48 protein-coding genes and 2 tRNA genes (1 of these 50 only partly in view) are annotated in these 57,255 nt (G+C 73.0%); 20 read left to right on the plus strand and 30 right to left on the minus strand.

Going from position 1 to position 57,255, the window contains the following annotated elements:
- Positions 1–85 precede the first annotated feature (85 nt).
- The 3 genes from ACSNN7_RS00005 to ACSNN7_RS00015 all read right to left on the minus strand — a co-directional run bounded on the left by ACSNN7_RS00005 (position 86) and on the right by ACSNN7_RS00015 (position 5,121).
- Positions 86–3,430, minus strand: coding sequence for a S8 family serine peptidase (locus ACSNN7_RS00005; protein WP_436678392.1), 3,345 nt, complete (start codon positions 3,428–3,430; stop codon positions 86–88).
- Between the two features lie 133 nt (positions 3,431–3,563).
- Positions 3,564–4,709, minus strand: coding sequence for an RNA polymerase sigma factor (locus tag ACSNN7_RS00010; RefSeq protein WP_436678393.1), 1,146 nt, complete (start codon positions 4,707–4,709; stop codon positions 3,564–3,566).
- 4 nt (positions 4,710–4,713) lie between these two features.
- Positions 4,714–5,121 carry a YciI family protein gene (locus ACSNN7_RS00015; protein WP_436678499.1) on the minus strand — a complete coding sequence of 136 codons (408 nt, stop codon included), beginning with the start codon at positions 5,119–5,121 and terminating at the stop codon, positions 4,714–4,716.
- A gap of 294 nt (positions 5,122–5,415) precedes the next feature.
- On the opposite strand from ACSNN7_RS00015, the gene ACSNN7_RS00020 reads away from it, so the two are divergent.
- From ACSNN7_RS00020 to ACSNN7_RS00035, 4 genes are all read left to right on the plus strand, one after another.
- On the plus strand, positions 5,416–6,180 hold the full coding sequence (locus ACSNN7_RS00020) for an SDR family oxidoreductase (protein WP_436678394.1): 765 nt from the start codon (positions 5,416–5,418) through the stop codon (positions 6,178–6,180).
- A gap of 13 nt (positions 6,181–6,193) precedes the next feature.
- Positions 6,194–6,586 carry a hypothetical protein gene (locus tag ACSNN7_RS00025; RefSeq protein ID WP_436678395.1) on the plus strand — a complete coding sequence of 131 codons (393 nt, stop codon included), beginning with the start codon at positions 6,194–6,196 and terminating at the stop codon, positions 6,584–6,586.
- Complete coding sequence (locus ACSNN7_RS00030; RefSeq protein WP_436678396.1) at positions 6,552–6,761, plus strand: zinc-binding dehydrogenase; 210 nt, start codon at positions 6,552–6,554, stop codon at positions 6,759–6,761. Before ACSNN7_RS00025 ends, ACSNN7_RS00030 begins: the two co-directional genes overlap by 35 nt.
- Positions 6,762–7,036: 275 nt before the next feature.
- Positions 7,037–7,399, plus strand: a complete 363-nt coding sequence (locus ACSNN7_RS00035; protein ID WP_436678500.1) for a cupin domain-containing protein — start codon at positions 7,037–7,039, stop codon at positions 7,397–7,399.
- A 66-nt stretch (positions 7,400–7,465) separates the two neighbouring features.
- Here the strand turns inward: ACSNN7_RS00035 and ACSNN7_RS00040 are convergent, their stop codons facing one another.
- Positions 7,466–7,837, minus strand: a complete 372-nt coding sequence (locus tag ACSNN7_RS00040; protein WP_436678397.1) for an ArsR/SmtB family transcription factor — start codon at positions 7,835–7,837, stop codon at positions 7,466–7,468.
- 147 nt (positions 7,838–7,984) lie between these two features.
- Between ACSNN7_RS00040 and ACSNN7_RS00045 the strand changes: the two genes are divergently transcribed.
- The 5 genes from ACSNN7_RS00045 (at position 7,985) to ACSNN7_RS00065 (ending at position 10,389) form a co-directional block, all read left to right on the plus strand.
- Positions 7,985–8,057 (plus strand) — tRNA-Glu (locus ACSNN7_RS00045).
- Positions 8,058–8,067: 10 nt separating this feature from the next.
- Positions 8,068–8,142 (plus strand) — tRNA-Ser (locus ACSNN7_RS00050).
- 25 nt (positions 8,143–8,167) lie between these two features.
- Positions 8,168–9,538: an SDR family NAD(P)-dependent oxidoreductase gene (locus ACSNN7_RS00055; RefSeq protein ID WP_436678398.1), complete on the plus strand. Its 1,371-nt coding sequence runs from the start codon at positions 8,168–8,170 to the stop codon at positions 9,536–9,538.
- A 103-nt stretch (positions 9,539–9,641) separates the two neighbouring features.
- Positions 9,642–10,169: an HAD domain-containing protein gene (locus ACSNN7_RS00060; protein WP_436678399.1), complete on the plus strand. Its 528-nt coding sequence runs from the start codon at positions 9,642–9,644 to the stop codon at positions 10,167–10,169.
- Positions 10,170–10,191: 22 nt separating this feature from the next.
- Complete coding sequence (locus ACSNN7_RS00065) at positions 10,192–10,389, plus strand: hypothetical protein (protein ID WP_436678400.1); 198 nt, start codon at positions 10,192–10,194, stop codon at positions 10,387–10,389.
- 94 nt (positions 10,390–10,483) lie between these two features.
- Here ACSNN7_RS00065 and ACSNN7_RS00070 read toward each other — a convergent pair whose 3' ends face one another.
- The 7 genes from ACSNN7_RS00070 to ACSNN7_RS00100 form a co-directional block, all read right to left on the minus strand.
- On the minus strand, positions 10,484–11,707 hold the full coding sequence (locus ACSNN7_RS00070; protein ID WP_436678401.1) for an epoxide hydrolase family protein: 1,224 nt from the start codon (positions 11,705–11,707) through the stop codon (positions 10,484–10,486).
- 63 nt (positions 11,708–11,770) lie between these two features.
- Positions 11,771–12,289, minus strand: coding sequence for a peptide-methionine (S)-S-oxide reductase MsrA (msrA, locus tag ACSNN7_RS00075; RefSeq protein ID WP_436678402.1), 519 nt, complete (start codon positions 12,287–12,289; stop codon positions 11,771–11,773).
- 70 nt (positions 12,290–12,359) lie between these two features.
- Positions 12,360–13,097: a DUF1223 domain-containing protein gene (locus ACSNN7_RS00080; RefSeq protein ID WP_436678403.1), complete on the minus strand. Its 738-nt coding sequence runs from the start codon at positions 13,095–13,097 to the stop codon at positions 12,360–12,362.
- Positions 13,098–13,230: 133 nt separating this feature from the next.
- Positions 13,231–13,932, minus strand: coding sequence for a cellulose binding domain-containing protein (locus tag ACSNN7_RS00085; protein ID WP_436678404.1), 702 nt, complete (start codon positions 13,930–13,932; stop codon positions 13,231–13,233).
- A gap of 91 nt (positions 13,933–14,023) precedes the next feature.
- Complete coding sequence (locus ACSNN7_RS00090) at positions 14,024–14,404, minus strand: DUF742 domain-containing protein (protein ID WP_436678405.1); 381 nt, start codon at positions 14,402–14,404, stop codon at positions 14,024–14,026.
- Positions 14,405–14,446: 42 nt separating this feature from the next.
- Positions 14,447–16,999, minus strand: coding sequence for a helix-turn-helix transcriptional regulator (locus tag ACSNN7_RS00095; RefSeq protein ID WP_436678406.1), 2,553 nt, complete (start codon positions 16,997–16,999; stop codon positions 14,447–14,449).
- A complete protein-coding gene (locus ACSNN7_RS00100; RefSeq protein ID WP_436678407.1) occupies positions 16,996–18,267 on the minus strand; it encodes an Hsp70 family protein in 1,272 nt (423 codons plus the stop codon). The genes ACSNN7_RS00095 and ACSNN7_RS00100 overlap by 4 nt, the downstream gene beginning before the upstream one ends.
- A 299-nt stretch (positions 18,268–18,566) precedes the next feature.
- Between ACSNN7_RS00100 and ACSNN7_RS00105 the strand changes: the two genes are divergently transcribed.
- From ACSNN7_RS00105 to ACSNN7_RS00115, 3 genes are all read left to right on the plus strand, one after another.
- Positions 18,567–19,430 carry an IniB N-terminal domain-containing protein gene (locus ACSNN7_RS00105; protein ID WP_436678408.1) on the plus strand — a complete coding sequence of 288 codons (864 nt, stop codon included), beginning with the start codon at positions 18,567–18,569 and terminating at the stop codon, positions 19,428–19,430.
- A gap of 115 nt (positions 19,431–19,545) precedes the next feature.
- Complete coding sequence (locus tag ACSNN7_RS00110) at positions 19,546–21,396, plus strand: dynamin family protein (RefSeq protein WP_436678501.1); 1,851 nt, start codon at positions 19,546–19,548, stop codon at positions 21,394–21,396.
- The gene (locus tag ACSNN7_RS00115; RefSeq protein WP_436678409.1) at positions 21,393–22,862 is read left to right on the plus strand and encodes a dynamin family protein; all 1,470 of its coding nucleotides are present in this window, start codon (positions 21,393–21,395) and stop codon (positions 22,860–22,862) included. The genes ACSNN7_RS00110 and ACSNN7_RS00115 overlap by 4 nt, the downstream gene beginning before the upstream one ends.
- Before the next feature lie 64 nt (positions 22,863–22,926).
- Here ACSNN7_RS00115 and ACSNN7_RS00120 read toward each other — a convergent pair whose 3' ends face one another.
- The 4 genes from ACSNN7_RS00120 to ACSNN7_RS00135 form a co-directional block, all read right to left on the minus strand.
- Entirely contained in the window at positions 22,927–24,270 is a 1,344-nt protein-coding gene (locus tag ACSNN7_RS00120) for a glycoside hydrolase family 18 protein (protein WP_436678410.1), read from the minus strand.
- A 125-nt stretch (positions 24,271–24,395) separates the two neighbouring features.
- On the minus strand, positions 24,396–25,358 hold the full coding sequence (locus ACSNN7_RS00125) for an ATP-dependent DNA ligase (protein ID WP_436678411.1): 963 nt from the start codon (positions 25,356–25,358) through the stop codon (positions 24,396–24,398).
- A 188-nt stretch (positions 25,359–25,546) separates the two neighbouring features.
- Complete coding sequence (locus ACSNN7_RS00130; protein ID WP_436678412.1) at positions 25,547–26,104, minus strand: DUF488 domain-containing protein; 558 nt, start codon at positions 26,102–26,104, stop codon at positions 25,547–25,549.
- A 121-nt stretch (positions 26,105–26,225) separates the two neighbouring features.
- A complete protein-coding gene (locus ACSNN7_RS00135; RefSeq protein WP_436678413.1) occupies positions 26,226–26,996 on the minus strand; it encodes an SDR family NAD(P)-dependent oxidoreductase in 771 nt (256 codons plus the stop codon).
- Positions 26,997–27,156: 160 nt separating this feature from the next.
- Between ACSNN7_RS00135 and ACSNN7_RS00140 the strand changes: the two genes are divergently transcribed.
- Complete coding sequence (locus ACSNN7_RS00140) at positions 27,157–27,594, plus strand: MarR family winged helix-turn-helix transcriptional regulator (RefSeq protein WP_436678414.1); 438 nt, start codon at positions 27,157–27,159, stop codon at positions 27,592–27,594.
- A 17-nt stretch (positions 27,595–27,611) separates the two neighbouring features.
- On the opposite strand, the gene ACSNN7_RS00145 is transcribed toward ACSNN7_RS00140, so the two are convergent.
- The 3 genes from ACSNN7_RS00145 to ACSNN7_RS00155 are packed head-to-tail and all read right to left on the minus strand — an operon-like array spanning position 27,612 to position 28,947.
- Positions 27,612–28,061, minus strand: a complete 450-nt coding sequence (locus ACSNN7_RS00145) for a MerR family transcriptional regulator (RefSeq protein ID WP_436678415.1) — start codon at positions 28,059–28,061, stop codon at positions 27,612–27,614.
- Entirely contained in the window at positions 28,058–28,411 is a 354-nt protein-coding gene (locus tag ACSNN7_RS00150; protein ID WP_436678416.1) for a hypothetical protein, read from the minus strand. Before ACSNN7_RS00150 ends, ACSNN7_RS00145 begins: the two co-directional genes overlap by 4 nt.
- Positions 28,412–28,470: 59 nt before the next feature.
- Complete coding sequence (locus ACSNN7_RS00155) at positions 28,471–28,947, minus strand: heme-degrading domain-containing protein (protein ID WP_436678417.1); 477 nt, start codon at positions 28,945–28,947, stop codon at positions 28,471–28,473.
- A gap of 508 nt (positions 28,948–29,455) precedes the next feature.
- Between ACSNN7_RS00155 and ACSNN7_RS00160 the strand changes: the two genes are divergently transcribed.
- Complete coding sequence (locus ACSNN7_RS00160) at positions 29,456–29,629, plus strand: hypothetical protein (protein WP_436678418.1); 174 nt, start codon at positions 29,456–29,458, stop codon at positions 29,627–29,629.
- A gap of 108 nt (positions 29,630–29,737) precedes the next feature.
- Here ACSNN7_RS00160 and ACSNN7_RS00165 read toward each other — a convergent pair whose 3' ends face one another.
- Positions 29,738–30,550, minus strand: a complete 813-nt coding sequence (locus tag ACSNN7_RS00165) for a SigB/SigF/SigG family RNA polymerase sigma factor (RefSeq protein ID WP_436678419.1) — start codon at positions 30,548–30,550, stop codon at positions 29,738–29,740.
- A 515-nt stretch (positions 30,551–31,065) separates the two neighbouring features.
- Between ACSNN7_RS00165 and ACSNN7_RS00170 the strand changes: the two genes are divergently transcribed.
- Positions 31,066–32,115, plus strand: coding sequence for a fatty acid desaturase family protein (locus ACSNN7_RS00170; RefSeq protein ID WP_436678502.1), 1,050 nt, complete (start codon positions 31,066–31,068; stop codon positions 32,113–32,115).
- A 117-nt stretch (positions 32,116–32,232) separates the two neighbouring features.
- On the opposite strand, the gene ACSNN7_RS00175 is transcribed toward ACSNN7_RS00170, so the two are convergent.
- From ACSNN7_RS00175 to ACSNN7_RS00190, 4 genes are all read right to left on the minus strand, one after another.
- Entirely contained in the window at positions 32,233–32,418 is a 186-nt protein-coding gene (locus ACSNN7_RS00175; RefSeq protein WP_436678420.1) for a hypothetical protein, read from the minus strand.
- A 213-nt stretch (positions 32,419–32,631) separates the two neighbouring features.
- Complete coding sequence (locus ACSNN7_RS00180) at positions 32,632–33,387, minus strand: hypothetical protein (RefSeq protein ID WP_436678421.1); 756 nt, start codon at positions 33,385–33,387, stop codon at positions 32,632–32,634.
- 19 nt (positions 33,388–33,406) lie between these two features.
- Positions 33,407–33,979, minus strand: coding sequence for a DUF6114 domain-containing protein (locus ACSNN7_RS00185; protein WP_436678422.1), 573 nt, complete (start codon positions 33,977–33,979; stop codon positions 33,407–33,409).
- 71 nt (positions 33,980–34,050) lie between these two features.
- A complete protein-coding gene (locus tag ACSNN7_RS00190) occupies positions 34,051–34,605 on the minus strand; it encodes a DUF6230 family protein (protein WP_436678503.1) in 555 nt (184 codons plus the stop codon).
- 585 nt (positions 34,606–35,190) lie between these two features.
- Here ACSNN7_RS00190 and ACSNN7_RS00195 point away from each other — a divergent pair.
- From ACSNN7_RS00195 to ACSNN7_RS00215, 5 genes are all read left to right on the plus strand, one after another.
- Entirely contained in the window at positions 35,191–35,835 is a 645-nt protein-coding gene (locus ACSNN7_RS00195; protein ID WP_436678423.1) for a C39 family peptidase, read from the plus strand.
- A gap of 405 nt (positions 35,836–36,240) precedes the next feature.
- Positions 36,241–38,358 carry a HAMP domain-containing protein gene (locus tag ACSNN7_RS00200; protein WP_436678424.1) on the plus strand — a complete coding sequence of 706 codons (2,118 nt, stop codon included), beginning with the start codon at positions 36,241–36,243 and terminating at the stop codon, positions 38,356–38,358.
- Between the two features lies 1 nt (position 38,359).
- Positions 38,360–39,598, plus strand: a complete 1,239-nt coding sequence (gene pgsB / locus ACSNN7_RS00205) for a poly-gamma-glutamate synthase PgsB (RefSeq protein ID WP_436678425.1) — start codon at positions 38,360–38,362, stop codon at positions 39,596–39,598.
- Entirely contained in the window at positions 39,598–40,083 is a 486-nt protein-coding gene (locus tag ACSNN7_RS00210) for a poly-gamma-glutamate biosynthesis protein PgsC/CapC (RefSeq protein ID WP_436678426.1), read from the plus strand. The genes pgsB and ACSNN7_RS00210 overlap by 1 nt, the downstream gene beginning before the upstream one ends.
- Positions 40,084–40,118: 35 nt before the next feature.
- Positions 40,119–41,171, plus strand: coding sequence for an NlpC/P60 family protein (locus ACSNN7_RS00215; protein ID WP_436678427.1), 1,053 nt, complete (start codon positions 40,119–40,121; stop codon positions 41,169–41,171).
- A 77-nt stretch (positions 41,172–41,248) separates the two neighbouring features.
- Here the strand turns inward: ACSNN7_RS00215 and ACSNN7_RS00220 are convergent, their stop codons facing one another.
- From ACSNN7_RS00220 to ACSNN7_RS00250, 7 genes are all read right to left on the minus strand, one after another.
- Positions 41,249–43,129 (minus strand): gamma-glutamyltransferase family protein, encoded by a 1,881-nt coding sequence (locus ACSNN7_RS00220; protein WP_436678428.1) that lies wholly within the window; start codon positions 43,127–43,129, stop codon positions 41,249–41,251.
- A 298-nt stretch (positions 43,130–43,427) separates the two neighbouring features.
- On the minus strand, positions 43,428–44,624 hold the full coding sequence (locus tag ACSNN7_RS00225; RefSeq protein ID WP_436678429.1) for a trans-sulfuration enzyme family protein: 1,197 nt from the start codon (positions 44,622–44,624) through the stop codon (positions 43,428–43,430).
- On the minus strand, positions 44,617–49,902 hold the full coding sequence (locus ACSNN7_RS00230; RefSeq protein ID WP_436678430.1) for an amino acid adenylation domain-containing protein: 5,286 nt from the start codon (positions 49,900–49,902) through the stop codon (positions 44,617–44,619). The genes ACSNN7_RS00225 and ACSNN7_RS00230 overlap by 8 nt, the downstream gene beginning before the upstream one ends.
- Positions 49,899–50,915, minus strand: coding sequence for a TauD/TfdA family dioxygenase (locus ACSNN7_RS00235; protein ID WP_436678431.1), 1,017 nt, complete (start codon positions 50,913–50,915; stop codon positions 49,899–49,901). The genes ACSNN7_RS00230 and ACSNN7_RS00235 overlap by 4 nt, the downstream gene beginning before the upstream one ends.
- Entirely contained in the window at positions 50,912–51,970 is a 1,059-nt protein-coding gene (locus ACSNN7_RS00240) for a TauD/TfdA family dioxygenase (RefSeq protein WP_436678432.1), read from the minus strand. The genes ACSNN7_RS00235 and ACSNN7_RS00240 overlap by 4 nt, the downstream gene beginning before the upstream one ends.
- Positions 51,967–55,170 carry an amino acid adenylation domain-containing protein gene (locus ACSNN7_RS00245; RefSeq protein ID WP_436678433.1) on the minus strand — a complete coding sequence of 1,068 codons (3,204 nt, stop codon included), beginning with the start codon at positions 55,168–55,170 and terminating at the stop codon, positions 51,967–51,969. Before ACSNN7_RS00245 ends, ACSNN7_RS00240 begins: the two co-directional genes overlap by 4 nt.
- A protein-coding gene (locus ACSNN7_RS00250; protein ID WP_436678434.1) for an amino acid adenylation domain-containing protein crosses the window boundary here: on the minus strand, positions 55,167–57,255 show its 3' end. 9,950 nt of this gene lie beyond the right edge of the window; the window shows 2,089 of its 12,039 coding nt (coding positions 9,951–12,039); its start codon lies off the right edge, out of view — the gene reads right to left on this strand; the stop codon is at positions 55,167–55,169. The genes ACSNN7_RS00245 and ACSNN7_RS00250 overlap by 4 nt, the downstream gene beginning before the upstream one ends.

The following is a 57,255-nucleotide window of genomic DNA, read 5'->3' on the forward strand; positions in this document are numbered from 1 at the left end:
GTACTCGATGATCGACGACCTGCCGCACGCGATGGCCAGCTGGCAGCAGGCGGTCGAGACCTTCCGCGGCGTCCGGGGCCTCACCTCAGTACCGGTAGGCGCGGATGACGGTCTGCTTGACCGTGTTGCCGCTGGTGTCCGTCGCGGCGGCCCGCAGCGAGACGAAGCCGGTGCCGGCCGGGTTGCGCACCCAGGCGACCGCCTTCTCGCCGTTGCGCCGCACGGTCAGCGGCCGCCAGGTCTTGCCGTCGTCGAAGGACGCCTCGACGGTCAGGGTCTTGGTCTGACCCGGCGCCGCCCCGACCTGACGGTCGAGCGAGACCGGGATCGGGAACATCCGGCCGGCCGGCGCCCGCTTGTCGATGTCGAGCTCCGGGGTGTACCGGACCGCCGTCATCGGCAGCTTCACCAGACCGCCGTCGGCCACCTGCGCGGACTTGAAGGTCCACTCCGCGTCGACCAGGGTGGACAGGGTGAACTCCGGGTCGCTGTGGAAGGTCGCGGCCAGCCGGTAGTCGGCCTCCTCCGCAGGCACCTCCCACACCCAGGGCGTCTGGTTCGCGTCGCCGATCTTGACCCCGTTGCGGTAGAGGTTCACCTGCACGTTGCCGTTGCGGACGTGCCGGAAGCCCATGTGCCCGGCGCCGTCGCCGTGCAGCGGCCCCGGCCCGCCGATCAGGTTGCCGAAGTAACGGGTGGCGAACTGCTGGCCGAAGTTCGGCTCCGGGAAGACCGGCCCGGCAACGCCGTTGGCCCACTTCACGTGGTACGTACGCCCCGGCTGGAAGCTGGTCCACGCCGACTCGTAGTACGTGTACCTGCGCTGGTACGAAGTCGACTGCCAGACCGCCTGCTTGTCCTGGTTGTAGTACTCGGTGATGGTGGCCGGCGCGTCGTAGCTGAAGCTCGGCTGGACTTGGCGCTCGAGGCGGTAGACCGGCGAGTTGCCGGGCGCGTGCGCGACCGCGGTCCGCTCGACCGGCACGCCGGCCACGTCCGCGCCGACCTGGGAGCGGACCGTGGCGAAGTCGCCCGCGCGCAGCTTGCGGGTCAACCCGGTCATCATCTTCTTCGGCTCGTAGAGGTAGACCCGGTAGGCGTACGGGCTGTTGTGCAGCCTGCCGTCCTCGGCAAACTGGCCCCACAGGCTGTGGACGTAGGAGACGAAGCCGGGCGTCTCGCCGGCCCCGATCTGCGCGGTCCGCAGGCGGTCGAGGGGGACGCCCATCATCACGCCGTACGGGTCGTTGCTGCCCCAGATCTGCGGCTGCTCGGTCCGGATCGTCCAGCCGAACTCCTGGTGGACCGCCTCGGCCTTGGCATTGGGCACCGCCACCGCGATCGGCTTCGCCAGGCGGGCGTCCATGGTGAGCGCCTGGTCCTTGCTCAGGTCCAGGCTCGGGCGCACCAGCGTGGTGATCAGGCCGTCGGCGCTCACCAGGTAGGTCTGGACCAGGTAGCGGCCCGCGCGGACCCGGTACTCGGTGCCACCGAACACCATGATGGTCTGCCGGTTCAGGTCGGTCAGGACGGTCACCCAGGTCTGCTCGGGCGTGGGCGCCCCGCCGTCCGGCCCGACCAGCTTCAGGGTCAGGTCGTGACGGGCGACGTCGAGCGCGACCGGGGTCTGCACCTGCTCGCCACCGCCGGTGGCGGTCACCTCACCGCCGAAGTAGCGGTCGGGCAGGTCGGCACCGGCCTGCACCGCGACGGTCACGGTGGCGGTGCCGCCGGCCGGGACCGTTACCGAGGAGGCGCTGAGGCTGAACAGGCCGGCCGGCGCCGGGTTGCCCTCGATGTCCTTGGCGTCGAGGGAGACCGCCAGGGTGAGGGGGGAGGAGCCGCTGTTCGCGTACGTGACGGTGCGCTGCTGCGCAGCACCGGTCCGCTCGAAGGCGACGCTGACCGGGCTCGCCGTGACGTTCTGCCGGATCGCCCGGGCGACGTCGAGGAAGCCCGCGCCCTGCTCGTAGACACCGATGGCGTCGTTCGGCTGCGCGGCCGCCATCAGCGTGGACTTGATCCGCTCAGGCGTCCAGTCCGGGTGCTGCTGGGCCAGGATCGCCGCCGCGCCGGCCACGTGCGGAGCCGCCATCGAGGTGCCGTTCAGGCTGGTGTACTGCCCGCTCTCGTCCTCCGGCGACAGGTCGGAGGTCGAGCTGCGGGCGGCGACGATGCCGACGCCGGGCGCGCTGATGTCCGGCTTGATGCCGGCGTCGCCCGTGCGCGGACCCCGGCTGGAGAACTCGGCCAGTTCGCCCGCCTTGTTCACGGCGCCCACGGTCAGCGCCTCGTCCATGCCACCGGGCGAGCTCACCGTGGACTCGCCGGCGTCGCCGGGCTGGCCGCTGTTGCCCGCGGAGACGACGAAGAGCACGCCGTAGCGGTGGGTGAGGTCGACCAGGGCCGCCTCGATGGGGTCGATCTCGGGGCCGTCGTAACCGCCGAGGCTCATGTTGGCGATCTTGACGCCCTGCTCCGCCGCCCAGGTCATGCCGGCCAGGATCGCCGACTCGGGGCAGCCGTCCAAGAAGCAGACCTTGGCGCTGTAGAGGGACGCGCCGGGTGCCACGCCCTTGTGCCGGCCCTGCGACGCGGCCGCGCTGCCGGCGATGGTGGAGGCGACGTGGGTGCCGTGACCGACCCGGTCGACGCCGTCCGCCTCCGCGGTGAAGTCCGCCGCGGCGGCGACCTGGCCGGCCAGGTCGGGGTGGGTCTGGTCGACGCCGGTGTCGATCACACCGACCTTCACCCCCGCGCCCGTCCAGCCGGCCTGCCAGGCCTGCGGCGCGCCGGTCTGCGGGACACTGACGTCGAGGGTGGGCTTGCGCAGCCCGTCCAGCCAGATCTTGTCGAACCCGGCCCGCAGCCGCCGCTCGGTGCCGCTGCCGGACGTGACGGTGTTCCAGAAGGACACCGCGTCCTTGCGGCTCTCGGCGACCGCGCTCGCCCCGGAGAGCTTCCGGGTGGTCCGGGCGCCGGCCACGCCCGCGGGGGCGGCGCTGCCGTGCTGGACGATGAGCGGCAGGGTGGACCGGGTGTCGTCGTAGCCGAACTCGACCAGCTTCGAGATGTCGAAGAGCCGGGCGTCGAGCTTGCCCCGGTTGAGCAGGCCGACGGCGTCGGCGGGGATGACCCGCACGTCCTTGCCGGCGCTGTGGGTGAGGAACGGGATCCCCTCCCGTCCCTTGCCCGGCACGACGTCGACCGCCGTCTGGCCGTTCACGGTGCTGACGTGGACGGTGTCGCCGGTGAGCAGAGTGACCGTCCGGGGCTTGGCCGCGACCGGGGGTGTGGCCGCGACCTGGGGTGTGGCTGCCGGCTGCGCGGCCCGGGGCTGCGCCGACGCCGGCACACCGCCCGGCGCCGCCGCCGAGACGCCCAGCACCAGCAGTGCCAGCGCCGATATCTTGCGAACTGAACGCATCATTCTCCCTGGATGAACGCGAGAGGTATCCGAGTGCTCCCGACGTGACCGGCCGGTGAAAGTTCACTCGATGTGACCTGTGTCACTCGCAACATCGGGCGGCGTCAGGCGCTGCCGGGCGTTCGAACGCGGCCGGTCAGGGACGGCGGCGGGCGTTGAGCCGGGCGGCCTGGCGCGTCAGGTGGTCGCGCTCGGCGAGGTTGGGGGCCTTTCGGGCCGCCTCCGCGTACAGCCGGGCCGCCGTGGCCAGGTCGCCGTCGCGTTCGTGCAGGTACGCCGCCACCGCCACGTGGCGGGGCAGTGAGTCGTCCAGCGCCGCGAGCGCCGCCAGCCCGGCGCGCGGTCCGTCGGCCTCACCGACGGCGACCGCGCGGTTGAGCCGGACGATCGGGCTGTCGGTCAGGCGGGTGAGTTCGTCGTACCACTCGACGATCTGCACCCAGTCGGTCTCCTCGGCGGCGGGCGCGTCGGCGTGCAGCGCCGCGATGGCGGCCTGGGCCTGGAACTCGCCGAGCCGGTCGCGGGCCAGGGCCGCCTGCAGGATCTCGACGCCCTCGGCGATCGACGTAGTGTCCCATCGGCGGCGGTCCTGCGCGGCGAGCGGCACCAGGCTGCCGTCGGGCGCGGTCCGGGTGGCGCGGCGGGCGTGGTGCAGCAACATGAGGGCGAGCAGCCCCGCCACCTCGGGGTGGTCGATCGCGGCCGCGAGCTGCCGGGTGAGCCGGATGGCCTCGGCGGCCAGGTCGACGTCGCCGGAGTAACCCTCGTTGAAGACCAGGTAGAGCACGCGCAGCACGGTGGCGACGTCGCCGGGCTGGTCGAAGCGCACGCCGGAGACGGTGCGCTTGGCCCGGCTGATGCGCTGCGCCATGGTCGCCTCGGGCACCAGGTACGCCTGGGCGATCTGGCGGGTGGTCAGTCCGCCGACGGCGCGCAGCGTGAGCGCGACCGCGGACGACGGCGTCAGTGACGGGTGGGCGCACAGGAAATAGAGCTGAAGCGTGTCGTCGACCGCGGGCACGGGCCCGGGCGCCGGCTCCTCGTCGACGAGGTCCTCGCGTCGGCGGCGGGCGGCGTCGGCCCGGGTCGCGTCGAGGAACCGGCGCCAGGCCACGGTGACCAGCCAGCCCTTCGCATCCCGCGGCGGGTCGGCCGGCCAGACGCGCAGCGCCTCGACCAGCGCGTCCTGCACGGCGTCCTCGGCCGCCGCGAAGTCGGCTCCGCGGCGGACGAGGACGCCGAGCACGCTCGGCGAGAGGCTCCGGAGCAGGGCCTCGTCCATCACCTCACTCCGTGATGGTGGGCGGCGCGGTCAGGAAGGGGCGCACCTCGAGCCACTCGTGGATCGGCTTCCCGCCCGCCCCCGGGGCGGCCGACAGCTCCCCGGCCAGCTCCAGAACTCGCTCGTAGCTGTCCACGTCGATCACCATCCAGCCGGCGATGAGGTCCTTGGTCTCGGCGAACGGGCCGTCGGTGACCGGCGGGCGCCCCGCACCGTCGTACCGGACCCAGGTCCCCTCCGGGGCGAGCGCCTGGCCGTCGACGAACTCGCCGGTCTGCTCCAGCCGGCCCGCGAAGTCGTGCATGTACTGCATGTGCGCCGAAATCTCCTCCGGCGTCCACTTGTCCATCGGCACGTCGTTGACCGGGGCCGGGGCGCCGCGGTAGTGCTTGAGCAACAGGTACTTGGCCATGTGCTTCTCCTCGGTGCTGGTGCGACCCATTCTGGTCACCTTCACCTCGGGGACGGAGCCGGCGGCCGGTTCTCGACATCGCCGTCCGTATCTTTCTGTCGCTGACCTGATTCCCACCCCCGCCACGTCGACCGCCCCTAGGCTGTGGGTCGGGGCGAGGCCGGCTCGACACCGGACGACCACCCGTCGAGGCGCTCGCCGCGGGGACCGATCACGTCGTCAGGTACGCCCCGGCGATCCCGCATCCGGTTGTCGCGTCCGCTGCCCGCCGAGGGCCTGAGACAGGAGTGCAACATGCGGGTGGCGGTCGCCGGCGCATCCGGCAACATCGGGTCCCACACGGTGGCGGCTCTGCGACGCCACGGGCACGACCCGGTACCGATCAGCCGGTCGGACGGCGTCGACCTGCTGACCGGTCAGGGACTGGACAAGGCCCTCAGCGGCGTCGACGCCGTCGTCGACGCGACCAGTGCGCCACCCGCCGACCGCGAGGCCACGGCGACGTACTTCGCCACCACCACCCAGAACCTGCTGAAAGCGGAGCAGCAGGCGGGGGTGCGACACCACGTGTTGCTCTCGATCGTCGAGGTGCACCGCATCGCGGGAACCGCTCACTATTCCGGCAAGCGCGAGCAGGAGCGCCTGGTGTCCACCGGGCCGGTGCCGTGGACCATCGTGCCCGCCACCCAGTTCTTCGACTTCGCCGCGACGGTGGCCACCTGGACCGAGCGCGACGGCACCGCCTACCTCGCGCCACTGCTCATCCAGCCGATCGCGCCGGCTGACGTCGGCGAATTCCTGACGGAGGCCGCAGTCGGTCCACCGCAGGGACGCCATCCCGGCGTGGCCGGCCCCGATCGTCACGACCTCGTGGACATGGCGCGCCGCACTCACCAGGCGATGGGACGGACCATGAAGATCGTCCCCAGCTGGGAAGCGATCCTCGGCGCGGACATGGCGGGCAACGTGCTCCTGCCGGGACCGGATGCCCGGATCGCACCGACGACCTTCGACGACTGGCTCGCGGAGCAGGAGGCGGAGCGAGTACGGCCGGGCTGAGGTGACAGACGGGGTGGCAGGTCATGCGCGCTGCGGTGCTTCGACCGAGTACGCCGCCGTGGACGCCCGCCTGCTGGCGCGCAAGCCGCGGATGCTGTCGATGCGCGAGGCCGCCGCGCTGCCGCTGGCCGTGATCACCTCCTGGGAGGGGCTGATCGACCGGGCCGGGATCCGCGCCGGACAGAAGGTACTGATCCACGGCGGTGCCGGTGGTGTCGGCCACGTCGGCGTCCAGCTCGCCCTGGCCCGTGGCGCCGAGGTGTACGCGACGGGCGGGCCGGCGAGCATGGGCGTGATCGAGAGCCTCGGCGCGGTGCCGATCGACTACACCTCGACCAGCGTCGAGGGGTACGTCGGCCGGTACACCGCCGGTGCAGGCTTCGACGTCATCGCCTGCCGATGCTGACCGGGCGCGGCCGGGTGGCGAGATCCTGCGCGAGGCCGCGACCCTGGCCGACGCCGGCGCGCTGCGGCCACGCCTGGACCCACGGCGATTCACGCTCGACACGGTCATGGACGCCCACGCGCTGGTGGCCGGTGCCACCAGTGACGGCAAGGTCGTCGTCGACCTCGACGGCTGAGCGAGGCCGTACCCGTCGGAGTGAATGCACTCCACCAGCGGTTTGCCCCTACGTGGGCGGGTACGGAGGGGCTGAGCGGACGAAGAATTCCGCTCACCTCCCAGCTGGAAGGGCAGCCGATGACGGCCTCCGCGGTCCCACCCGACGATCCGGCACGCACGCTCACCCATGTCCAGCCCGAGGATCAAGGCCTGGCGCACCTCTCCATCGCAGGCGGCACATACACGATCCTCGTCGGTGGAGGGCAGACCGCCGGACGGTACTGCTTGATCGACATGCGCGTGCCGCCGGGCGGTGGACCCCCGCCGCACCGCCACGACTTCGAGGAGATGTTCACGGTGCTCGACGGAGCGGTCGAGTTCACCTTCCGCGGGGAGAAGACCGTCGCCCGCGCGGGCGAGACGGTCAACATACCGGCCAACGCCCCGCACTTCTTCCGCAACGCCTTCGATCAGCCGGCTCGGCTGCTGTGCATGTGCACGCCCGCCGGTCAGGACGAGTACTTCCTGCGGGTGGGGGACCGGGTCGACGGGCCGACTGCACCGCCGCCGTCGCTCAGCGCGGACGAGCAGGAGGAACGCAAGCAGCGTGCGGCCCGGCTGGCCGCCCAGTACCGGACCGAGTTGATGACGCCGTGACGGCGCCGGCGACGCGCCACTGATCCTGCTCGCGCTCCACGACGACGCGGTCCTCGACGGTGCCGCTCAGCGGGTCCTCTTCGTCGCCCGCTTGCGGGGCGGCGTCAACAGGTCGGCTATCGCCGCGATCGCGGAGGGCACCAGGCGGTAGTACGCCCAGACGCCGCGCTTCTCGCGCTCGAGCAGGCCGGCGTCGGTGAGGATCCGAAGATGGTGACTGACCGTGGGCTGGGAGAGACCGAGCGGTGCGGTGAGGTCGGTGACGGACGCCTCGCCCTCCGGAGCGGACTGGATCAGGCTGAGCAGTCGCAATCGGGCCGGGTCGGCGAATGCCTTCAGCACTCCCGCGAGCCGCTCGGCATCGGCACGCTTGATCGGCTCGCCGGCGAGCGGCGAGATGGCAGGCATGGCAGTCTTCGCAGTTCCCACGCCTTGCATCGTTCCACCCACACCATCGACAGGCCGGTGGAATCGGGACCAGTACCCGATCGATCGCGGGCCGGGCCGCGAGAGAGCGGTTGGGTGAGTGCGGTTCACAACCGGTTCGCGGCGTGTTGATGAGGGTCGCTAGGATGCCACGCGATGGGACCTGTAGCGCAGAGGTAGTCGCGCCGCCCTCTCACGGCGGAGGATGCCGGTTCGAGTCCGGTCGGGTCCCATCCCGCCGGGTGGTCGGTAGCGCAGAGGTCGACGCGCCGCACTGCTAATGCGGAGGACGCCGGTTCGAATCCGGCCCGTCCACGTCCGGCGGGTGAAGGGTGGCAGACGGTGAACGGCGACGAGGTCGAGGCGGCGCTGCGAGTCCTCGGCGAGATCCGCGCGTTACCCGTCGACGACCCGGTCCGCCAACGGGTGCAGCGCGCGGTCGACGGGCTGCTCAAGGATGCCCAGCGGCAGCGGCGCGCCAACCGTCGCCGGCAGGCCGCTGCCGCCGACCGGGCTGTCGTCGCCGGTGCGGCCACTGCCGCTGCGGACCGGGCCGACGGGATGCCGGTCTCCGCACCTACCGGCGGGCCGACCGAGAAGGACGGTGCCGGCAGGACCCGGCGGGAGCGCCGGTGTTACACCTGCCGCGACCGGTTCCGTACGGTCGACGTCTTCTACCACGCGCTGTGCCCCGCCTGCGCCGAGCTGCATCGGCGGCACCGGGACGCCGGCACCGACCTGACCGGGCGGCGAGCGGTGGTGACCGGCGGCCGGGTCAAGATCGGCTTCCAGGTGGCGTTGAAGTTGCTGCGCGACGGTGCCGCCGTCACGGTGGTGACCCGCTTCCCGGCCGACGCCGCTCGCCGGTACGCGCAGGAGCCGGATTCGGCCGACTGGCTGCCGTCGCTGCGGGTCATCGGCGCGGACCTTCGGGACCCGCGCCAGGTGCTGGACCTGGCGGACCGGTTGGCCGAGGACGGGCGCCGGCTGGACATCCTGGTCAACAACGCGGCCCAGACGGTGCGGCGGCCGACGTGGGCGTACCAGCCGCTGGTGGCGGCGGAGCTGCTGGCTGCCCGTCCGGCAGCGGCCGTTGAATCGGTGGCCGGCTACCGGCCCGGTGCCGCGCCGCCCGAGTGGAGCGCCCGTCTCGCCGCCGTCGCCGACGCGCCCGGACGGGAGGTGGCGTCCATCGTCGACGCCACCGGCGCGCTGGTCGTCCCCGGCACCGTGAACTCCTGGACCGCCCGGCTCGGCGAGGTCGACCCGGTCGAGCTGCTGGAGGTGCAACTCGTCAACGTGGTGGCGCCGTTCCTGCTCATCGACCGGCTCCGCCCCGCGCTGACGGCACCCGGCCCCGGCAACCGGTACGTGGTGAACGTGACCGGCCGGGAGGGCTGGTTCGGCGGAGGTGGCGACGGACCCGACCGGCACCCGCACACCTCGGTCAGCAAGGCGGCGCTGAACATGCTGACGCGAGTCGGCGCGGCCGACCTGGCCCGGCACCACGTGTACATGTGCGGCGTCGACACCGGCTGGATCACGGACGAGAACCCGCCCGCGATCAAGGCACACCGGGCCGCCACCGGCTGGCGACCGCCGCTGGACGTGATCGACGCGGCGGCACGGATCTACCACCCGATCATCTGTGGCGAAGGTGGCGCGCCGGTGCACGGCGTGCTGCTCAAGAACTACGCCGTGGTCCCGTGGTAGGCACGCCGTCAGCGCGCTGCCCACTGTCCCGGCCTGGTTCGTGCTGGCACGTGCGGGGAGGCAGGGCAGCCGGCAGCTCTCGGACTGACGATACGGTCCTGGCGTGGGTCCCCGCCTTGGTCATCGACCGCTGATCTTCCTCGACGTGGATGGCGTGCTCATCCCGTTCGGTGCCCGGTGGACGAGGAGGGATCGCTCCTCCACGGAGGCGGACGCGGACGCATTCAGCGGCGTGGGCAATCCACTCCTGGATCGGCTCGACCCGGCTGACGGACGACGCCTGCTGGCGCTGGAGTGCCAGCTGGTCTGGGCAACGACCTGGATGGCGGAGGCGAACGAGATCATCTCGCCGAGGCTCGGCCTTCCGGCGCTTCCCGTCGTGGAGTGGCCCGAGTCCGACGAGGAGCCGGAGCGCGGTCTGCATTGGAAGACGGTGGTGCTCACCCGCTGGGCGGCAGGTCGTCCCTTCGTCTGGCTCGACGATGAGACCACCGATACTGACCGGCGCTGGGTGGCGGTGCACCACCCGCGGCCGGCCTTGCTGCACCCGGTCGACCCGGGCGAGGGGCTGACCGCCGCGACCTTCTCCGCCGTGCGCCGATGGCTGGGCCAGTGCAACGACAGCGCTTGAGACAAGACACTAGCCTTGCTCCGTGATCTTCCTCGACGGGGATGACGCCGGTCCTGAGGAGCCGTCGTCACGCCAGGGCTGGCAGTACGTGGCGAAGAACGGCGGCGTCTTCGCGGTGCTGGTGGCGATGACGGCCACCGGGATGCTGATGCTCGCGACCCTCTTGGTGTATTCGCGCGTCGTCGTCGGCTGGGCGCTCGCGTTGTGGTTCGCTCCGTAGCTTGAATCCCCGGCTACCGCACCCCTCGGCGGGGCCGAGTGGCTCTGATCCCGAGCCACTCGCCCCCGCAACTGCGCACAGGTGCAGTCGTCAGCTACCGAACCGACCGGAAGGCGGTGCGAAGCTCCTGGGTGAGAATCTGCGGCTGTTCCCAGGCGGCGAAGTGCCCGCCCTTCTCGACCTTGTTGTAGTGGATGAGGTTCGGATACGCCTGCTCCGCCCAGCTCCTCGGGGTCTCGTACATCTCGTCCGGGAAGACACTCACGGCGGCCGGGACGGAGACCCCCTTGGCGGCGAAGAAGGAGAGCTTGTTCTCCCAGTAGATGCGAGCCGCGGAAACGCCGGTGTTCGTCAACCAGAAGAGCGTGATGTTGTCGAGCACGTCGTCTCGCGTGAGGCCCACCGGCTTCCCGGCGAAGGCCTGACAGATCAGGTCCAGGCTGGCCGCGTCATGGTCGATCATGTAGGTCGCCAGGGCGATGGGCGAATCCGCGAAACCGGTCAGCGTCTCCGTACGCGACCCCATCATGAGGGCGTAGGCGGAGTGCTTCCAGAAGAAGTCCAACTGCTCGCACGTCCGCCTCTCCTCGTCCGAGAGGTTGGCCGGCAGTGAGTCGAGCGGATTGTTCGCGCCGCTGATGCCGGACTGGAGCAGCGCGTCGATGTCGGGCGGGATCGCACCCGGCATGTTGGTGTGGATGCCGCGCAGTTCCGGGGGCGCCTGCAGACCGATGATGTCCGTGATGAGCGCGCCCCAGTCGCCGCCCTGCGCGACGAAGTAGTCGTAGCCGAGGCGCCTCATCAGCTCGATCCACGCGGTGGCGACGTGCTCGGGGCCCCAGCCGGGCTTGCTCGGCTTGCCGGAGAAGCCGAAGCCGGGCATCGACGGGATCACCAGGTGGAAGGCGTCCGACCGGTCTCCGCCGTGCGCCGTCGGATCGGTGAGCGGACCGACGAGCTTCAGCTGCTCGATGACCGAGCCCGGCCACCCGTGCGTGATGATGAGCGGCAGCGCGTCCTCGTGTTTCGATCGCACGTGGATGAAGTGGATGTCGAGGCCGTCGATCTCGGTGATGAAGTTCGGCAGGGCGTTCAGCCGCGCCTCGACCTTGCGCCAGTCGTACTCCTTCTCCCAGTAGCGTGCGAGCGCCTGGCTCGTTTCGAGCGGCACGCCCTGCGACTGGTCGTCGACGGTCTGCTTCTCTGGCCAGCGCGTGACCGCGATACGCGCACGCAGCGCCTCGAGGTCAGCCTCCGGGATCTCCACCTTGAACGGTCGGATGTCCGTGCCGGCACGGGTCAGCGTCTTGACGGCCACGTGGGCCTCCCTTTCGATCGAGTTCCTCGGACACTCAGCGGAGGCTCGCTGCCCCGGCTGCGACTAGGCGGCGTTCTCTCCCCGGCGGGGGAGCTTCCAGTCCGGCCGGGGGAAGTGGCAGGTGTAACCGCCGGGATTGCGTTCGAGGTAGTCCTGGTGCTCCGGTTCGGCCTGCCAGAACGGGCCGGCCGGGCTGACCTCGGTGACCACCTTGCCGGGCCACAGGCCGGAGGCTTCGACGTCCGCGATCGTATCCTCGGCGACCTGCCGCTGCTGCTCGTCCGTGTAGAAGATGGCCGACCGGTAGCTGACCCCCACGTCGTTTCCCTGACGGTTCTTCGTGGTCGGGTCGTGGATCTGGAAGAAGAACTCGAGGAGATCCCGGTAGGACACCTGGTCGGGGTCGTAGGCGATCTCGATCGCCTCGGCGTGCGATCCATGGTTGTAGTACGTCGCGTTCGGCACGTCCCCGCCGGTGTATCCCACCCTGGTGGCAAGCACTCCCGGGCGCTTGCGGATGAGATCCTGCATCCCCCAGAAGCAGCCGCCGGCCAGGATCGCCTTCTCGGTCTTGTCGGTCATCGCTCCGCTCCCGTCAGGTACTCGGACATGGGTCGGAAGGTCAGGACGGGCGTCCCCTCGCTGACGAGGGTCAGCCGCTCGCCGAACCGGGACGCGTCGCCGCGGCGCCGACGATGCTCTTGTCGCCGTCGTTCTGCACGTAGCCGACCACCGAGGCGTTGCCCGGATCGAGGTCCGGCGGCACCGCGAGTTCCATCCGCCCCCGCCCCAGGTCCAGCTTCGCGGACGTGAAGGCGCGGACCACGCCGTCCTGCCGCAGCCTCCGCCCGGCGTTCTCTCCCCGCGGAACGTCGTTCTCCAGGCCGGTCTCGACGACCGCGACGTTCAGCACCGCCTGCTGCGGCGGTCGCTCGACCTGGTAGTCGACCATCACCCGGCGCCCGTCGCCCCCGGCGAGGTCCTCGACCGACAGCGTGAGCGACGTGGCGGCTGCTTCACCGAGGGCGCGTTCGATCGCTGCTGACGCCTGCCGGCGGTCGGAGCCGACGAACTCGACGCTGCCGTTGACGACCATCTGCGGCGTGTACAGGCCCCCGGCGCCGAAGGCGCGCGCGTAGGCCTCCTGCCGCAGGGTGTGCGCCGGGTCGCCGTACGGGTCGGTCCAGCCCAGGTGGTCCCAGTAGTCGACGTGGAAGCCGAGGGCGTAGACGGCCTGCCCCCGCTTGCGGGCGTCGCGATCGATCTCGGAGAGCACCTCTTCGGCCGGCGGGCAGCTGTTGCAGCCCTGGGAGGTGAACATCTCCACGACGGCGAAGCCGCCACCCGTCGGGTGCCCGCTACCCGACCCTGTGCGCGATGTGTCCGCCATGGCGCCCTGCCTCCCCGGTCAGTCCTGCTGGCGGCACTGGCCTTCCCGTTCCGACCGGGACCATGCCCGGCCTGACGGCCCGCCGCCCGGATCCGCCCGCCGGCCGGCCCGGCACAGGTGGCAGGCGGGCAGCTCAGGCGGGCAGGCCGGTGCAGGCGGCTCCGTCGATGGTGCAGGCCGTGGGGGTCGAGCTGATCGCCGCGCCACTGACCCGGAAGGTGACCCGGACGAAGCCGCCGGGCGGCACCTGGGCGGTCGTCTCGTCCGGGACGAACGTCCAGGTCGCCCCCGACTGGGTGACCCGGGCGCCGGTGACCGAGGAGATCTGGAGGCTCTCCCGGGGCAGCGTGATGACCAGCGTCCAGTTCGTCGCCTTCACCCGGCCGTCGTTGCTGATGGTCACGCCGGCGCCGTAGCTGAGCAGGGCGCGACTCTCGATGACGAAGGCGGCGGCCAGCGCGGCCGGGGCGTCCGGTGGTGGCGTCGCCGACGGCGCGTCCGGCGACGGCGGAGCGACCCGCGCGGCCGAAGGGTCGACCAACGGGGTCGCCGTCCGCGCCGTGCCCGGTGCGTCGGAGGCGGCCGGCCTGGCCTGGCCGGGCCTGGCTTCCGCGGAGCCGGTCGGCAGCGGCACGTCGGCCGGTGGGAGGGCCACCGGGGCCAGCCGTTCCGGCGTCCGCAGGATCAGGACGACGGGGACCGCTGCCGCGATCAGGATCGCCAGCGACGCGACGATGAGGACCGGGGTGTGCCGGGACAGGCCCCGAAGCCTGGTGACGGCGTGCCGACCGTGTCCGGCCAGGGCCACGATCCTGTCGAGCACGATGATCGGCACAGTCCGCCGTTGCCGGGGCGGTGATGACGGCATGTGCTCTGTCTCCTCAGATCCTTCGCCGTACGTGGGTCTTCTCGCCTATCCTCGCCGATCACAGCTCCTGAAGCCCGGCGAGCATCGCCCGGAGCAGCTCCGGAGACGGCAGCTCGGACAGCATCGGCGGCACGTGCGTCTCGATCAGCCCGGCCCGCAGCAGCTCGCCGAGCAGCACCCGCACGGTACCCAGTGGCAGGTCCAGGTGCGCGCCGACCTCGGCCACCGACAGTGGACGCCGGCACAGCTCGACTATCCGCGCCTGCTCGGGAAAGATCGGCGTGGCCGGGGGATCGGCGGCTCCGGCCACGAGCACCGTGATCAGGTCGAGCCGCGGGCGGTCGGCCGCCGGGTCCGGGCGCGTCAGCGCGTACGGCCGCGCCAACGGCCCGGCGTCGTCGTCGTACCACCTCTCGTCAGGGTCGCCGATACTCCGCATCCGGGCCTCCCCTCGTGGGGAACTGGTGGCCGTCGGCCGGGGTCACGAGGCGGGCCGTTCGGGCCAGCGGGCCGGGTTGCGCGACGCGCCGGCCAGCACCGTCCGCAGCAGGGCCAGCAGTTCCGTCCGGTTGGCGCAGTTGAGCCGGGAGCGCATCCGCGCGACGTGGTGTTCCACCGTCTTGGCGGAGATGAAGAGCCGGTCACCGATCTCCCGGTAGGTCAACCCGGCCAGCACCAGCTCGGCCACCTCCCGCTCCCGGTCGCTGAGCCGGTGCGGCGCGGGAACGGCGTCGGCGTCGGCGGGAGTCGCGCGCTGCGCGCCCTTCGCCCCCACCGGTCGGCCCTGGAGCATGCGGGCGCAGTCCAGCAGGGTGGTCATCGCCCGTCGGTCGGAGGTGCGGATCGCGGCCTGCCCGGCGAGCCGGGCGCCGTCCCAGCACAGCCCGGCGTCGTGCAGCCCGCGGGCGGCGGCCTCCACCCGGACCGGGTCGACCGTCCCGCGCAGCACCTCGACCCAGCTGGTCGCGGCTGCGGCGACCACGGCCGCGTACCGGTTGTGGTCCGCGGCGGCGAGCAGGGCGGCCACGTGCTCGTCGGCGGCCGCCGGCTCCTCGGCGAGGATCGCCGCGTGCAGCCCGCTCCAGTGCAGCGGCGTGCTCCACAGCGGCGGGTCGTCGAGCCGGGCCAGCAGCAGGCGCGCCTCCCGCAGGTACGGCTCCAGCCGGCTCAGGTCACCGAGCCGGGCCCCCGCGATGGCCAGCTCGCCCAGCGGCAGCAGCGTGAACAGGTCCACCGGGTGCCGGACCACGGCCTCCAGCGCATGCCCCCATCCGCGCTGGAGCGCACCGAGGTCGCTGTTGCGCCGGGCGATGCCCAGCTCCAGCGCGCAGGCGAAGAGCAGGTCGCGCGATTCGAGCGGCCGGCCACCGCCGGTCACCGCGGTGAGGTGGTCGGCCGCGCTGCCGGTACGGCCCCGGACCAGGGCGATCCAGGCCTGCAACAGCCGGTGGCGCCGGGCCATCAGCGGGCCGCCGGTCCCGCTGGCCGCAGCCCGGTCGAGCACCCGCTCGGCGATGTCCAGTTCGCCGCAGTGCACCCCGGTCAGGGCGGCGAGCGCCGCCGGGCTGTCCGGCAGGAGCACCGCCCGGCCGGCCGGCTCCAGCAGCGCCGCCGCCTGCACCAGGGTGGAGAGTGCGGCGGTGGGTGGCCCGGCGATGCTGTCCCGGATCCCGTCGGCCATCAGCCGGGCGGCGCTGGCGTGCAGGGTGGGAGGTTCACTCGGCCGGTCGTCCCCGGTCGCCACCGGCACGTCGGCAGGGCGGCCGGCGGCGAGCGCGCCGACGGCGGCGAAGGACTTGGCCGAAGCCGTGCCGGACCACCGGTACAGCTCGACGCTGCGATCGATCTGACCGCGGTGCGCCAGCGCCGTCGCGGCGACCGCCGCCGCCTCCGCCCGGTCGGCCGGGGCGGCCGTGGCGAGCTGCCGGTCCGCCAGCCGCAGGGCGGTGTCCAGGTCGCCGGCGAGGGCTGCGGCGGCGGCCTGCCGGACGGCGGTGGGCCGCCCGGCGGCCGTGGCCGCCGCGAACAGCTGCGCCGCCAGGGCGGGCTCGGCGGCCAGCGCCTCCTCGGCCGCGGCCTCCAGCGTCGGTGCCGGGCAGTCTGCGGCCACGCCGGCCGCCAGCAACGAGCGGACCAGCGGGAGCACCGGCCCACCTCGGGCGAGCTGCAGTTCGGTGAGCCGCCGCGACACCGCGACGCGGTCGGTGGCCGGGCTCAACGTGGTCACCGCCCGCCGCACGATCGGCGCGAGCCGGCCGTCCGCGCCGAGCAGGCCGGCCGCCCGGGTGGCGGCGATCAGCTCGTCCACCTCGCCCGGCTCCCGGCCGAGCAGCGCCCGGAGCAGGTCCACCGGCAGGGGTACGCCGGCGGAGACGGCGAGCAGCAGCCGCCGGACGTCGGGCGCCAGGTCCTCCAGATCCGGTCCGAACTGGAGGATGACCTGCCGGGGTGGTTCGGCCGGGGCGGAGCTCTCCTGCCCGCGCAGGCCTCGGACCAGTCGCTCGACGTCGCGGGGAACGCCGGCGGTCTGCTGGTGCACGAACTCGGCCAGGTCGGGCCGCCGGCCGATCTCCGGTACGGCGGCGAGGTAGGCGGCGGTCCGCTCTAGGGTGAACGGGGTGAGCAGGACCAGCTGCCCGTCCCGCCGGAACGCCTCGGCCAGCTCGACCAGCGCCACCGGCCGGGGCCACGGCCGGTAGCCGACGGCGAGGCGGTGCCGGCGGGTGGCCACCAGGGCGCGCAGCTGCCGGAGCCGGGCATCGTCGAGGAGGTGGGCGTCGTCGACCACCAGCACGGCGTCCGGGTCGGCGGCGTCGAGCTGGTCGGAAGCGCCCTCCAGCACGGTGACTCCGGCCCGCCGGTAGACCGCGGCCAGCTCCTGGAGATAGGCGCTCCGGCCATGGCCGCCCGGGCCCGTCACGGCGAGCGCGAGCGGCATGTCCGGGTCCGCCGCGACCGCGTCGAGCAGGGCCTGCGGCCCCCGGTCCAGCACCAGGCGGGGCCCGGCGACGCTGCTCATGATCATCGTGGTCATCCTTCGCGTCCCCGCCGCATCAGCGCCAGCCGGGACGCCCGCGGCAGTTCCAGCGGGGTGATCCGGACCGGGGGACGGGGTGGTGGTGCGGTGCGGGTCGCGCGGTCCTGGTGAAGTCCACGCCGGGCCGGCACGACCGGCGCGGCGCCGCGTCCGGTGTCGCCGGACGGGGCGGGGTCAGGGTCCGGCTCCGGCCGCCGCGGTCTCGGCGACACGACCTGGCAGGCGGCCAGCGCCGCGCCGGTGGCGGCGGTCAGCTGCGGGTCGGGCTCCACCTCCACCGGCACCGGGAAGGCCGCCGCGAGCAGCTCGGCCACCAGCGGGACACGGCTGGAGCCGCCGCTGAGCAGGACGCCGTCGAGCTGCGCCGGCGAAAGCCCGGCCGAGTGGACGGTACGGGTCAGCAGCTCGACGGTGGCCTGCACCGCCGGTCGGATCATGTCCTCGAACCGCACCCGGCTCACCGGCACCCGCACCGGCCCGGTGGGCAGGGTCAGCAGCACGTCGGTCTCCGTGCCGACGCTCAGTTCCCGTTTGGCCCGCTCGCACTCCGGCGGCAGCGAGCGCAGCGTGGCGTGGGTCTGCCGGGGTCCGGCCGCGGCGAGCTCCCGGGCGAGCACGGTCCGCACGTGGTCGGCCAGCGCCTCGTCGAAGTCGGCACCGCCGATCCAGTCCAGCCCCTGTGGGAAGCCGAAGGTCTCGTACGTGCCCCGTGGGGTGCGGCGGACCAGGGCCGCCTCGAAGGTGTTGCCGCCGAGGGCGTAGACGGCTGCGGTGCTGCCGGGGAAGCCCCGCGCCGCGTGGCTCTCGGCCACCGTGACCGTGCGGGGCAGCAGCGTCACGTTGCCCAGCCCGAGCTGCCACAGCGCGCGGTGCAGCAGCTCCCGCCGGTGCGGGCCCCAGCCGGCGGGGTGGCTGAGCACCACCGCCTCCGCGGGCCCGCCCTCCCGGTCGAGGACCTGTTCCACGACCCACGCCGCCAGCACCGCCGTCAGCATCTGCGGCGGGCACGCCTCGCCGCCGAGCAGCAGGGGTACGTCGTCACCGACACGGCGGACGAACCCGCGGGCGATCCGGCTCCCGTCCCCGTCGGCGGGCTCGCCGACCAGCAAGGTCCCGTCGGTGGCCAGGTGCAGCACGGACGGTACGGCGGTCGACCCGCCGTCCCACGCGATCGGCTCGGGTCGCGCCCAGGTCGCACCCCGCCGCCGCGCCACGGCGGCCGTGGTGTTGGTGCTCCCGATGTCGATCCCCAGGACGTACGGCATCCGTCTTCTTCCTTCACCGCGAGTTGGCCGGCCGATGGCGACGGTGTCCGCACCGTGCGGCGACCCACCCCCGGCGAAACCCCGTGGGCTCCTACGTTCGTACCAGAGATCGCTCCGGCATCGGGACCCTAACTCTGGCCGCCCCGGATCCCCCGGTCCCCCTAACGGACGAGGCGTCCGGCACCCTAATCCGGCGGGGCGGATTGCGGGACGATCCCCGATGACCGGTCCCGGCCGGCGGCCCTAACGTCGCTGTCGACGATCACGGTCGCTAATACGTCCGAGGAGAACCGGCACACATGGACCAGACCCTGCACGACTTCGTGCTCAACCTGCTGACCAACCCCGACGCGAAGTCGGCGTTCGACCTGGACCCGGAGGGCGCGCTGCAGGCCGCCGGGCTCACCGACATCACCGCCGCCGACGTGCAGGACGTGGTACCGCTGGTGGTCGACTACGCCCCGGCGTACGGGCTCGCGCCGGTGGCCCCGGTGGCCGGGCAGCTCGGCGTCAACCCGCTGCTGCCCGACACCACCGACGTGGTCGGCCAGCTCCAGAGCGTGACGCAGGATCTCACCATCAGCAGCACCTACTCCGGTGTGGACGTCAAGGCCGGCGTGGTGGGCGCGATCGCCGTCGACCCGAGCAACATCGCCGTCGGAGCGGGCCTGCTCCCCGGGATCGGCGTGGGCGTCGGGCCGGGTGGCGTCGCCACCGACCTCACCGGGGTGCACGACGTGACGCACACCCTCGACGCCGGCGTGGTGGGCGCGGTGGACACCGTGGCCGACCCGGTGGTCGGCGACGTGACCGGCGCGGTGGGCAACCCGGACGCCCTGCTGGACGGCACCGACGCCGGCCTGCTCGGCACCCCGGACGGCCTGCTCGGCGGGACCACGGGCCAGGTGGGCGGCATCGTCGACTCGCTCGGCGTCGACGACACCGTCGCCGGCCTCGGCGTCGACGACACCGTCGACGGTGTGCTCCCGGCGGTCAACGGCACGGTGGGCGGCGTGACGCACCAGGTGGACGGGGTCCTCTCCGGCGTCACGGGCACGGTCGGTGGCGTGACCGGCGACCTCGACGGCGGCGCCCACGCCGACGCGTCCGCGTCCGCGTCGGCCGACAGCGGCCTGCTGGGCCTCGGCGACGGTCTGCTCTGACCAGGTTCCACCGGCAGCGGAAGGCCGGATCGCCGCGGGCGGTCCGGCCTTCTTCCTGCCCCGATTCGGATCCCCTCTTGATAATTGATCCGGAATCCGCACACTTGGTGCGGTGATGGCGGGGATCTGGCTGGACGTGCTCGACGAGATCGCCCGTACGTGCCGGGAACACGGGCGGGCGGACCTTCTGCAGGCCGTCCGGCAGAAACGCGCCCAGCTGCTCGACCCGAAGCTGCGCGTCCTGGTCCTCGGCGAACCGAACCAGGGCAAGAGCCAGCTCGTCAACGCGATCCTGAACGCTCCGGTGTGCCCGGTCGGCGACGGCCGCACCACCGTCCTGCCGACCGTGGTGCAGCACGCCGAGGTCGCGTCGGCCACGGTGGTCCAGGCGGCGTCCGCTCCTGCCCGGCCGGCCGGCACCGCCGTCGGGACGGCCGAGCGGACCCCGGTGCCGCTGGACCAGATCGCGGCCGGAGTGGCCGGCACGTTCGGGCGCCGGCCCGGCGGCGGCCCGGCGCACGTCGAGGTCGGACTGCCGCGCGCGCTGCTCGGCGCGGGGCTCGTGCTGGTGGACACGCCGGGCACCGACGAGGTGGCCGTGATCGGCGCGGCCGCCCCGGCCGCCTCGCTGCACCGCGCCGACGCGGTGCTGCTCGTCTCCGACTCGACCCGGGAACTCTCGGTCGCCGAGCTGAACATGCTGCTGCACGTCACCCGGTCGCACCCCAACGTGGTGGTGGTGCAGACCAAGATCGACCTGGTGCCGGACTGGCGGGTGGTCGCCGAGCGCAACCGCCAGCACCTGGCCCAGGCCGGCGTACCGGCGGCGCTGATCCCGGTGTCGGCGGCGTTGCGGCTCCGTGCGGCCGCCGCCGACGACCACGGGCTCAACGCCGAGTCGGGCTTTCCGGCACTGATCGCCCGCCTGCAGCGCGATCTGACCGGCAAGGCCGACGTGCTGGCCCGGGCCTCGGTCGCGATGATCAGCCGTACCGTGGTGGAGCAGCTCGCCGCGCCGCTGCGCGCCGAGCTGGAGAGCCAGGCGACGGAGGAACAGTCCGGCCCGATCTCCCGGCTGCACGCGGCCCAGCGCGAGGTCGACGAGCTGCGGCGGTGCTCCACCCGCTGGCAGAACACGCTCAACGACGAGATGGCCGATCTGCTCTCCGACATCGAGTACGACCTGCGCGACCGGACCCGGCAGATCCTGCGGATGGTCGACGAGGCGTTCGACACGGCCGACCCGCTGGTCGCCTGGGACACCTTCCAGGAGTGGCTGCAACGCAGCCTCATCGAGGCCGCGGAGGCGAACCACGAGTGGTTGGCCCAGCGCTGCGACTGGGTGGCCCGGCGGGTCGCCGACAACTTCGCCCGGTACGGCTACGACGTGCTGCCGCCCTGGTCGATGACGGTGCCGGAGGACCTCGCCGACCGGCTGCCGGAGATCGAGCGGCCGACCATCGACCGGTTCACCGCCAGCCAGAAGGTCATCACCGGCATGAAGGGCTCGTACGGTGGTTTGCTGATGTTCGGCCTGGCGATGACGCTGGCCGGCATGCCCATGATCAACCCGGTCTCCATCGGCGCCGGTGCGCTCTTCGGCGGCAAGAGCATCCGGGACGAGAGCAAGCAACTGCTGCGCCGCCGCCAGGCGACCGTCAAGACGGCGATCCAGCGGCACGTCGACGACTTCTTCGTCCAGACGGCCAAGGGCTGCCGGGACACCACCCGGCAGGTGCAGCGGATGCTCCGGGACCACTTCACCGCGCTGACCGAGGAGTTGCAGGAGGCCATCGTCCAGTCGTTCCGTACGGCGAAGAAGGCCGCCGACACCGATGCGGCCGTCCGCGACCAGCGCCAGCGCGAGATCCGGCTGAAGATGACCCGGTTGGCCGCCGTCTACGAGCAGTCCCAGCAGCTGACGGCCCCCCGACCCGCCCCGGCGCCGCTGGAGCCCCGGGCATGACCGTCGGACTGCGGCTGGACGAGGCGGTCTGGGGGCTGCTGCACCAGGCCATCGAGCACTACCGGGACAACCCTCGGGCCGTCGGCCACCTCCGGCACCAGCTGGCCCGGCTGGAGAAGCCGCTGCGGATCGCGATCGCCGGCCCGTGGCAGTCCGGCAAGTCGACCGTGCTGAACGCGATCATGGGCGAGGAGGTCGCGCCGGTCGACGGCCCGGACGGCACCGGCATCTTCGCCTGGTACGAGGACGGCCCGCAGCCGCGTGCCACGGCCTACTCGAGCAACCAGCCCCCGCAGGAACTGACGGTCATCAGGTCGGCGACCGGAATGCGGGTGGACGTCGTCGGCTGGCGGGCGGGGGAGCTGCGCGACATCGTGGTGCAGTGGCCGACCCGGGCACTGCGGCAGGTCACCCTGATCGACACCCCGGCGATCAACGCCGCCGGCGAGCAGGGCCGGGCCCCGGTAATGGAGCGGGTGCTGCGCGACGCGGACGCGGTGCTGTACCTGACCCGCGACGCTCGCGGCACCGACCTGCAGGTGCTGGAGTCCACCCGGGAGAGCCGGGTCGGGCAGGCCGCTCCGGTGAACGTGATCATGGTGTTGTCCCGGATCGACGAGACCGGCGGCGGACGGATCGACGCGCTGCTCACCGCCCGTCAGCTCGCCCGCCGGCAGTACCGCGACCCCCGGGTGAACGCGCTCTGCGTCAACGTGGTGCCGTGCAGCGGGTCGATCGGCCTGGCCGGGCGGGTGCTCAGCGAGTCGGACTTCGCCGCGCTCGCGCAGCTGGCCCGGGTGTCCCGCGAGGAGCTGGAACCGCACCTGCTCTCCGCCGACCGCTTCGTCCGCGGTGAGCTGCCGGTACGGCTGGAAGCCGAGACCCGCGCCGTGCTGCTCGACCGGCTCGGCCTGATCGGGGTGCGGCTGGCCACCACCCTCGTCCGTACCGGCTGCGACAGCCGGGGCAAGCTGGCGACCGAGCTGATCAGGCGCAGTGGCCTGACCGAGCTGCGCGAGTCGATCAACCGGTTCTTCGTCGACCGGCGCAACACGCTGAAGGCCCGCTCGGCGCTGGCCGCGGTGGAGGCCCTCGCAACGGCCGAACCCGGCCCCGGCACCGGGAAACTGCTCGGCGCGGTGGAACAGATCCTCGCCGGTGCCCACGAGTTCCGGGAGCTTCGCCTGCTCGCCGCGCTGCGGACGACGAAGCTGGGGTTCGACGCCGAGCTGGCCGCGGAGGCGCAGCGCCTGGTCGGCGGCGATGGCGTGGACCTGGCCAGCCGGCTCGGCCTGGAGCACGATGCGACCGTGCAGCAGCTCTGGAAGGTCGCCTCCGACGCCCAGTGGCGGTGGCGCCACCGCGCGGAGGATCCGCTGCTCCGGCTCGCTCAGCGGCGGGGGGCGGAGGTGGTCGTCCGCAGCTGCGAGGGGATGCTCACCGAGCTGGCCGGAGGCGGCCGCTGACCGCGCCGGCACTGCCTGCCCCTGCCGCGCGCCGGGTCGGGCGGCAGAGGCAGGCAGGGTGCGGCTACCGCGTCGTGAGCCCCAGGTCGATCGTCCGGGTCAACGTGGCGTTGTCGTCGTCGCCGTCCAACGACCAGGCCATCGCTCCGGCCAGGCCGGCCCGCCGGATGTACAGCGTCTTCTGCAGCACCACCGCCGGATCGTCGTACGTCCAGAAGGTCGTGCCGTCGAACAGCCAGGCGTGCCCGGCGCGCAGGTCGCGATGGACGGTGAAGCCGCTGCCGGGCAGGTTCTTGAGCCGCCGGTAGTCCTCGTACCCGGCTTCGAAGGTGGCCGGCGCGGGTCCGGTCGCGGGCTGGAAGAGCCCCTTCCCGCTCCCGGTGACGCCGGTCCAGCCGCGACCGTAGTAGGGGATGCCCAGGACCAGCTTCCCGCGCGGCGCACCACGGGCGATCCAGCCGTCGATCGCCACCTCGACGGAGAAGTCCGGGTTGTCCGGGGCTCCGGCCGGCACGCGCAACGCCGACTGCTGGTTGGTCACCGGGTCCCAGGAGCCGTGGAAGTCGTATCCCTGCACCGTGGCGAAGTCGAGGTACGGGAAGATCCTGCGCCCCTCGTACCCGGCGTCCATGGCCGCGGGGTTCGCCGGGAGGAAGGCGGTCAGCGGGTGGTGCTCGCGGGTCGTCCGGCCGTACGCGTCGAGTTGCCGGCGGAACTCGGCGAGCAGCTTGGTGAAGTTCTCCCGGTCCTCGGGGCGGACCACGTTGCCCGGCTCGCCCGGCCAGTTCGGCCACTCCCAGTCCAGGTCGATGCCGTCGAAGACGCCGGCGGCGGCACCGGGGCCGCCGCTGCCACCGTCCAGGACGGGCAGGTTGCCCTTGAGGTAGAGGTCGATGCAGGAGGCGACGAACGCCCGGCGGGAGGCGTCGGTGCGGGCGGCGTTCGAGAAGTACGTCGACCAGCTCCACCCGCCCAGCGAGATCAGCACCTTCAGGTGGGGGTGCTTGGCCTTGAGCTTGGCCAGCTGCCCGAAGTTGCCGTTGAGCGGTTCACCCCAGGCGTCGGCGACGCCGTCGACGCTCTCCTCCGCCGGGACGGGACGCTGGTAGTCGGCCCACGCGTCACCCTCGCCCGGCCCGCCGTCCACATAGCAGCGCCCGTCCTCGCTGACGTTGCCGAAGGCGTAGTTGACGTGGGTGAGGCGGGCGGCCGCCCCGGAGGTGTCGAGCTTCTTGACCGGGAAGGCCCGGCCGTAGATGCCCCACTGGGTGAAGTAGCCGACCCGGTGGTAGCCGGCCCGGTGACGGCCACTGTCGTCCGCGCCGGCGGCGGTCGGCGGGGCGGCGGTGACCAGCAGGGTCGCCAGGGCGACGAGGGCGGTGAGGCGGCGGTGGCGCAACGGTCGCATCGGCGCTCCACGAGGGATGGAGGAAATAGTAAAGAGACCTTGCTGATCGATGACGCTAAACGGATCAACACGTGCGGTCAAGGGCTGCCGCCGGGCCCGCCGACGAGGCAGCGCGCCGTTGGCGGTCAGGACCGCCCGTCGAGCGGCGGTACGTCGGTGACGGCGAGATCGAGGCGGGGGCGTCGGTAGCGGACGAGGTGGCGCCACCGGTGGTGCTCGTAGGCGGTGTCGACGTCGATCTCCGCGGCGACGGTGGGGACGACCGGGACGTAGGGGAGAGGCTGTGGCCGCTCGAGCTGCCCGGTCCAGGAGGCCGGCAGTGGTTGCGGCCAGGGATGCTCCGGTGTGGTGGGGTGCGGCGTGAGCAGGCCGGCCAGTTCGGCGCGCTGATCGGGGCGCAGGGTGTGGGTGCGGCCGGTGTACCGGAGCCGGCCGCTGTCGTCGAGGCGGCCGAGCAGCAGGACCTGCGGATCGGCGATGGTGGGATTGACGCCGCCGACGATGGCCTCGGTGGTGTGGTAGGCGCGGTACTTGCGCCAGCCCCGCCGGTCGGGCTGGTAGCGGCCGTCGAGCTGCTTGATCATGAGCCCTTCGATGCCGGCGGCGGTCCACGTTCGCAGCCACTCGCGCGCCTGGCCGACATCGGTGGTCTGCGGCGACAGGGTGAGCTGTGCCGGTGCGTCGGCGATCAGCGCGGCCAGCAGGGCACGTCGCTGCGCGAGGGGCTCGTCGAGCAGCGGTCGGCCGGGCGGGGCGCTGAGGAGGTCGAAGACCACGTAGTGCGCGGGGTGCCGGTTGACCAGGGCCTCGCGTCGGGTGCCCGCGGTGACGCGCCGCTGCAACTGGGCGAAGTCCGTCCGGTCGCCCTCCCAGACCACCAGTTCCCCGTCGAGGACCGTCCCGGGTGCCACCGCGCGGCGGACCGCCTCCACGACGTCGGGGAAGTAGGTGCCGAGGTCGCGACCGGCCCGGGACTGCAGGTAGACCCCGTTGTGGTGGCGGAAGGCGAGGGCGCGCCAGCCGTCCCACTTCGGCTCGTACGACAGGTTCTCGCCTTCCGGCACCGTCTCGACGGTCTTCGCCAGCATCGGTGCCGTCGGTGGCCGGATCCTGCCACCGGTGACGGGGGTGCTGCTGTGGCGGCCCGGGCTCACCGCGGGACACCCCTTCGACGAATCTGAACAGCCCTCACCTCCTGCCTCATGGTTGGGCCGGGCGCGGGGCGGGCGCAGGCAGATGCAGAAGCTTCCATGCCGGCCCGGCGTCGCCGAGACCGTCAGCCGCCGTCCCAGACCACCAGGCCGTCCGGGCGCAGCCGGGCTCCCTCGGCGGTGGGGTGGGGATTGAGCCGGCCGTCGGGCATGAGGTGACGGACGGGTACGCTCCGGGCCAGCATCGTCACGTCGGCGATCAGCCGGCGGTGGCACCGCCACCAGACCGCCTCGCTGCACATCACCGAGACGGTGCCGGCACCCGCCTCCTCGATCAGGAGGTCGAGGGCGGTGCGGAACTCCGTCGTCCGGGTGTGTGCCGCGTAGGCGCGGAAGGCAGGCACGGTCCACCAGGTGTCGGGAGCCGCGCTGTCGGCCGGAAGGTGCCGCCGGCCACCCAGCCGCTCGTCCCACCGGTAGGCGATGCCCGACTCCGGCAGCCAGCGCTGCAACGCCTCCTGCCGCACGTCCGGGTTGCGGCGGCTGTTCGGAAACCGGCGTACGTCCACGACCGACCGGACGCCTGCCTCGGTCAGCAACTGCGTGAGCCGGGGACGGTCGGCGGACCCGTGGCCCACCGTCAGCAGGACCGGTGCGCGGTCGGTGCCCGTCGGCGGAGTCACCGCAGGGCCCGGCGAGGAATCGGGTCGGTCGCGGACGATGCGGACCAGGACAACGCCCTCACCCGTGCCACGCTACGCCGGGTACGCCCAGGGTGTGGGCGGGCCCGGCGTCGCGTGGGGATCAGGTGAAGTTGGCGCCGCCGTCGACCAGCAGCGACTGGCCGTTGAGGTAGGCGCCGTCGTCGGAGAAGAGGAACGCCACCATCGCGGCGAGGTCCTCCGGCCTCCCCAGCCGCGGCGAGCGTACGGTCGCGAGGATCTGGTCGCGCCACTCCTGTGTGGTGGCGTCGAGCGCGGCCCCGGTGAGGATCACGCCCGGCGACACCAGGTTGGTACGGACGCCGTGCTTGCCACCGAGCGTCGCGGTGTGCCGGGTGAGGCCGATCAGCCCGCTCTTGGCCGACTGGTAGGCGACATGTTCCGTCTCGCCCATCCAGACCGCACTCGACATGGTGTTGATGATCGAGCCACTGCCCTGTTTGATCATGATCGGCAGGGCGTGGCGGATGCCGTACATGTAGCCGGTGAGGGTGACGTCGATGGTGTGCTGCCAGACGTCGAGCGGCGACGAGATGACGTCGCCGTCTCGTCCGAAGGATCCTGCCGAGAGATCCGCGGCCACGTTGAACAGGCCGTGCAGGCCGCCGAAGCGGTCGGCGGTGAATTCGATCAAGCCTCGGTACGACTGCTCGTCGGTGATGTCGAAGCCTCGTGCCACGGCCGTGCCACCGGCGGCGGTGATCTCGTCGACCACGGTCTGGGCGGCGGCCTGGTGGAGATCCGCCGCGACGACCAGCATGCCTTCCTCGGCGAGGCGGATCGCGGTCGCGCCGCCGATGTTGCCCGGCGCCGCACCGGCGACGAGGGCGACCTTGCCCTTGAGTCCACGCATTGTCCTGTCCCTTCCCAATCGACTCACGGTGCGGTCCGTGACTGAAGGCCCTCCGGAGTGTCCTTGCTTCGCGAGGCAACCGTACCTATTAGTTCCTTCGTCAAGCAAGTATAGTGGGGGCATGTCCGCCGTCACAGGGAGCCCGACAGGCACCCCAGAAGTGATCAGACCCCTCGATCCGGACGAGGAGGCCGTCGTCCGGGAGCTCAATCGCGTCATCTACGCCCTGCCTCGCGCCATCGACGCCGACATGGTGCGCGAGCAGGGAGTCCCCGCCGTCGAGTACCTGACCCTGATGCACCTCTCCGAGGCCCCCGACCGGCGGTTGCGGATGAGCGAACTCGCCGCCGCCTGCGACATGTCGCTCAGCGGCATGAGCCGCGTCGTGCAGAAGCTGGAGAGCCAGGGGTACGTCCAGCGGGTCCGGTCCGAGCGGGACGCGCGCGGCTGGAACGCCGTCCTCACCGACGCCGGCTTCGCCCGCCTGGAGCAGGCCTGGCCCACGAGCCTGGCCGCCGTACGCCGGCACTTCCTCGACCACCTGGCCGGTCTGGACCTCAAGACGCTCGCCGCGGCCCTGCAGAAGGCCGCCACCTGAGGCGACGCCCCCGTGGATCAGCAGGTGTCGCCGGTGGCGTTCCGTTCGGCCAGATCGGCGAAGGGCAGGGGGCAGCAGGCGTTGCCGGCGCAGGCGACCAGGTCGTCGCAGCCGGCCGAGACGGCCGCGCGCAGGGTGTCCCGGATGACGGCCAGGTCCGCCAGCTTCCGTTCCACCTCGGCCAGCTTCTGGTGAGCGCGGGCCCGCAGGCCGTGCTCCGGGTGGCTGCCGTGGTGGTGCCGGCCGGTGTCGAGCAGCTCGGCGACCTCGTTGAGGGTGAAGCCCAGACGTTGCGCGGTCTTGATGACCCGCAGCAGGGTGACCGCCTCGGCGGGGTAGAGCCGGTGCCCGCCGGGTGACCGCTGCGGGGCGGTGAGCAGACCGCGGCGCTCGTAGTAGCGCAGCGTCTGCTGGTTGACCCCGGCGGCGTCGGCCAGTTGGCCGCTGCGCAGCCCGGTCGCGTTCATCGCTGATCCCGGGCAGCCGCAGCCCGGGCGGCCAGGGCATCGAGCACGTCGACCTGTGCCGCCGGCACCCGTACGTCCAAGGTCAGCGAGCCCGGGTCGGGCCGGGACAGGTGGAAGGCGAAGAACGAGCAGCAGGACGACTCGCGGTCGGTCAGATCCCGCGCCGCCTCCTCCACCCGCGCCGCGCCGTCGAGCCGCAACCGCAGGTGCTGCGGCGACAGCCGGTCGACACCCCGCACGGCATCGCTGAAGAACCGATCGAACTCGGCGAGCCGGAGCGGCCGGTCAGCCGTCGGCAGGGTGCAGGCATCCGGGACCCACCCAGCTGTCGTGATGCGGTGGTTGCTCATGCCCTCGACGGTAAGCCTGTACCCGGGTACCGGATGCAAGCCCGAGCCGGCGGGCGCGCCTATCGCGAGGTCGCGCGAAGCATCTCGACGACGAAGCGGTGGTCGTCCAGTTGCGGAAGTCCGGAGACGCCGAACCAGCCCACCACGCCGGTGCCGCGTACGCGCAGGGGCACCGCGCCGCCGGCGGCCGCGTACCGGGCGGCCGGCAGGCCGAACTTCTCGGTCAGGGTCACCTGCTGGTCCTGGCAGAGCCGCGTCATGTACAGCGACGAGTGCTCGAACCGCATCACCACCCGGCCCTTGCGCCGCAGCCACCCGTCGTTGTCCAGCGTCGAACCCGGCAGGCCGCAGTGGAACAACTGGCGCCCGGTGCGCCACACGCCCACCGAGACCGGCAGCCGGCGTTCCGTCGCGGCGGCGACCGCCCGCATCCCCAGCTCGTACGCGTCCGACTCGGACAGAGCCGGCAGTTCCAGCTCGCCCTCCTCGCGCAGCAACTCCTCGAGCGTCGGCCACGGGTCACGGTCGAGTGGCATACGTACCTCTTCCTCGTCGAGCGGCGGACCACGCCGGGTCTGGGTGACTCGCGAGAGCAGGTCGTTCAGGCCGTCTGTCCGTGCCTGCCGATTGTCGCAAACCCCCCGGCTCCTTCTCCTCGTCGGGGGAGAAGTCGGCCCGGCCGCGGGACAGATCAGGAGCACCAGCGCGCACCGCCGGAACGCCATGGCGGATCGCATCCGCATTGCCCCGCTTCGGGCGATGATGCGGATCCACGTCGCGGGGCGTACGGTGGGCATGTCGCCCGGGTCCCCGTCGGGGCCGCCAGGTGCTGTCACCACCGGCTCGCCAGAGGCGTGAGCGCTCGTCATCCGATCGCGACGGCGCGTTCGTCCTGCTGACTGATCACCGCCTCGCGGCCGTACCGGTCCCGGAACCTTCACGTCGCCGCGTACCACGACGGCCGGTCGTGGAAATTCGACCCGCAGTCCACCCCGCTGTCCGTGCGCATGACGTGCCGGACGGCTTTCACCAAGGAGTCACCTCATGATGATCGCCAGGCACCGGATCGTCAGCCTTCTTCGCGAGCGCGGCCAGCAGGTCAGGGCCGACTGGGTCGAGAAGGAACTACCGGAGCGGGTGAACCCTGCTCAGCACGTCGGGCTGCTCGCCACCCTGCGCCTCGACCCGGCCGATCTCGCCGACGCGCCCTCCCCGTGAGGACGGCGCCGCTCTGACCGGCCGCCTGGCGGACACCCCCGCCGCACCACGACGGTCGTTGAGCGCAGGTGACCGGCCCCGCTCGCCGCAGGGCTGGTCACCCGCGGGTCAGCAGCGTTCGCCGGTGAGGTGTGCGCGCAGGGTGGCCAGTGCCCGGGTGATGAGCCGGGAGACGTGCATCTGCGAGACGCCGATCTGCTCGGCGATCTGGCCCTGGGTGAGGTTGCCGTGAAAGCGCATGCTCAGGATCCGGCGTTCGCGTTCCGGCAGGGTGGCGAGGGCCGGCCCGAGGGCGACGCGCAACTCGACGACGTCGAAGTCGTGGTCGAGCGCGCCGAGGGTGTCACCGAGCTCCATGCTGCCGTCGGCGCCGGTCGGGGTGGACAAGGAGGTGGCGCGATAGGCGCGGGCCCCCTCCAGTCCTTCCAGGACCGTCTCCTCGGGCAGGTCGAGGTAGGTCGCGATGTCGGCCACGGTGGGGGAGCGGCCCAGAGTGTGGGTGAGGGTGCTGTTGGCCTCGGTGATCGACAGGCGCAGTTCCTGCAGGCGGCGGGGCACCCGTACGGCCCAGGTGCGGTCGCGGAAGTATCGCTTGATCTCGCCGATGACGGTCGGGATGGCGTACCCGGTGAAGTCGACGCCCCGGGTGGGATCGAAATGGTCGACGGCCTTGATGAGCCCGACCACGGCGGTCTGGGTCAGGTCATCGTCGGGCACGCCGCGTCCGGAGTAGCGGCGCGCCAGGTGGCGGGCGAGCGGCAACCACGCCTCGATGGCGCGTTCCCGCAGCGCCGGGCGGCTCGGGTCGCCGGCCGGGGTCGCGGCCATCGCGGCCAGGAGGCCATCCGCGCTGTCGGCGCCCTGCGCGCCGCTGCGCCGGCCGAAGCGGGTAGCGGTTGTCGGTTCGGTGGTGGTGACCATGGGTTGGCCTTCCGCACGTGCCCGTTGATCGGAACGACCGGAAGATCTCCGAACCGGCTGACGCCGGGGGCGCACGCACGGGCTGGTGCGCCGTCGCAAGGCCACGATCACGGGCCTCACCACCGCGTCATGTCGTTCACTAGGTGCGGGGAACGCTACCCGAAAGCCTGAACAATTACTAGCCGAAAGTATGAGGCGACGAGGGTGGCGTCAGGTTCGCCCAATCCGCCCCAGGCAGGTTCTGCCATGACTGACACTGAAGGTGAATCGGCGCGGCGGGTCGGTCGGACAGCCGACCGTCAGAAGGGAGTGCACCGTGACCTCCGGATCGATGAGCCAACGGATCAAGGGTCTGCTCAACAGCCCGAAGAGTCGTGATCTGGTCGGGCGTGGCCGCAGCCAAGCGGCAAAACCCGGCGTGCAGCGGACGCTTCAGCAGCTCATGGCCCGTCTGACCAGGCGGTCGGGTCGACGCCCCTGAGTCGGCGGGCGGACTGCAACCAGCGGGAGTGGCGATCGTGAGTGACACCAGCCTTGGCGCCGACCGCCAGCGGGGCAGTGCCTACGCCGAGCTGTCCCGGCAGGTCCGGGCGGCGGGTCTGCTCGAGCGGCGGCGGGGGCACTACAGCCTGCGGATCGGCCTCGTGGTCGGTTCCTTCCTCGGACTGTGGGGCCTGTTCTTCCAGCTCGGCGAATCGTGGTGGCAGTTGGCTGTCGCAGCGGCCCTCGCCGTGGTCTTCGCGCAGGCCGGGTTCGTCGGCCACGACGCCGGACACCGGCAGATAGCCCGTACCCGGCGCGGGAACGACCTGATCGGCATCCTGCACGGCAACCTGCTGACCGGCCTCAGCTACGGCTGGTGGGTGGAGAAGCACAACCGGCACCACGCCCATCCGAACACCGAGGGCAAGGACCCCGACATCACCGTGGCGCCCCTGTCCTTCACCCCTGGTCAGGCCCGGAGCCGGCGCGGCCTCGGTGCGCTGGTCGCGCGTCACCAGGCCTACCTGTTCTTCCCGCTGCTCCTGCTGGAAGGCCTGCACCTGCACGTCAACAGCGTCCGGGCAGTCTTCTTCGGCCGGCGCCGCATCCCACGTCGGCCTGCGGAAGCCGGACTACTGGCCCTGCACCTGAGCGGCTACCTCGCCGCCGTGTTCCTGGTGTTGAGCCCGGCGCAGGCGGTCGCGTTCATCGCGGTCAACCAGGGGCTCCTCGGCCTCTATCTCGGCTGCTCCTTCGCCCCCAACCACAAGGGCATGCCCATCCTCGATCCCGACGACAACGTCGACTACCTGCGCAGGCAGGTCCTGACCTCCCGCAACGTCCGCGGCGGGTTCTTCGTCGACGCCCTGCTCGGCGGTCTGAACCACCAGATCGAGCATCACCTGTTTCCCAGCATGCCGTGCCCCAACCTGCGCCGCGCCCGGCCGTTGGTCCGGCGGTTCTGCGCCGAGCACGACATCGACTACCACGAAACCACCCTGGGCAGCTCCTGGGCCGAGGCGCTGCGCCACCTGGACGACGTCGGATCCGGTGAGCCGCGGACGGACGTCGCGATGCGCTGAGCGCGGTGCCGCGGTGGAGCAACACGTGCCCGGCCCGGAAGCAGTACGCGGCGTCGTGGCGTACCCCGGATCACGAGCCGCCCGCGGCCGCCGGCGATCCTGCCCGGACGCGTCGGCTCAGTCGCGCTCGTCCGGGTCGGCGGCCCGCGGTGCGGTCGTCCGGACCGGCGTCACCGCGAACGGATGACGTAGCCGCCGCATCGCCTCAGCGCTGCCGTCGAAATTCGCCCTCGGGTCGTCGGGCCCGTCGGCGGTCGCCGTGGCGAGGAAGAGCGCCGGTTGCACATTGTCGTTCGATGTCATGCGGAGTCCTGTCTGCAGCAGAGGAGAAGATCGAGCCCCGGCAGATCCTGCCGGGCGAACTCGGGCCGAGCGCGGCGCGCGCAGTCGCGCCCGATCAGGGTGTCTCGATCTCGGGCGACCGCCCGGCGACACCGACACGCCTCACCATACCCGCCGTCGCCGCCGTGCGCCGCCGCGGCGGACCGCTCGCCCGGGTGCACCCCCGCACCGGCCTCACTCGCGCGGGAGGCTGAGTTCGAGCCGGGGAGAGGCGGTCAGTGCGTCGGCCCGGAGGAAGACCAGGTCGATCGCCGGCTCGGTGAACGTGACCGGGCCGGACGAGCCGGCGGCGAACCGCTCCGGGAGCGGCAGGTCCGGACCGAGTGTGACGGTGGCCCCGGAGAGCCGCCCGGCGAATCGGGTCGCGTAGAGGGCGACGTCGCCCTGCATCGTCAGACGGTCGGCGGTGAAGCGCATGGTTCGGCCCGACGGGCCGGGCGCGCGGAGGAGAACGTCGTCGGTGACCGCCTGGGTCATGCTGACCTTCAGCGCCCGCAACGTGCCGTCGGCGGTCAGCAGTTGGACGGTCCCCTCGACCCGGAGACCAGTCGCCGTCACCGTCGACCCGGTGAGCGTCGAGGTCCTCGCCGCCACCCAGGGCTGGCCGGGATCGGGGGCGATCAGCGGCGGTCTCAGGCTGCCCTGCCCGGGTCGGCCGGGCCGGGCGGGGCCGCAGCCGTTGCCGGGAGCGGTCGGTGCGGGGGTGGCCCGGGCGTCCGAGGTGTGCTCGGTCGGCACCGGGGCCGTGGGGGCGCATCCTTTCGCGGGGTCGGGAGCGGCCAGCAGGCCGGCGGCGCCGAGCAGACCGAGCAGGGCGGCGAAGAGCCGACGAGGCTGCCGGTGCAGCGGCGTCGTCTCCCGCTGTGCGGCTCGTGGGACGGTCCCCGGCCCATGGCTCTGCGGCGATGCGACCGCCGGGCGCCGGGCCACGCGAGGCGCGGTGTCGCCCCTACCCGACATCAGTTCCTGGACCAGGGCCGCCCGCCGGCCGGAGGCGTATCGTGCGGGGCACCGGCGTACCCCCGCTCACCTGCGGCTCCGGTGACGCCGTCCGGTCGGCGGTGGAGTCGTCCGGGCCGCCCTCACGCCCCACCGGCCGGTCGCCGGCCGAGTCGTCGACGGTGGGTGCGGCGGCGGGGACCCAGCCGGCGGCGAGCGAGCTTCCGAAGAGGCCGATCAGGGTGCCGACGAAGAAGCCGCCCAGGTTCACCCCGATCAGCGCGAAGAGCGCGGTGACCGCGGCGATCACCGCGTAGAAGACGCGGTGCTGCGGGCTGAACCAGATCAGCAGGCCGGAGGTCACCAGGACGGCGGGCACCAGCCAGGACAGGAATCCGGTCGGTCCCAGCTGGAAGGAGAGGCCCTCCAGCGACATCTGCGTGGTGCCGAAGATCTGCAGCCCGGCCAGCGCGGTGAGCAGGCCGCCCCAGTACGGCCGTTTCTGCTGCCACCGGCGGAAGCCGCGCCATGCCTCGCGGGGCGAACGCCGACGGGCATCGCGTTGCGGTTTCGTGCCTCTCACGTCTGCCTCCTGCCGGTGATGTCGAGGACCGGGACGGCGGTGCGGCTGCCACCCCGGCCCCCAGGGTCAGCTCAGAAGCACTCCTTGGCGGCCGCGCCGACGTTGACCTTCAGCTTCAGTCCGGTCAGGTTGAATCTGCCGGCCTGGGTGGAGCGGGCCACCTGGCGGAGGTTGGTGATCCGCACCGCGTCCGCCTGCTGGCCGAACGCCTTCGGGGCGCCTCTGGCGCCGTCCGGGCCGCGGTCGAGCGTGGACGCGTCCTGCCCGATGTTGATGTTCGTGAACTCGGCGTCGCCCTCCAGGGACTCCACATCGATCAACAGATCACTGGCCGTGGCGGGCCTGCCGCCGCTACCGGCTCGGATGGTGAGCACGACCGGCGCGCCCGGCACCTTGACCGACTGGCAGAGGTCGAAGAGTTGCGCCTCGCGGATGCCGGTGACGGCCACCGGATGTCTCGTGCCGTCGATCTCCTCGGCGACGCCCGGGTACTGGACGAATCCCTCGCCGCGCAACTCGGAGGCGGAGACCTTGAACGTCTGGCCGGAAACGGCGAAGGAGGCCGCAACGGCGCCGTTGGACATGCCGACGAGGATGACGCCGGCAAGGGCGGTCGCGGGCAGCATCAGCGCGAAAAAGCGCCGCCAGCGGGTGTGGCTTCTCTTTCCGGACGCATTGTGCACGGTTTCCCTCCGTATTGTTGTCGCGCAGCGACCAAACGGATGTGATAGCCCGTGCTCTGCCCCGCGGTGCGTTTCCGGCAAATGATCGATCAATGTGCTCGAAAACAGCGCAGCGCTCAGGCGCAGGCCATGAAACTCGGCTGCCCAACGCTAACACGTCGGGTGCCCTGAGCAGCCTTCATGTTCCGCAACGCGGGGCTGCCCCGAACTGCCCGGCGGCGGCCGATCGGAGGAAGGCACCCTCCCGGCCGATACATCCGGTCGGCCGTCGGCACAACGGCCTGCGCCGGGATTCCGATTCTGCGAAACAGCCGCCGAAAGTGCTGCTGACGGAGTAGCGTCTGCCGTTTTCGCCGGCCGCCCGGGGGTAACCGTCACCCGACCGCCGAGAGGGCGGCCGCGAAACAAGCCCGGGCAGCCGGGAACTTCGAGACGTCCGCGCACACCGACCTGAGCCGGACGATCTCCTACCCGCCGTGCTTGCGCCTCCGGTCCGCGAGGAGGCGCCAACCGATGGGAGCTTTCACGATGAACTCACAGCGCCGTACGAGGATTGTGTCCCTTGCTGGTCTCGTCGCCACCGGTGGCTTTCTCGCCGGACCGACGACCGCTGCCCAGGCCGCGCCCGCCGAGAGCAGGCAGGTGGCCGTCGTACAGCCGGCGCCTCCTGACGGCGAGCGGGTCCTGGAGCACGAATACCAGCCCCAGCGGACCGAGTACTACTGTGCCCCGGCCGCGACCCGGATCGCGCTGTCGACCCAGGACAAGGACCTCAGTCAGAAGCAGGTCGCCGAGAAGCTCGGCACCACCAGGGCCGGCACCGACTCGGCCGACGACACGACCCGGGTGCTCAACGAGCTGACCGGTGGTGGCTACGAGACCACCGAGATCACCGGCGCCACCGCCAACCCCGGGCAGGTCAACGAGCTTCGTGCGGACGTCGTCGAGGCGGTCGACACCCGGCGCGGCGTGGTGGCCAACACCCTGGGCACCGCGGTCGACACCGACGGCGAGCGGCACTCGTTCCCGGGTGGGCACTACGTGAGCATCGTCGGCTACCGCGACGGTGGCGAGAGCCTGAAGATCGCAGACCCGTACGACCCGGAGAAGCACTACTGGATGCGCAGCGACGAGGTGGCCGACTGGATCGCCCAGCGCGGTTACTCGAGCTGACGCCGACCCGCGACAGGCGGCTGGCCGGTTCCGGGAAGGGGCCGGCCAGCGGTCTTCCGGCCACATCGCGGCCGCCGTCCGAGCAGGGCGGGGCGGCGAGGGTCGCTGCCGGCGGATTCATCCGGGCCGGGTGAGGTCCGTTCACCCAGCCGCGTTCCAAGATCGAGAAGACCGTGCAAAGTCCGATGCGCTCGGAAGGGATGGGTCCCAATGATGCGAGAAGGCAATGGGGACCAGACTGAGCCCGACCGTCCCCCCGACCGTGCCGAGTTTCGCGGACGTGCTCCGGTAGCAGCGCGGAAGGCGGGCACGCCGCCGCAGGACCAGGTGGTCGAGTGGCGTCGGCGTGCGTTGAACCAACAGCTGCCGGCCGCCGGGTTTCCGGCCGGGTCCGGTGTGCCGTCCATGCTCTACCTGTGGGCGGCCATGTTCCTGGCGGCGGCCATCGTGCTGGGGTTCGCGATCAACCACGAACGCGGGGTTCCGCCGGCCGTGGTCGATTCGCAGCGGGACAACGTCTCGAAGGTCGCGACCAGCACGCGCATGACCATCCAGCACTCGGTGGAGGACCTGGACCAGCGCGTCGCCGGGCGCGCACCGGGGACGCCCGATCCCGAGCTGCTGAAACAGGTCATCGGGGACGGGACGACCTGGAGCGGTGCGGTGATCATGGAGACGGCCAGCCGCCGTCCCCTGGCGAAGCAGGGACCGGAACTGCCCCTGCAACTGCTGCCGCCCACGCTGCCCGAGAACGTCTTCCCCATCAGCACGCCGGAGGGCCCCGTGCTGGTCCGCAGCATCGGACTGGACAGCACCCGGACCCTGCTGGCGATTCAACCGCTGACCGTGGACGAGCTGCGGCTCAGTCCCGACGCCCGGCACGGGGTCTTCGCCATCACGCCGGACGGCAGGAGCACCCTCGTACAGGGGGTCAGCGCGGTCGACAAGGTCCATCTGCCGACGGTGTTCCACGGCTTCGCCGGGTCCGACAAGAGCCAGGGCCACCCGGTCCGGGTGACCGAATGGTCGGGCCGGCAGCTGGTCGTCTCCGCGGCCCCGGTGGGCAACACCGGGGTCACCCTGGCGAGCATGATCGTCGCGGAGGAGACCGGCGGAACCTCCCCCGCCAGGGGTGTCCTGATCGGCCTGACGCTGCTGGCGATGGCGGTGCCGAGCTTCCTGCTGATGCGGCTCGCGCTGGTCGGCCCCGTGCGGTCGCTGCTGAAACAGGCCAAGGCCAACGCGTGCGGCGAGCCCTGCAGCAAGCGGCGACCGCTGCGCGTGGCGGAGGCGCACCGGATCGCCCGGGCGCTGGCCTCCACCTCCGCCGACCCCACGACTCCCACCGCCCCACGCCGGTGGTGGCGGTGGCAGTGGCGCCCGAGCGTCACCCAGGGCCTGGCCCTCGCCACCGTGCTGGCTCTGGTCTGGCCCACCGCGGCGGTGGCCGCCACCCTGCGCGCCCCGGAGCCGTCGATCCCGGAGCAGCTCGTCCGGGACGAGGAGAGCCGGGCGGAGGCGGCGAGCAACCTGATGGGCAAGGCGTTGAACAACGGCCTGCAGACGGTGCTGCGCATCTCCCAGGCGGCGGAGACCAACGACCCCGCTCGGATGACTCCGCTGCTGGAGCAGGAACTGGCGGACAAGCAGCGGTTCCGCAGCTTGTACCTGGTCGACCCCAACGGCTCCGTGGTGAGCTCGGCGGGGCGCGAGCCGATCCGGAACGAGCCGCTGCGGGGTGAGTCCGGCATCGACCTGGACGACAAGACCTCCCGGGTGCCGGTGGTGTACGCCTTCCGGGTCGGCCCCAACGGGGTCGCCACGGTCGGCGAGTACAGCATCGACTACCTGCTGGAGATGCTCCGTGAGGTGGACGGGCAGGCCCGTATCGTCGACGAGGAGCTGCGGACGGTCTTCGACTCGGAGGGCTTCCGGGCGTTCCAGGAGCTGCAGGGGAGCGCGCGGGGAGCCGCGGCCGAGGCCCTCAAGGGCGGCACGGTCGGACGGGCGACGGCGCCCGACGGCACCCCGACCCTGATCGCGGCGGCCGGCCTGAGCAAGCCGCACACGGTCACCCCGTTGAAGTGGTCGCTCGTGGTGGAGCAGGACCTCAACGGTCTTCGCCTGCCGGCGAGTGACGGCCGACGGTGGACCCTGCTGGTCGCCGGCCTGACCGGAGGTGCCGTGCTGCTCACCGCGGTGTGGCAGTACTACGTCTTCGCGCGGCCGCTGCGGCGGCTGGCGGGGGAGGCCGACCAGATCAGCAGTGGCTCCGCCGGCGTGCCGATCCCGCCCCAGCGGCACGACGACATCGGTGCCCTGGCCATGTGCCTGGAGGTCTGTCGTCAGGCCCAGCACACCGGGTCCAGCCGGTTGGGTGGTGCGACCCGACTGCGCGGCAGCGAGGAGGACCCCACTGTCGTGCTCCCCACCGCACCGGGCGGAGCGGATGCCGGTCGGACCGCGCCGACGCGCGGCGGTCAGCTCTACCGGTCCGGCGCCGATCGAGATGAAAGGGGTTGACGTGGGCTACCTCTACATCGTCTTCGTCCTCTGCTGTGTCGCCCTGCTGGTCGCCGGAGTGATCGAACAGCGCAACCACTTCCGCAACCTGAGCAGGATCCCGAACCGGGTGCTGGTCAACGGCATCCGCGGCAAGAGTTCGATCACGCGGCTCTGCGCCGGAGCGTTGCGCGGAGGTGGCCGGGTGGTGGTGGCCAAGACCACCGGTACCGCCGCCCGGTTCATCTTCCCCGACGCCAGCGAGGAGCCGGTCTACCGCAAGTTCGGCATCGCGAACGTGGCGGAGCAGATCGGCATCGTGCGGCGGGCCGCCGCGTACCACCCGGACGCCCTGGTCATCGAGTGCATGGCGGTGATGCCGGCGTTGCAGGAGTGCAACCAGAGCAAGCTGATTCAGTCGAACATCGGGGTGCTGTGCAACGTCCGCGAGGACCATCTCGCCGAAATGGGTCCCACGCTGGACGACGTGGCCCGCTCCCTGAGCCGCTCCATGCCGGAGGGGGGCGTCTGCATCACCGCGGAACAGGACCGGCTGGCGATCCTGCAGGAAGAGGCGGACCGGCGTAACTGCCGGCTCATCCCGGTCGACCCGGAGTCGGTCACCGACCAGGAGATGGACGGCTTCGGCTGGATCACCTTCAAGGAGAACGTGGCCATCGCGCTCGCGGTCGCCGAGCAACTGGGCGTCGACCGGCACAGCGCCCTCAAGGGCATGTGGGAGGCGCCGCCGGACCCGGGTGCGCTCTCCGTGGCACGGGTGCTGCAGGGCGACAAGCGGCTGCGGTTCGCCAACATCTTCGCCGCCAACGATCCGGAGTCCACCCTGATGAACATCAAGCAGCTGGAGGACCAGCGCCTGATCACCCGTCCGCTGACCATGGTGATCAACTGCCGGCCCGACCGGGTCGAGCGCAACGGTCAGATGGGCGAGCTGACCGCCCGGGTGCAACCGGAGAAGCTCGTCCTGATCGGCGAGCTGACCAAGAGCGCGCGGTCGACCGTGCCCGCGGACCTCCAGGACCGGATCGTCGATCTGGGCGGCAAGCTTCCCTCGGAGGAACTGCTGGCGGGCGTGACGGCGGCGGCGCCGGACGAGTCGTCGATCGTCGCCGTCGGGAACATCCACGGGCAGGGCGAGGTGCTGCTCCACGAGCTCGCGACGCTGCCCAGCTGGACCTGCGAGGACGGCTCCGAGGCCGGCTCGATGCTTCGTACGCCGACCGGAGAAAGGATCCGATGATGACATTCGGCGGGGAACTCAGCGCACAGCTGGCCACGGCGAGCCTCGGCATCGGCCTGGTGTTCGCCCTGCTGTGCTACCTGACCACCAACCTCTCGCCCGGCGGAATGATCACGCCCGGGTGGATCGCCCTGACGCTGATCGAGGACCAGCTCCAGGCCCTGATCATCGCGGGGATGACGATATTGACGTACCTGCTCACCCGGGTGATGCAACGGGTGGTGATCCTCTACGGAAAGCGGCTGTTCGCGGCGATCGTGCTGCTCAGCGTCCTGCTCCAGCTGACCCTGTTCGTCATCGTCCAGCGCGACCTTCCGCTGCTGTTCGCCCACCAGACCCTGGGCTTCGTCATCCCCGGTCTGATCGCCTACCAGCTGGTGCGGCAGCCGCCGAAGGCCACGATCCTGGCGACGGTCATCGTCACCGGGATCACCTTCGGGGTGGCGTACAGCGGCGTCGTCGCCGGTTTCGTGCCGGTCACCTGACCGCCCGGACCGAGCCGCGAAAGGAGATAACGGGCATGATCAAGCGGACGTACCTTCGCAGACCGACCGTCCTACTGACCATGGTGGGGTTCGCCCTGCTGATCGTGGCGAGCACGATCACCTACGTCGTGCTGCGACCGTCTCCGGAGGACCAGCCGGTGCTGACCCTGGGCGGGGCGCAGGGCTCCGACGGCCAGGTGCTCGGCGCGTCGGGCTACACCTACCAGCGCTCCACCGCACCGGATCGTACGGAGATCATCGACTCCACCGGGCAGCCCGTCGCGATCATGACCGACGGCGCGCGGACGGTGCACGTCTACGGGCCGAAGCGGACCTTCGAGGAGCCCCGCTACACCGCCTCGAAGGTCGAGACGGACATGTGGGTGCGGCTGGCGCCCCAGCCCTGGCGCCCCGGCGCGGAGAAGGAGAAGTGGTTCACCGACTGGCTGTCGGCGGCGCGCCACGACCGCTCACCGGACATCCTGTCGATCTCGATGGAGTACGTCGAGGGTGCGCCGGTGAAGACCAACAACCAGGGGCAGCAGTACTCGGGTGACGCCTCGTTCGGGCCGCTGGACCCGCTGGACCCGGACGGCCGGGCCGAGCGCTCCGACTTCTACGACTACCTGGGCACGCCCTTCACCTTCCTGGACGGGAAGATCGGTCAGCCCGAGCCGGCGCGCCTGCTGGCGCTCGACTGCTCGGGGTACCTGCGGATGGTCTACGGTCACCGGCTCGGCTATCCGCTGCGCGGCACGAACACGCCCGGTGAGGGACTGCCGCGGCGCGCGTACGCGATGGCCGAGCTGGGCCCGGGGGTCCAGCTGATGCCCAACTCCGGGCACCGGGCCCGCGGCCTCGACCGGCTGCTCCCGGGGGACCTGCTGTTCTTCAACGCGGGACCGGTCATGGACGGCCACATCGAGCACTCCGGCATCTACCTCGGTATCGACGACAGTGGTCACCACCGGTTCGTCTCCAGCCGGTCGCAGGCGGACGGCCCGACGATGGGCGACCTGGCCGGCGAGTCGATCCTGGACGGTGCCGGGTACTGGGCGGAGCGCTGGCGCACCGCCCGCCGGGTCTGACCCGGATCCACCTGCGATGAGGGGATGAAACGCTCGGCCGGGCAAGCCCGGCCGAGCGTTTCCGTCCGCCGGCGGCCTCAGCGCCCGACGGCGGCGCCGTCCCGGCGGGTGTCCGCCGCCCCGCGGAGCCGGTCGCCCCGCACCTCGATGGCGGTGAGACCGCTGTCCAGCGCGACGACCCGCGGGCAGGGATGGTCGCGGGCCATCAGGGCGGCCACCTGGGTGGCGATCCGCCGTCCCGCCTCGACCTCCGACGGTGCGCCGCGCCGCCCGTCACACCGGCGGGTGATGTCCTGGCCGCTGTAGTGCCCCTGCTCGATCGCCTGCGCCGGGCCCATGCCGTCGACCACGATCCCGACCAGCGCCTGGACCACGTAGTCGGGGATGTGGGAACCGCCGGCGGCGCCGATCACGAGCCGCAGCTCCCGTGCGTCGACGTCGAGCACGAGCGTGGGCGCCATCGACGCGGTCGGCCGCTTCTTCGGCTGCATCACGTTCACCGGTTTGCCGGGTGAGACCGACTCCGTGTCGGTGAAGTTGTTCATCGCGTTGTTGAGGATGATGCCGCGCGCCTCCAGGTGTGACCCGAAGTGGCTGTTGTTCGTGGTCGTCATGGAGATGGCGTCGCCGGCGGCGTCGACGATGCTGACGTTGCTCGTCGGGTCGCCGACGTCGACGGTGGCGGGCTGGTCGGACACCGAGGGCGCCGGCGGAAGCACACCTTGCGGGTCGCCCGGTTCCAGCCGCTGGATCGCCTTGTCCGGGGAGTAGAGCGAGAAGCGCTGGTCCAGGTACGGGCCCTGGAGCAGCCCCTCGACCGGCACCCCGTTGAACTCGGGGTCACCGATGTAGGCGCGGCGGTCGAAGTTGGCCAGGCGGCTGGCCTCGATGGAGAGGTGGATGCGGTCCGTCGAGTTCGGATCCGTCCGGCCGACCTGGCCGCGTTCGAGTATCCCGAGCATCTCCAGCACCGCCACTCCGCCGAAGGCGGGCGGCGGCGAGGTGCACACGTTGACGCTGAACACCCGGCGGCACACCTCGGTGCGCTCGACGGCGGCGTACTCCGCGAAGTCCTGCGGGGTCATCAGGCTCGGGATCACCACCGGGCCCGCGGTGTTGCCCTTCAGCTTGATGTCACCCTTGGCCGCGTGCTGCACGATCGCCGGTGCGATCGTCCCGTTCGGGTCGTAGAACGCCCGCGCGCCCCCGTCCCGCACCTCGCGCAGCACCTGGGCGATGTCCGGGTTGCGGATCGTCGTGCCCACCGACTTCGGCTCGTCCCCGTTGCAGTAACGGGGGCGCAGGTCCGGATAGTTGCAGCGTTTCCGTCCGTTGAAGCGCTCCGTGAAACCCTCGTGCAGATTGGCCGACATCGGGAACCCGTCGGCGGCGAGCCGGATGGCGTCGTCGAAGAGCTGGTTCCACTCGAGCTCGCCGTACAGGTCGTGCACGTCCGCGAGCACCCGCAGCGTCCCGGGAACCCCGAAGGACCGTCCGGTGGCCGAGGCGGCGTTCGGGAAGCGGTCGGTCCGCAGCGCCTTGCGCTCCGGCTCGGTCGGGGTCCGCAGGTTCTCGGTGACGTTCTGCGGAGCCCGGGCCATGCCGTCGAAGAAGCGGACGTCGTGCTTACTGGCGTCCCAGTAGTTGATGAGCGTGCCGCCGGCGAGCCCGGAGGCGTGCGGCTCGACCACGGCGAGGACGGCCTGCACCGCTACCGCCGCATCCGCCGCACGGCCACCCTTGGCGAGGATCCGGCAGCCCGCCTCGGTGGCGAGCGGGTGGGCGGACGCCACCATGAACTTCGTCCCGAGCGCGTCCTCCTCCCGGCCGCTCTGCGGATTCGCGCAGGCGTCAGCACGCTTGGTGACCGTCTCTGCTCCCCTCGGAAGCGTCAGGGCTGCCAGGAAGAGCGTCAGCACCAGGGCGGCGAACACATAGCGCAGCTTGCGTGCGGACATGCGACAGACCTTTCGGGTGCCGTGCGACACGGAGCGTCGAGCCGGCCCGGCTGGGCGGTGGCCGGCTCCCCGGCCCCGTCGGACATGTCTCGACATCGGCATCATGGGTGCCGCTCGGGCGTCGGCGCAGGGCATCGGAGGAAGTCGGGGCCGGCGTGACGCAAGCGCCGACCGTGACAGTCGCAGAACCGCCCGGACCCGGTGTCCGGGCCGGTCACGTGCAGGAAGGTGCGGGAAGAGCCGGGAGGCCGTGAAGGTGACGAGGCGCCCCATCGTGCAAGGGGGCGCCTCGCCCCGGCTAACCCAGGGCCGCGTCGTCCAACGCCGTCAGGAAGTCCGCCACCAGATCGTCGGTGTCCTCGATGCCGGTGGAGACGCGGACCAGCCCGTCGCCGATACCGGCGGCGGCCAGCTGCTCGGCGTCCACGATCCCCGCCCACATCGACCGCGGATGCACCACCAGGGTGCTGACGCTGCCGAGGCTCGCCGCCCGCTTGGCCAGTGTCAGCCCGGCCAGCAACGCGGCGGCCCCCGCCCGGCCCGCCTGCAGATCGACGCCGAGTACCCCGCCGAAACCGGTCATCTGCCGCCGGGCCAGCGCGTGCTGGGGATGCGACGGCAGCCCCGGATAGCGGACCCGGGCCACCGCCGGATGCTCCTCGAGGGCGCGGGCCAGGGCCAGGGCGTTGGCGTTGTGCCGCTGCACCCGCAGCGGCAGGGTGCGGATGCCGCGCAGCAGCAGCCAGGCGTCCACCGGGCCGAGAGTGCTGCCGGTGACGATCGCCGTGCGCCACACCCGCTCGACCAGCTCGGCGGAGCCGACGACCACCCCCGCCGACACGTCGGAGTGGCCGCCGAGGAACTTCGTGCCGCTGTGCCAGACCAGGTCCGCCCCGGCGCTCACCGGACGCTGGTTCACCGGCGTGGCGAAGGTGTTGTCGACCACCACCAGCGCGCCCGCCGCGTGGGCCGACTCCACCACGGCGGCGAGGTCGGTCAGCTCCAGCAGCGGATTGCTCGGCGTCTCCACCAGCACCAGGCGGGTACGCGGCCCCAGCGCCCGTTCGAACGCCCCGGTGTCCGTCTGGTCGACCTGGGTGCACGCCACCCCGAAGCGCGCCAGCAGGCCGGTGGCGAGGGAGGTGGTGCCGCCGTACGTGCTGCGCTGCACCACCACGTGGTCCCCGGCGGAGAGCAGGGCCAGCGCGATGGTGCTGATCGCGCCCATTCCCGAGGCGGTCACCAGACCCGTCTCCGCGCCCTCCAGCTCGGCGACCACGGCGGCCACCTGCTGATGGTTCGGGTTGCCGTACCGGGTGTAGAAGGCACTGCCCCGGGTCTCGGTGGCGATCTCGGTGAACCGTTCGTCGGACTCGGCGCTGAAGGTCACGCTCTGCACGATCGGCGGGGCGACCGCCCCACCGGGGAGGAGACCGTCGTCGCCGTGCACGGCCCGGGTGCTGGGACCGGACGACGTGCGCGGGCGGTCAGCCACGGCGGGCCACCCGCTCCACCAGCGCGCCGTAGCTGCCCAGCGCGGTGAACTCGGGCAGCGTGAGGTCGCTGCCGTGGCGCTGCCGCAGCACGGTGACCAGCCGCAGGGCGCGCAGCGAGTCGCCGCCGGCGGCGAGGAAGCCGGTGGCCGGGTCACCCGGCGCGACCCCGAGCACCTCCTGCCAGGCGGCGCCCACCCGGGCCGCCCAGCGGGCCCGCGCGTCGTCGTCGGCCGCCGGTCCGGCAGTGGCCACGGCCGGCAGCGGCGCGGTCGGGTCGGCCGCCAGCAGCCGGCGGAAGCCGTCGGCGAAGGCGTCCACCCGGTCCGCGGGGACGTGCCGGTGGTCGTACTGGACGGTGAGGGCGAGGCGGCCCGTGGCGTCCAGTTCGGCGTCGACGGCGAGGCTGAACGCCACGTCGACGGTGACGCCCCGGCTCGCCACGATGCGGCTGCCGCCGTCGCCCGGCGGGTTCGGGAAGTGGGTCCAGTTGAAGAAGTGGTCGAAGCGGGGACCGGCCCCGCCGGCGCGGACGATCTCGGCCAGCGGGAAGCGGTGGTGCCCCATCAGCTCCCGCTCGGCCCGCCACACCTCGGCGGCCAGCCCGGCCGGGGACCGGGTGCCCAGCTTGACGCCCACCGGCAGGGTGTTGAGGAACAGCCCGAGGGTGGCGTCGCTGCCCTCGCCCTCCGGCCGGCCGCCGACCACCAGGCCGCTGACCACGTCGTCGCGGCCGGAGAGCTCGCCGATCAGCCGCAGGTGGAGGGCGAGCAGCCAGGACTTCACCGGCACGCCGGCGGTCCGGGCCGCCTCGGTGACCGCGTCGGTGGTGCCCGCCTCCACCGGTATCCGCCGGGTGGTGGTGGTGCGTGGCTGCGCCCCGCCGAGCAGCAGCGGCGGCACCGTGCCGGGGCCGTCCAGCCAGAACCGGCGGGTGACCGGGTCGGCCAGCGCGCGCCGCTCGGCCGCCACGTACTCGGCGAACGGCAGGCCGGGACGGGCCGCGACGGTCGTGCCGGCCCGCTCCCGGTCGTACCCGGCGAGCAGGTCGGTGAGGAACAGGTGCAGGCTCCAGCCGTCGAGGATGCCGTGGAACTCGGCGACGATCAGGGTGAACGCGTCGGCGTCCTCCCGGACGGCGTGCAGCCGCAGCAGCGGCGGGCGGGCCCAGTCGAAGGGGCGTACCCGCTCCTGCGCGACGAGGTCGTCCACCCGTGCCCGGCGGGTCCGCGGGTCGGCGCCGGTCAGGTCCGTCACCGGCACCTCGACCGGCACGTCGGCGTGCACGAGCTGCATCGGCTCCGAGTACGCGCCCAGCGCGAACCCGGTCCGCAGCACCGGGTGCGCGGCCACCAGCGCGGCCAGCGCGCGGTGCAGCGCCGCCGCATCCAGCGGCGCGGCGATCCGGTGTGCGGTGACGTTGTGGTACATCGCCGGGTCGCCGGTCAGCTCGCAGTGGTAGACCATGCCCTGCTGAAGGGCGGTCATCGGGTACGCGTCGGCGAGCCCGCCCGGCAGCAGCGCCCGGTCGGCGGCGGCGACCAGCGCGAAGCGCCCGTCCTGTCCGGCCTCCGCCACGGGCGGGGCCCCGTCCAGGGTGATCTCCGCGTGCGTGACGAGTTCCCGGATCGACTGGTACGTGAAGATGTCGCTGAGCCGGAACGACAGCCCCCGCCGGTTCGCCGCGACCTGCATCTGGATGCTGCGGATGGAGTCGCCGCCGAGGGTGAAGAAGCTGTCGGTCACGCCGACGGTCGCCAGCCCGAGGACCTCACGCCACGCCTCGACCAGGATCTCCTCGGCCCGCCCGGCGGGCGCCACGGCCGCGCCGTCGCGGGGCCGGTCGAGGCGGGGCGCGGGCAGCACCGCCCGGTCGAGCTTGCCGTTGCGGGTCAGGGGCAGCTCGTCGAGGAGCACCACCGCGGCCGGCACCAGGTGGGCCGGGAGCCGGTCGGCCAGCCAGCCGGTCAGCCGCTCCTCCAGCGGGCCGGCCGCCGGCTCCGCCGCCACGACCACCGCCGGGCGCGGATCGGCGGCGTACTCGGGCCGTACGGCGTGCAGGGTGTGCCGGTCGGTGCCGGCGAGCAGGTCGTCCTGTCGGGTGACGACCTCGAAGCCGCGGTCGGTGAGCAAGCGGGTCAGCTCCGCCAGCCGGCCCTCGGTCTCGGTGCCGGCCGCGTCGTGCACCTCCATGGCGACCTGCGCGACCAGCGGCCAGTGCCGGTCCGCCAGCCCGGCGAGCACGTCCGCCTCGGCGCGCTGCACGTCGATCTTCAGCAGGTCGATCCGCGCCGGGGCGAGCTCGTCGAGGACGGCCGAGAGCGGCCGGACCGGCACGGTGAGGTCCCGGCCGGCGAAGCGTTCGGCGAGCAGTTCGTCGACCCGGTCGAGCAGCACGTCCCGCTCGCCCGCGCCGGCGTCCCGCTCGTTGGCGAGGTACCGCTTGATCACCGCCACCTCGGCGTCCGGGTCGGCGTACGCGGCGTGGCCGGACATCATCGAGTAACCCGGGTAGTAGGTGAAGGACACCTCCCCGGCCGTGCGGGACAACCCGAATTCGTGCACGGTGGCCGGTACCCCGAACTCGGCGACGTTGCGGCGCAGCGCGTCGGCCACCGACGGCACCGGCTCGAAGGCGTGGATCGTCGCGCCGGGACAGACGGTGTGGACGAAGAGCGAGAACATGCCGATGTTCGCGCCCACGTCGAGCACGGTCGCCCCGGGCCGCAGCACGATGCCGTCGCGCAGGTAGACCTGCTGGACGAAGATCTCGTCGTACAGGTAGCGGGTCTCGTGGGGGTTGATCCCGGCGATCCGCGCGACGTCGACGGCCGCGGCGGGGCCGCCCGGCCGGACGTAGGCGACGAGCCGGTCGCCGTGCCCGTCGTCGTCGCGGGCCACCACGGCGGCGTCGGCGATCTCGGGGTGCTCCCGCAGGACCGCGGCGACCTCGCCCGGCTCCACCCGGAAGCCGTGGATCTTCACCTGGTCGTCCAGCCGGCCCAGGTAGCGCAGCCGCCGGTCGGCGTCGAAGCGGACCCGGTCGCCGGTGCGGTACACCCGCTCGGTGCGCCCGGACGGCAGGGCCACCCGCACGAACCGCCGGGCGGTGGTGTCCGGGTCGCCCAGGTAGCCCTCGGCGAGCTGCGGCCCGCTGACGCAGAGCTCCCCGGCCACGCCCGGCGGCACCGGCCGCAGCCGCTCGTCGAGCACCCAGACCGCGACGCCGGGCAGCGGCCGGCCGATGCTCGGGGCGTCCCCGGCCCGGACCTCCGCCGCGCTGGTGTCCACCGTGCACTCGGTGGGGCCGTACAGGTTGACCGCGCGGACGCCGGGCAGCGCGGCGACGGTCTCCCACAGGTCGGGCGCGACGGCCTCCCCACCGAGCAGCAGCAGGCCGGGCAGCCGGGTGCCCGCCGCCCCGGCGAGCAGGATGCGCAGCTGCGACGGGGTCAGGTCGAGCACGTCGACGCCCTGCTCGGCCAGCGCGGCGGCCAGGGCCGCCCCGTCCCGGCGGACCTCCTCCGGCACGAGGTAGAGGCTCCGGCCGTGGCCGAGCTGCACGAGCTGTTTCACCGAGGCGTCGAAGGTGAGCGGGGCGTTCACCGCCACCCGCAGCCCCGGGCGGGCGCCCGCGTACACGGTCTGCTCGAGGGCGTCGGCCAGGTGCGCGGCGGCGCCGTGCGACACCTGCACCGGGCGGGGCATCCCGGTGGAGCCGGACGTGAAGATCACGTACGCCGGGTCGGCCGGGGCCGGCAGCGCGGCGGGCGGCTCGCCACCGGCCGCGACGAGGTCCTCGACCGGCACGGTCGCCGGGCCGCCGACGCCGACGACGGTCTCCGCGCCGACGGCGCGGAGCTGGGCGGCGAGGCGCTGCGCCGGGGCGTCCGGGTCCAGCGGCACGTACACCGCCCCGGCCCGCAGCACTCCGAGCAACGCCACGACGGTGTCCCGGGACCGGGCGGCCAGCACCCCGACCGGGGCGCCGTGCAGCCCCCGCGCGGCCAGCGCCCCGGCCACCCGCGCGGCCCGTTCGCACAGCTCACCAACGGTGTACGCGCCGTCCGCCGCGACCACCGCCACGGCGTCGGAGTCGCTGCCGGCGAGGCCCGCGGCGAACAGGTCGACGAGGGTACGCCCCGGCGCCTCGGCAGCGGTCCCGGCCGCGTCGGCCAGCCAGCGCGCCTCGGCGTCGCCGAGCACGGCCACCGGGACGCCCTCGGTCAGCGCGGCCGGCAGGGTCCGCAGGATCGCCAGCAGCGCGTCGAGCAGCCACTGCCCGCCGACCACCCGCAGGGTGACGCGGTCGCCGTCGGTCAGCGCGGTGAGCTGCGGACCGGCGGCCGGCGGCGGGGCGTCCACCTCCACCGCGCAGCCGCCCAGGCCGGCCACGGCGGACGGGTCCACGACGGGCGGCACCGCGAACCCGGCGACCGCCCCGGAGTCCTCGTCCACCGGGTCGACCAGGTGGAACGTGTCGTCGGCGGCGACCTCCGCGGCGCGTACGGCGGCCAGCAGCTCGGCGGGGGAGGCGGGCAACGGCAGGGCCAGCCGCAGCGGGCCGTAGCCGCCCAGCGGGCCCACCACCTCGGCGGTGCCGGCGGCCTGGCGGCCGTCGCTCCACCGGGCCAGCACCAGATCCACCTCGTCGGCGGAGTCCGGGGCCTCGGCCCGGCGGGAGACCGCGAGGACCCAGGCGGCGAGGAGCACGGTGGCCGGCTCGACGTTGGCGGCCCGGGCGGCCTCGGCCAGGACGGCGGCGGACACGGTCGCGGTCACCACCGCGCTCGGGTCGTCGGAGTGCGGGGTGACCAGCCGCGCGGCCGGGGCGGCGGGCGCGGGGGCCGGGGCCTGCTCCCGCTCCTCGAGCTGCCACTCGGCGACGTCGAGGAACTGCAATGCCTCCGGGTCCTCCGGCAGCGGCTCGCCGGCGTAGGCCCGGGCCAGGTCGGCGAGGACCAGGCGCAGGCTGGCCGGGTCCGCGATCAACGGGGTGGCGGTGAGCTCCAGGGCGTCGTCGGTGAGGGTGACCGACAGCTCGCCCTGCGCGCCGACGACCACGGCGCGGCCGTCGTCCACGTCCTGCAACGGCACCCGCAGGCCGGGGTGGTGCACCAGGGTCAGCCGCAACGCCTCGTGCCGGGCCACCACCGTGTCGACGGCGGCCTGCAGCCGCGCCCGGTCCAGCGGCCGGTCGAGCCGGACCCGCGCCCGGATCAGGTCGTGCTTTGCCGACCAGGCCAGGCGCTGGATCGGCGACAGACGGTATCCGTTCACCGCACACTCCGGTTGACGTAGAGATCGGACATGGCCACCAGGATCTGCCGGTCACCGCTGAACGGCTCCCGCCCGTGGGTGGCCAGGAAGTTGTCCACGACCAGCACGTCGCCGCGCTGCCAGGGCACCGAGACGGCGTGCTGCCGGTACAGCTCGCGGATGCCGGTGACCACCTCGTCTCCGATCGGCTCGCCGTCGCCGTAGTACGCGTTGCGGGGCAGGCCTTCCGGGCCGTACTCGCGCAGCAGCGCGGCGGACACCTCCGCGGGCATGTTCGAGACGTGGAACAGGTGGGCGTGGTTGAACCAGACCGTCTCCCCGGTACGCGGATGCGTGGCGACCGCCTGCCGCCGGGCGCGGGTCCGCAGCCCGTCGGAGCCCAGCCAGGTGAACTCGGTCGCCGAGGCGGCGCAGTACGCCTCCACCTCCGCCCGGTCGGTGGTCTGGAACGCCTCCTGCCAGGGCAGGTCCAGGTGCGGGCCGTAGTTGCGCACGTAGCGGACGCCGGAGCGCAGGAACCGCTCCCGCACCTCGGCCGGGATCAGCGGCGTGATCACCCGCTCGCTGGCCAGCGGGGTGGCCCCGCCGCTGCCGGTGGCCGGCTGCGCGCACCAGAAGTAGAGGTGGGTGGGCCAGTTGTGCGAGTACGACATCTCGTGGTGCAGCGGGATCCACTGCTCGGCGTTGAACTCGGTGCTGGTGAACACCTTCTCGGCGACCTCGTGGCGGGGGGCGGCCCGCTCCAGGTAGCCGAGCAGGTCCGGGCTGACCGCCCGGGCGGCCTGGCTGAAGTCGTCGGCCGTGCCCACCTCGAAGCCGCGGAAGAAGACCGCGCCGTGGCGGTCCAGGTCCCGCAGCAGCTCCTCGCGCCGGCCCGCCAGCCAGCCGGCCAGGTCGAGGTCGCCGACGCCCGCCTCGACGAGCAGCACGAACTCGTCGTCGACGAGCACCCGCCGGGACACCGGCGAGGTGACCGTGCCGGTACCGCGCCGCCGCGGCCCCGGCCCGCTCACCGGTCGGCCTCCGTCCGCGACCGCGGGGACAGGGCCAGCTCGGGCGCGGCGACCGGGTCGGACATCGCGGTGAGGATCCGCCGGGGCGGGGTGAACGGCTCCCGCGCGTGCGCGGCGAGCATGTTCTCCACCAGCAGCACGTCGCCGCGCTGCCAGTCGAAGGAGCGGGTCTCCGCGGCGTACGCGGCCCGCAGCTCGGCCAGCACCTCGTCGCCGATGGGCGTGCCGTCGCCGTACGCGGTCTGGTAGGGCAGGTCCTCCTCGTCCAGCGCGGCCCGCAGGCCGGCGGCGACGTCCTCGGGCAGGGAGGTGACGTGGAAGAAGAGCGCGTGGTTGAACCAGGTCCGCTCCCCGGTGACCGGGTGGCGGCGCACCGCCGGCCGGACCTGCCGGGTCCGCAGCTGCGCCTCACCCACCCACTCCACGTCGATCAGTGACCGGGCGCAGTACGCCTCCACTTCCTCCCGCCGTTCGGTCTGGAACGCGGTCTGCCAGGAGAGGCTGATGCCGGGCAGGTAGTTGCGCCGATAGAGCACCCCGCGCCGGTCGAACTCGGCGACGGTCTCCGGACGGAGCCGGGCGAGCACCCGGCGGCTGTCGGCCAGCGGGGTGCGCCCGCCGGCGGCCGGTGCCACCTCGCAGTGGAAGACGATCCGCAGCGGCCAGTTCACCGTGTACGACTGCTCGTTGTGCAGCACGATCGGCTGGTCGGCGGGATGCTCGGTGGAGGTGTACACCCCCTCGGTGACCCGGCTGCGCGGCGAGGAGCGTTCGCCGTAGGAGAGCACGTCGCCGGAGAGCGCGGCCATCACGGTGCGGAAGTCGTCGGCCCCGGCCACCGCGAAGCCACGGAACAGCACGGCCCCGGCGCGGCGGGCCAGCCCGTCGACCTCGTCGCGGTGGCCGGCCAGCCAGCCGGCCAGGTCGACGTCGGGCACGTTGGCCTGCACCAGCGCCGGCAACGGGCCGCCGGGCCAGTCGGGGCGCACGTCCACCAGGTTCCGGTCACGGCCGCGCCGGGGGATGGGTCGCGCGACCCGCGTCTGCTCAGTCATCTCTCGCTCCCAGGAGTGTCGGCGCAGTCGGCCAGACTGCGCCGGGGGTCGGCGGCGGCGGTACGCAGCAGCGCGGTGAAGCGCCGGTGCCACGCGAGCACCCCGTCGTGGTCGAACAGGTCGGTGCGGTACGTCCAGAGCGCCGCCAGCCCGTCGCGCCGCTCGTCGAGCCAGAGGGTCAGGTCGAGCCGGGCGGCGTCCGGAGTCAGCTCCACGCCGGTGAACTCGACACCGGCCGCGCCGCGGTGCCGGGCCGGCGGCGCGTTCTGCACGCCGAAGGCGACCTGCACCAACGGGTTGCGGTGCGGCCGGCGGGCGGGCCGTAGCCGCTCCACCAACAGGTCGAAGGGGACGTCCTGGTGGGCCGCGGCGAAGAGGGTGACCCGGCGGGCCTCGTCGAGCAGGTCGGCGAAGCGGCGGCCGGGCGCGGGCCGCAGCCGCAGCGGCAGCGTGTTGACGTGGCAGCCGACACCCTGTTCGGCGGCGACGCTGGTCCGGCCGGCGAAGGCGACGCCGATCAGCAGGTCGGACCGGCCGGTGGCCGCGCCGAGGAGGGTGGCGAAGGCGGCCAGCCCGACCATGTGCAGGCTGACCCGCTCGGCCCGGGCCAGCTCGCGTACCGCTGCGGCGGTGGTGGCGTCCACGGTGGTCCGCAGCGCGGCCCCGGACGGTGCCCCTGCGCCGGGGCGCGCGCCGGGCGGCGGCAGGTCCGGCCGGGCCGGTGCGGCGGGCGGCCCGGCCCGGCCCGGGGGCGGGGTGGCGGGCAGGTCGAGCAGGTCGGGGGCGCCGCGCAGCTCGTCCAGCAGGTCGGTGACCGCCCGCCGGCCCGCCGGCCCGGCCAGCCAGTCCCGCTGCGCCAGGGCGAGCGCCGCCGGGCCGACCACCGGGGTCTCCGGTGCCGCCGTGGCGTCTCCCTCGGTGTCGTACGCCCGGGCCAGATCTCGCACGATCACGCCGAAGGACCAGTCGTCGCAGACGATGTGGTGCACGACGAGCAGCAGCGCCACCGCCCGGCCGGTGTGCTCCGGCACCAGGTGGGCGCGGAGCAGCGGGCCGCCGGCCAGGTCCATCGGTTCCCGGGTGGCCTCGGCGGCGAGCCGGGCGAGCCGCTCGTCGAGCGGAGTGCCCGCCTCGGGCGCTGCGACGATCGGCGCGCACGCGGCGGCGGGGCGGACGAGCTGCACCGGCCCGTCCGGGCCGGAGGGGAAGACCGTGCGCAGGGCCGGATGCCGGTCGACGACCCGCCGCAGCGCCCGGACCAGCCGGTCCGCGTCCAGCGGCGCGGCGAACCGGATGGCGAAGGCCAGCAGGTAGGAGGTGTCGGCCGGGTCGAGCCGGTGCAGGAACCAGAGCCGGGTCTGCGCGGCGGAGAGCGGGGCGGGGCCGGTCGGCGCCGGGCCGGTCGGCTCCCCGGCCGCCGCCGCATCGGCGGTCAGCCCGTCGAGGTGCGCGGCCAACGCGGCGACGGTCGGGTGGGCGAAGAGATCACCCGGTCGCACCGGCCGGGCGGTCGCGGCGGCCAGTCGGCTGGCGCAGCGGACCGCGAGCAGGGAGTCGCCGCCGAGGGCGAGGAAGTCGCTCCCGGCATCGGTGACCGGCACGCCGAGCACCTCGTGCCAGACCGTCGCCACCACGCCGGCCGTCCCGTCGAGCGGCCCGGCCGGGGAGCCGACGTGGTCGCCGAGGGTGGGCGCGGGCAGGGCCGAGCGGTCCACCTTGCCGTTGGGCAGGGTGGGCAGCCGATCCAGCCACACCACCGTCGCGGGGACCAGCGGCGCGGGCAGCACCTCGGCCAGCCGGGCCCGTACGTCGTCGCGCCGCGCGCCGACCAGGTAGCCGACCAGCAGCGGGTCCCCGCTCGGTCCTTCGCGGACGGCGGCGGTCGCCTCGCGGACCCCGGGCAGGGTGGCGAGGCGGGCGGAGACCTCGCCCAGCTCGATGCGGTAGCCCCGCAGCTTCACCTGGTCGTCGAGCCGCCCCAGGTACGCCAACTGCCCGTCCGGCCGCAGCCGGACCCGGTCGCCGGTGCGGTACATCCGCTCGCCGGGGCGGAACGGGTCAGGCAGGAACCGGGCCCGGGTCTGCTCCGGCCGGTCGAGGTAGCCGCGAGCCAGGCCCGCCCCGGCCAGGTACAGCTCGCCCGGCTCACCGGGCGGGACCGGCTGCCCGTCGGGGTCGAGGACGTACGCCCGGGTCTGCGGCAGCGGGCGGCCGATCGGCGGATCCCCGCTCTCCGGCGGCACCTCGGCCCAGGTCGAGTAGGTGGTGTCCTCGGACGGGCCGTAGAGGTTGCACAGCCGGCGGACGTGCCGGCGCGACCACACCCGCGCGGCCAGCGCGGCGGTGAGCGGCTCGCCGGCCAGGCAGACCGTGCGGACGTGCTCCGGCAGGGCGCCCGCGGTGAGCAGTTCCCCCATCGCGGAGGGGACGGTGTTGACCAGGGTGACGGGCAGCCGGTCCGCCCCGGGGGCGGCGAGGGCCAGCACGTCGTCGACGAGCAGCACCCGGCCGCCCCAGCAGAGCGGGCCGAAGATCTCGAAGACGGAGAGGTCGAAGCAGACGGACGTGGCGGCGAGCAGGCCGCCCAGCTCGGCGTCGTCGAAGGTCTGCCGGACCCAGTGCATCAGCACCGACGCCGAGCGGTGCTCGATGGCCACGCCCTTGGGCCGCCCGGTCGAGCCGGAGGTGTAGATGACGTACGCCAGGTCCGCCGGCGTCGCCGCCACCGCCGGGTCGGTGCCGTCTCCGGCCGGGTCGAGCCGGTCGACCGGGACTGCCGTGCCGGGGAACCGGCCGGCGAGGTCGGCGCGGGTCAGCACCAGCCGTGCCCCGGAGTCGGCGGTCATGAAGGCCACCCGGGCCGGCGGGTACGCCGGGTCCAGCGGGACGTAGCAGGCGCCGGCCTTGAGCACGGCGAGCAGGGCGACCACCAGCTCGGGCGTGCGCGGCAGGCAGACGCCGACGCGGTCCTCCCGGGCCACCCCGCGCTGCAGCAGGACCCGGGCCAGCCGGTTCGCCGCCTCGTCGAGTTCCCGGTAGGACAGGCTGCCGTCGGCGTGCCGTACCGCCTCCGCCTCCGGGGTGCGGGCGGCCTGCGCGGCCACCATCCGGTGCAGGCAGTCCACGGCGGGCGGGCCCCCGGTCGGGCGCCGGCCGGCGGCCCGGCGGGTGGGCCCGGCGGACCGGGTGGGGGCGCTCACCGGCGGCCACCGGGCAGCGACGCGGCCCGGCCGGTCGCGCCGCCCGGCGGCGGACCGCCGGTCCTGAGCCGTTCCAGCTCGCGGTCGGCCGCCTCCTGCAGGCGGTCCTTGTCGGCCAGGACGATGCTGCCGGGGACGTTGTCGGGCAGTTCGTCCTCGACGTTGCGGATCGGCCGGTAGGCGATCCCGACGGCGGCGAGGGCGAGCGCGCAGAGGCCGGCCACGATCGCCGCGAGGGCCATGCCGCGGCCCGGTCCGCTGCCGACGACCCGGGCCAGCACACCGCCGGGCGACACCATGGGCGCGAAGACGTGCTCGGCGAGGGGCCCGGCGGTGAGGAACCCGGCCGGCACCATCAGCCAGGAGAGCATCTGGCTCATGGAGAGCACCCGGCCCTGCAGTTCCAGCCCCACCTTGGCCTGCACGATGGCCAGCCAGTGCGTGTTCACCAGCGCCGTGGCCAGGCCCATGCCGAACAGGCCGACGGCGGGAAAGAGCGGGCTGGGGTGCAGGCCGACGGTGAGCAGTGACGCGCCGAGCAGCACGACGCCGGCCAGGATGCCGCTGGTACGCCGGGCCGTGCCGCCCCACACGCCCATCAGGACCGAGCCGACGAGCATGCCGACCCCGCTGGCGGCGAGCACCCCGCCCAGCACCGCCGGATCGCCGAACGACAGGGTCAGCGGGGTGACCAGGACCTCGACCATGGCGAAGAAGTAGTTCAGCGACGCGGTCAGCACCACCAGCGCGACCAGGCCGTGCCGGCGGGTGATGAACCGCCAGCCGCCCAGGACCGCCCGCCGGAACGGCTCCTCCTGCTTGACGAAGAGGGTGTCCGGGAAGCGGACCGACAGGGTGACGGTGACCGCGACGGCGAAGGTGAGCAGGTCGATGACGACGATCCCGCGCAACCCGATCGCGATCACCAGCGCGCCGCCGACCAGCGGCGCCAGCACGGTGCTCGTCGCCGTGCCGAGGGAGACGATGCCGTTGGCGCGCCCGTAGTACCGCTTCGGCACCAGTTGCGTGACCGCCGCCAGGTAGGCGGGCTGCTGGAAGGCCGTCGCCACCGCGGTCACGGTGATGGCGGTGAAGACGTGCCAGAGCTGGAGCTGGCCCAGCCAGAGCAGCAGCGCGAGGCTCACCGTGCCGGTGGCGGCCAGGCAGTCCGCGGTGATCATGATCAGCCGCCGGTCCCACCGGTCCGCCAGCGCCCCGGCGACGGGGGAGAGGACCACGGCGGGCAGCAGCGCCAGCACGGTGGCGGTGGCGAAGAGCGAGACCGAGCCGGTCCGTTGGTAGACCCAGAGGCTCATGCCGAAGCCGGTCAGCCCGCTGCCGATGAGCGAGACGAGCTGGCCGATCGCGACCAGGTAGAACACCGTCAGGCTGGGCATCGCGCGGCGCGCCGCGGGCGGCCGGTCGGCCGGCTCCTTCGCGGGCGCGGTGCGCTCGGCCTGCGGTGGTGCGCCGTCGGCCTGCGGTGGTGCGCCGTCGGTCGGCTGCTGCCGCTCGGTGCCGGTCGCGGTCGCCGGGTCGCAGGCCGCCAGGATGATGCTCGCCACCTCGGCGGGCTGGTGCTTGGCGAAGTAGTGGCCGGCCCCCTCGATGACCTCCAGCGACACCCGGTCGGAGAAGAACTCCCACTCCCGGTACCGCTCCTGGTACAGCTCGGTGGCCCGGTCGCCGCTGCCGATGACGCTGACGATCGGGGCGGCGAGCTTGCGGGGCAGCCCCTCGGTGTAGACGGTGGTGTAGTAGTCCTCGACCTTCGCGGAGTCGGCCAGCACCACCCGCATCACGAAGTCCTTCTCACGCTCGTCGAAGACCTCGGTGAAGAAGCCCATCGCGCGCAGCGCTTCCAGCGTCCGCCGCTTCGACCACCAGCGCTCCATCGGGAACCACCGGCGCAGCCAGGTGAACACCCGGCCGGGCAGCCTCGGGGCGGGGAAGTGGGCGCCGACGGCCACGACCGTCACCTCGACGCCGGCCGCCTCGAGCCGGCGGGCCAGCTCCACCGCCTCGGCGCCGCCCACGCAGTGCCCGTATACGGCCACCGGGCCGGTGATCTGGTCGACGACCTCG

It is taken from the genome of Micromonospora sp. URMC 105 (genome assembly GCF_051386295.1).
GTDB lineage: Bacteria > Actinomycetota > Actinomycetes > Mycobacteriales > Micromonosporaceae > Micromonospora.

Excerpts from the sequence above, each read along its gene's own strand:
- ACSNN7_RS00005 (WP_436678392.1), bottom strand. The coding sequence starts at position 3,430 with ATGATGCGTTCAGTTCGCAAGATATCGGCGCTGGCACTGCTGGTGCTG.
- ACSNN7_RS00010 (WP_436678393.1), bottom strand. The coding sequence starts at position 4,709 with ATGGACGAGGCCCTGCTCCGGAGCCTCTCGCCGAGCGTGCTCGGCGTC.
- ACSNN7_RS00015 (WP_436678499.1), bottom strand. The coding sequence starts at position 5,121 with ATGGCCAAGTACCTGTTGCTCAAGCACTACCGCGGCGCCCCGGCCCCG.
- ACSNN7_RS00020 (WP_436678394.1), top strand. The coding sequence starts at position 5,416 with ATGCGGGTGGCGGTCGCCGGCGCATCCGGCAACATCGGGTCCCACACG.
- ACSNN7_RS00035 (WP_436678500.1), top strand. The coding sequence starts at position 7,037 with ATGCGCGTGCCGCCGGGCGGTGGACCCCCGCCGCACCGCCACGACTTC.
- ACSNN7_RS00040 (WP_436678397.1), bottom strand. The coding sequence starts at position 7,837 with ATGCAAGGCGTGGGAACTGCGAAGACTGCCATGCCTGCCATCTCGCCG.
- msrA (WP_436678402.1), bottom strand. The coding sequence starts at position 12,289 with ATGACCGACAAGACCGAGAAGGCGATCCTGGCCGGCGGCTGCTTCTGG.
- ACSNN7_RS00080 (WP_436678403.1), bottom strand. The coding sequence starts at position 13,097 with ATGGCGGACACATCGCGCACAGGGTCGGGTAGCGGGCACCCGACGGGT.
- ACSNN7_RS00090 (WP_436678405.1), bottom strand. The coding sequence starts at position 14,404 with ATGCGGAGTATCGGCGACCCTGACGAGAGGTGGTACGACGACGACGCC.
- ACSNN7_RS00095 (WP_436678406.1), bottom strand. The coding sequence starts at position 16,999 with ATGACCACGATGATCATGAGCAGCGTCGCCGGGCCCCGCCTGGTGCTG.
- ACSNN7_RS00100 (WP_436678407.1), bottom strand. The coding sequence starts at position 18,267 with ATGCCGTACGTCCTGGGGATCGACATCGGGAGCACCAACACCACGGCC.
- ACSNN7_RS00105 (WP_436678408.1), top strand. The coding sequence starts at position 18,567 with ATGGACCAGACCCTGCACGACTTCGTGCTCAACCTGCTGACCAACCCC.
- ACSNN7_RS00110 (WP_436678501.1), top strand. The coding sequence starts at position 19,546 with ATGGCGGGGATCTGGCTGGACGTGCTCGACGAGATCGCCCGTACGTGC.
- ACSNN7_RS00115 (WP_436678409.1), top strand. The coding sequence starts at position 21,393 with ATGACCGTCGGACTGCGGCTGGACGAGGCGGTCTGGGGGCTGCTGCAC.
- ACSNN7_RS00120 (WP_436678410.1), bottom strand. The coding sequence starts at position 24,270 with ATGCGACCGTTGCGCCACCGCCGCCTCACCGCCCTCGTCGCCCTGGCG.
- ACSNN7_RS00125 (WP_436678411.1), bottom strand. The coding sequence starts at position 25,358 with ATGCTGGCGAAGACCGTCGAGACGGTGCCGGAAGGCGAGAACCTGTCG.
- ACSNN7_RS00135 (WP_436678413.1), bottom strand. The coding sequence starts at position 26,996 with ATGCGTGGACTCAAGGGCAAGGTCGCCCTCGTCGCCGGTGCGGCGCCG.
- ACSNN7_RS00145 (WP_436678415.1), bottom strand. The coding sequence starts at position 28,061 with ATGAACGCGACCGGGCTGCGCAGCGGCCAACTGGCCGACGCCGCCGGG.
- ACSNN7_RS00150 (WP_436678416.1), bottom strand. The coding sequence starts at position 28,411 with ATGAGCAACCACCGCATCACGACAGCTGGGTGGGTCCCGGATGCCTGC.
- ACSNN7_RS00155 (WP_436678417.1), bottom strand. The coding sequence starts at position 28,947 with ATGCCACTCGACCGTGACCCGTGGCCGACGCTCGAGGAGTTGCTGCGC.
- ACSNN7_RS00160 (WP_436678418.1), top strand. The coding sequence starts at position 29,456 with ATGATGATCGCCAGGCACCGGATCGTCAGCCTTCTTCGCGAGCGCGGC.
- ACSNN7_RS00165 (WP_436678419.1), bottom strand. The coding sequence starts at position 30,550 with ATGGTCACCACCACCGAACCGACAACCGCTACCCGCTTCGGCCGGCGC.
- ACSNN7_RS00175 (WP_436678420.1), bottom strand. The coding sequence starts at position 32,418 with ATGACATCGAACGACAATGTGCAACCGGCGCTCTTCCTCGCCACGGCG.
- ACSNN7_RS00190 (WP_436678503.1), bottom strand. The coding sequence starts at position 34,605 with ATGCTGCCCGCGACCGCCCTTGCCGGCGTCATCCTCGTCGGCATGTCC.
- ACSNN7_RS00195 (WP_436678423.1), top strand. The coding sequence starts at position 35,191 with ATGAACTCACAGCGCCGTACGAGGATTGTGTCCCTTGCTGGTCTCGTC.
- ACSNN7_RS00200 (WP_436678424.1), top strand. The coding sequence starts at position 36,241 with ATGCTCTACCTGTGGGCGGCCATGTTCCTGGCGGCGGCCATCGTGCTG.
- ACSNN7_RS00210 (WP_436678426.1), top strand. The coding sequence starts at position 39,598 with ATGACATTCGGCGGGGAACTCAGCGCACAGCTGGCCACGGCGAGCCTC.
- ACSNN7_RS00215 (WP_436678427.1), top strand. The coding sequence starts at position 40,119 with ATGATCAAGCGGACGTACCTTCGCAGACCGACCGTCCTACTGACCATG.
- ACSNN7_RS00220 (WP_436678428.1), bottom strand. The coding sequence starts at position 43,129 with ATGTCCGCACGCAAGCTGCGCTATGTGTTCGCCGCCCTGGTGCTGACG.
- ACSNN7_RS00240 (WP_436678432.1), bottom strand. The coding sequence starts at position 51,970 with ATGACTGAGCAGACGCGGGTCGCGCGACCCATCCCCCGGCGCGGCCGT.